At 63.8% G+C, this 54,556-nt stretch carries 56 protein-coding genes and 1 pseudogene (2 of these 57 cut by a window edge); 21 read left to right on the top strand and 36 right to left on the bottom strand.

Translation table 11 applies throughout. From position 1 onward, the window contains the following. From BLT86_RS26470 to BLT86_RS16810, 8 genes are all read right to left on the bottom strand, one after another. Positions 1 to 135: the start of a methyl-accepting chemotaxis protein gene (locus tag BLT86_RS26470; protein ID WP_370605168.1), read on the bottom strand. Its footprint begins 576 nt before the window's first position; 135 of the gene's 711 nt are visible here — the first part of the coding sequence; it begins with the start codon at positions 133 to 135; the stop codon falls past the left edge of the window. Between the two features lie 621 nt (positions 136 to 756). Beyond that, a complete protein-coding gene (locus BLT86_RS16840; RefSeq protein WP_017675888.1) occupies positions 757 to 1,395 on the bottom strand; it encodes a response regulator in 639 nt (212 codons plus the stop codon). A 10-nt stretch (positions 1,396 to 1,405) separates the two neighbouring features. Then, the gene (locus BLT86_RS16835; RefSeq protein WP_017675887.1) at positions 1,406 to 2,137 is read right to left on the bottom strand and encodes a sensor histidine kinase; all 732 of its coding nucleotides are present in this window, start codon (positions 2,135 to 2,137) and stop codon (positions 1,406 to 1,408) included. A 523-nt stretch (positions 2,138 to 2,660) separates the two neighbouring features. After that, entirely contained in the window at positions 2,661 to 3,515 is an 855-nt protein-coding gene (locus tag BLT86_RS16830; protein ID WP_017675886.1) for an ABC transporter permease, read from the bottom strand. 7 nt (positions 3,516 to 3,522) lie between these two features. Next, the gene (locus tag BLT86_RS16825; protein WP_017675885.1) at positions 3,523 to 4,758 is read right to left on the bottom strand and encodes an ABC transporter permease; all 1,236 of its coding nucleotides are present in this window, start codon (positions 4,756 to 4,758) and stop codon (positions 3,523 to 3,525) included. 120 nt (positions 4,759 to 4,878) lie between these two features. Next, positions 4,879 to 5,952 (bottom strand): ABC transporter substrate-binding protein, encoded by a 1,074-nt coding sequence (locus BLT86_RS16820; RefSeq protein ID WP_045735709.1) that lies wholly within the window; start codon positions 5,950 to 5,952, stop codon positions 4,879 to 4,881. Positions 5,953 to 5,986: 34 nt separating this feature from the next. Further along, positions 5,987 to 7,105 carry an ABC transporter ATP-binding protein gene (locus tag BLT86_RS16815; protein ID WP_017675883.1) on the bottom strand — a complete coding sequence of 373 codons (1,119 nt, stop codon included), beginning with the start codon at positions 7,103 to 7,105 and terminating at the stop codon, positions 5,987 to 5,989. A gap of 269 nt (positions 7,106 to 7,374) precedes the next feature. Further along, positions 7,375 to 8,574, bottom strand: coding sequence for a class I SAM-dependent rRNA methyltransferase (locus tag BLT86_RS16810; protein WP_092378316.1), 1,200 nt, complete (start codon positions 8,572 to 8,574; stop codon positions 7,375 to 7,377). Between the two features lie 138 nt (positions 8,575 to 8,712). Between BLT86_RS16810 and BLT86_RS16805 the strand changes: the two genes are divergently transcribed. The 5 genes from BLT86_RS16805 to BLT86_RS16785 all read left to right on the top strand — a co-directional run bounded on the left by BLT86_RS16805 (position 8,713) and on the right by BLT86_RS16785 (position 13,537). Further along, complete coding sequence (locus BLT86_RS16805) at positions 8,713 to 9,579, top strand: HDOD domain-containing protein (RefSeq protein WP_092378313.1); 867 nt, start codon at positions 8,713 to 8,715, stop codon at positions 9,577 to 9,579. Positions 9,580 to 9,690: 111 nt separating this feature from the next. After that, positions 9,691 to 10,503, top strand: coding sequence for a bifunctional DNA-formamidopyrimidine glycosylase/DNA-(apurinic or apyrimidinic site) lyase (gene mutM / locus BLT86_RS16800; protein WP_092378310.1), 813 nt, complete (start codon positions 9,691 to 9,693; stop codon positions 10,501 to 10,503). A gap of 112 nt (positions 10,504 to 10,615) precedes the next feature. Then, entirely contained in the window at positions 10,616 to 11,194 is a 579-nt protein-coding gene (locus BLT86_RS16795) for a lysophospholipid acyltransferase family protein (protein ID WP_092378307.1), read from the top strand. A gap of 76 nt (positions 11,195 to 11,270) precedes the next feature. Continuing rightward, the gene (locus tag BLT86_RS16790; RefSeq protein ID WP_092378304.1) at positions 11,271 to 11,609 is read left to right on the top strand and encodes a multidrug transporter; all 339 of its coding nucleotides are present in this window, start codon (positions 11,271 to 11,273) and stop codon (positions 11,607 to 11,609) included. Between the two features lie 92 nt (positions 11,610 to 11,701). Continuing rightward, on the top strand, positions 11,702 to 13,537 hold the full coding sequence (locus BLT86_RS16785; RefSeq protein ID WP_092378301.1) for a Na/Pi cotransporter family protein: 1,836 nt from the start codon (positions 11,702 to 11,704) through the stop codon (positions 13,535 to 13,537). Positions 13,538 to 13,626: 89 nt separating this feature from the next. Here the strand turns inward: BLT86_RS16785 and ggt are convergent, their stop codons facing one another. The 6 genes from ggt to BLT86_RS16755 form a co-directional block, all read right to left on the bottom strand. Continuing rightward, a complete protein-coding gene (gene ggt / locus BLT86_RS16780; protein ID WP_092378298.1) occupies positions 13,627 to 15,285 on the bottom strand; it encodes a gamma-glutamyltransferase in 1,659 nt (552 codons plus the stop codon). Between the two features lie 110 nt (positions 15,286 to 15,395). Continuing rightward, positions 15,396 to 15,647: a YfhL family 4Fe-4S dicluster ferredoxin gene (locus BLT86_RS16775; protein WP_003464019.1), complete on the bottom strand. Its 252-nt coding sequence runs from the start codon at positions 15,645 to 15,647 to the stop codon at positions 15,396 to 15,398. Between the two features lie 197 nt (positions 15,648 to 15,844). Then, positions 15,845 to 16,327 carry a pantetheine-phosphate adenylyltransferase gene (gene coaD, locus BLT86_RS16770; RefSeq protein ID WP_017675875.1) on the bottom strand — a complete coding sequence of 161 codons (483 nt, stop codon included), beginning with the start codon at positions 16,325 to 16,327 and terminating at the stop codon, positions 15,845 to 15,847. A 104-nt stretch (positions 16,328 to 16,431) separates the two neighbouring features. After that, complete coding sequence (locus BLT86_RS16765; protein ID WP_092378294.1) at positions 16,432 to 18,030, bottom strand: GMC family oxidoreductase; 1,599 nt, start codon at positions 18,028 to 18,030, stop codon at positions 16,432 to 16,434. 265 nt (positions 18,031 to 18,295) lie between these two features. After that, complete coding sequence (locus BLT86_RS16760; RefSeq protein WP_092378291.1) at positions 18,296 to 18,841, bottom strand: twin-arginine translocation pathway signal protein; 546 nt, start codon at positions 18,839 to 18,841, stop codon at positions 18,296 to 18,298. Between the two features lie 42 nt (positions 18,842 to 18,883). Continuing rightward, the gene (locus BLT86_RS16755; RefSeq protein ID WP_092378288.1) at positions 18,884 to 20,314 is read right to left on the bottom strand and encodes a coniferyl aldehyde dehydrogenase; all 1,431 of its coding nucleotides are present in this window, start codon (positions 20,312 to 20,314) and stop codon (positions 18,884 to 18,886) included. Between the two features lie 213 nt (positions 20,315 to 20,527). Here BLT86_RS16755 and BLT86_RS16750 point away from each other — a divergent pair, with 213 nt between their 5' ends. After that, on the top strand, positions 20,528 to 21,184 hold the full coding sequence (locus BLT86_RS16750; RefSeq protein ID WP_092378285.1) for a TetR/AcrR family transcriptional regulator: 657 nt from the start codon (positions 20,528 to 20,530) through the stop codon (positions 21,182 to 21,184). A 5-nt stretch (positions 21,185 to 21,189) separates the two neighbouring features. Here BLT86_RS16750 and BLT86_RS16745 read toward each other — a convergent pair whose 3' ends face one another. The 4 genes from BLT86_RS16745 to BLT86_RS16730 are packed head-to-tail and all read right to left on the bottom strand — an operon-like array spanning position 21,190 to position 25,848. Further along, the gene (locus tag BLT86_RS16745; RefSeq protein WP_092378282.1) at positions 21,190 to 21,669 is read right to left on the bottom strand and encodes a response regulator; all 480 of its coding nucleotides are present in this window, start codon (positions 21,667 to 21,669) and stop codon (positions 21,190 to 21,192) included. A gap of 2 nt (positions 21,670 to 21,671) precedes the next feature. Next, positions 21,672 to 24,023, bottom strand: coding sequence for an ATP-binding protein (locus tag BLT86_RS16740; protein ID WP_092378279.1), 2,352 nt, complete (start codon positions 24,021 to 24,023; stop codon positions 21,672 to 21,674). Beyond that, positions 24,020 to 24,682 carry a response regulator gene (locus tag BLT86_RS16735; RefSeq protein WP_092378276.1) on the bottom strand — a complete coding sequence of 221 codons (663 nt, stop codon included), beginning with the start codon at positions 24,680 to 24,682 and terminating at the stop codon, positions 24,020 to 24,022. The genes BLT86_RS16740 and BLT86_RS16735 overlap by 4 nt, the downstream gene beginning before the upstream one ends. Further along, positions 24,679 to 25,848 (bottom strand): sensor histidine kinase, encoded by a 1,170-nt coding sequence (locus BLT86_RS16730; protein ID WP_092378273.1) that lies wholly within the window; start codon positions 25,846 to 25,848, stop codon positions 24,679 to 24,681. Before BLT86_RS16730 ends, BLT86_RS16735 begins: the two co-directional genes overlap by 4 nt. 163 nt (positions 25,849 to 26,011) lie before the next feature. Between BLT86_RS16730 and BLT86_RS16725 the strand changes: the two genes are divergently transcribed. Then, the gene (locus tag BLT86_RS16725) at positions 26,012 to 26,518 is read left to right on the top strand and encodes an SgcJ/EcaC family oxidoreductase (RefSeq protein WP_092378270.1); all 507 of its coding nucleotides are present in this window, start codon (positions 26,012 to 26,014) and stop codon (positions 26,516 to 26,518) included. Position 26,519: 1 nt separating this feature from the next. Here the strand turns inward: BLT86_RS16725 and BLT86_RS16720 are convergent, their stop codons facing one another. The 5 genes from BLT86_RS16720 to BLT86_RS16700 all read right to left on the bottom strand — a co-directional run bounded on the left by BLT86_RS16720 (position 26,520) and on the right by BLT86_RS16700 (position 31,591). Then, positions 26,520 to 27,500 carry a hydrolase gene (locus tag BLT86_RS16720; protein ID WP_092378267.1) on the bottom strand — a complete coding sequence of 327 codons (981 nt, stop codon included), beginning with the start codon at positions 27,498 to 27,500 and terminating at the stop codon, positions 26,520 to 26,522. Positions 27,501 to 27,567: 67 nt separating this feature from the next. Further along, the gene (gene rsmD, locus BLT86_RS16715) at positions 27,568 to 28,188 is read right to left on the bottom strand and encodes a 16S rRNA (guanine(966)-N(2))-methyltransferase RsmD (RefSeq protein WP_092378264.1); all 621 of its coding nucleotides are present in this window, start codon (positions 28,186 to 28,188) and stop codon (positions 27,568 to 27,570) included. Beyond that, a complete protein-coding gene (locus BLT86_RS16710; RefSeq protein ID WP_092378261.1) occupies positions 28,188 to 29,648 on the bottom strand; it encodes a M16 family metallopeptidase in 1,461 nt (486 codons plus the stop codon). The genes rsmD and BLT86_RS16710 overlap by 1 nt, the downstream gene beginning before the upstream one ends. Then, complete coding sequence (locus BLT86_RS16705) at positions 29,645 to 31,012, bottom strand: M16 family metallopeptidase (RefSeq protein WP_092378258.1); 1,368 nt, start codon at positions 31,010 to 31,012, stop codon at positions 29,645 to 29,647. The genes BLT86_RS16710 and BLT86_RS16705 overlap by 4 nt, the downstream gene beginning before the upstream one ends. A 144-nt stretch (positions 31,013 to 31,156) precedes the next feature. Continuing rightward, positions 31,157 to 31,591 carry a BLUF domain-containing protein gene (locus BLT86_RS16700; protein WP_092378255.1) on the bottom strand — a complete coding sequence of 145 codons (435 nt, stop codon included), beginning with the start codon at positions 31,589 to 31,591 and terminating at the stop codon, positions 31,157 to 31,159. Positions 31,592 to 31,928: 337 nt separating this feature from the next. Between BLT86_RS16700 and ftsY the strand changes: the two genes are divergently transcribed. The 5 genes from ftsY (at position 31,929) to BLT86_RS16675 (ending at position 36,600) form a co-directional block, all read left to right on the top strand. After that, entirely contained in the window at positions 31,929 to 33,248 is a 1,320-nt protein-coding gene (gene ftsY / locus BLT86_RS16695; RefSeq protein ID WP_092378252.1) for a signal recognition particle-docking protein FtsY, read from the top strand. Beyond that, on the top strand, positions 33,245 to 33,913 hold the full coding sequence (ftsE, locus tag BLT86_RS16690) for a cell division ATP-binding protein FtsE (protein WP_013717545.1): 669 nt from the start codon (positions 33,245 to 33,247) through the stop codon (positions 33,911 to 33,913). Before ftsY ends, ftsE begins: the two co-directional genes overlap by 4 nt. After that, positions 33,913 to 34,929, top strand: a complete 1,017-nt coding sequence (ftsX, locus tag BLT86_RS16685; protein WP_090429439.1) for a permease-like cell division protein FtsX — start codon at positions 33,913 to 33,915, stop codon at positions 34,927 to 34,929. The genes ftsE and ftsX overlap by 1 nt, the downstream gene beginning before the upstream one ends. A 143-nt stretch (positions 34,930 to 35,072) precedes the next feature. Next, a complete protein-coding gene (gene rpoH, locus BLT86_RS16680; protein WP_024309858.1) occupies positions 35,073 to 35,927 on the top strand; it encodes an RNA polymerase sigma factor RpoH in 855 nt (284 codons plus the stop codon). A gap of 61 nt (positions 35,928 to 35,988) precedes the next feature. Beyond that, positions 35,989 to 36,600 (top strand): hypothetical protein, encoded by a 612-nt coding sequence (locus BLT86_RS16675; RefSeq protein WP_092378249.1) that lies wholly within the window; start codon positions 35,989 to 35,991, stop codon positions 36,598 to 36,600. Positions 36,601 to 36,744: 144 nt separating this feature from the next. On the opposite strand, the gene mtgA is transcribed toward BLT86_RS16675, so the two are convergent. After that, the gene (mtgA, locus tag BLT86_RS16670; RefSeq protein ID WP_074679998.1) at positions 36,745 to 37,473 is read right to left on the bottom strand and encodes a monofunctional biosynthetic peptidoglycan transglycosylase; all 729 of its coding nucleotides are present in this window, start codon (positions 37,471 to 37,473) and stop codon (positions 36,745 to 36,747) included. A 302-nt stretch (positions 37,474 to 37,775) separates the two neighbouring features. Between mtgA and BLT86_RS16665 the strand changes: the two genes are divergently transcribed. The 5 genes from BLT86_RS16665 (at position 37,776) to BLT86_RS16645 (ending at position 41,578) form a co-directional block, all read left to right on the top strand. Beyond that, positions 37,776 to 38,147 (top strand): DUF423 domain-containing protein, encoded by a 372-nt coding sequence (locus tag BLT86_RS16665; RefSeq protein WP_074679995.1) that lies wholly within the window; start codon positions 37,776 to 37,778, stop codon positions 38,145 to 38,147. A gap of 102 nt (positions 38,148 to 38,249) precedes the next feature. Beyond that, a complete protein-coding gene (gene thiS / locus BLT86_RS16660) occupies positions 38,250 to 38,450 on the top strand; it encodes a sulfur carrier protein ThiS (RefSeq protein ID WP_061240208.1) in 201 nt (66 codons plus the stop codon). An 18-nt stretch (positions 38,451 to 38,468) separates the two neighbouring features. Further along, positions 38,469 to 39,263, top strand: a complete 795-nt coding sequence (locus BLT86_RS16655) for a thiazole synthase (RefSeq protein ID WP_092378245.1) — start codon at positions 38,469 to 38,471, stop codon at positions 39,261 to 39,263. Positions 39,264 to 39,331: 68 nt separating this feature from the next. Continuing rightward, positions 39,332 to 40,048, top strand: coding sequence for a tRNA (guanosine(46)-N7)-methyltransferase TrmB (gene trmB, locus BLT86_RS16650; protein WP_074679993.1), 717 nt, complete (start codon positions 39,332 to 39,334; stop codon positions 40,046 to 40,048). Between the two features lie 186 nt (positions 40,049 to 40,234). After that, positions 40,235 to 41,578, top strand: coding sequence for a DUF1329 domain-containing protein (locus BLT86_RS16645; protein WP_092378242.1), 1,344 nt, complete (start codon positions 40,235 to 40,237; stop codon positions 41,576 to 41,578). Positions 41,579 to 41,585: 7 nt separating this feature from the next. Here BLT86_RS16645 and BLT86_RS16640 read toward each other — a convergent pair whose 3' ends face one another. Next, positions 41,586 to 42,047: an N-acetyltransferase gene (locus BLT86_RS16640; RefSeq protein ID WP_092378239.1), complete on the bottom strand. Its 462-nt coding sequence runs from the start codon at positions 42,045 to 42,047 to the stop codon at positions 41,586 to 41,588. Between BLT86_RS16640 and BLT86_RS16635 the strand changes: the two genes are divergently transcribed. From BLT86_RS16635 to BLT86_RS26460, 3 genes and pseudogenes are all read left to right on the top strand, one after another. Beyond that, complete coding sequence (locus BLT86_RS16635) at positions 42,046 to 42,594, top strand: P-loop NTPase family protein (protein WP_092378236.1); 549 nt, start codon at positions 42,046 to 42,048, stop codon at positions 42,592 to 42,594. The genes BLT86_RS16640 and BLT86_RS16635 overlap by 2 nt on opposite strands. Positions 42,595 to 42,820: 226 nt before the next feature. Further along, positions 42,821 to 43,921, top strand: a pseudogene (locus BLT86_RS26465) (HAMP domain-containing protein); the annotation flags it as partial. Between the two features lie 153 nt (positions 43,922 to 44,074). Continuing rightward, positions 44,075 to 44,779, top strand: a complete 705-nt coding sequence (locus BLT86_RS26460; RefSeq protein WP_370605167.1) for a methyl-accepting chemotaxis protein — start codon at positions 44,075 to 44,077, stop codon at positions 44,777 to 44,779. Between the two features lie 127 nt (positions 44,780 to 44,906). On the opposite strand, the gene BLT86_RS16625 is transcribed toward BLT86_RS26460, so the two are convergent. The 11 genes from BLT86_RS16625 to BLT86_RS16575 form a co-directional block, all read right to left on the bottom strand. Continuing rightward, a complete protein-coding gene (locus BLT86_RS16625) occupies positions 44,907 to 45,230 on the bottom strand; it encodes a DUF3392 domain-containing protein (protein WP_017675845.1) in 324 nt (107 codons plus the stop codon). Positions 45,231 to 45,328: 98 nt separating this feature from the next. Beyond that, positions 45,329 to 46,489 carry a radical SAM family heme chaperone HemW gene (gene hemW / locus BLT86_RS16620; protein WP_092378229.1) on the bottom strand — a complete coding sequence of 387 codons (1,161 nt, stop codon included), beginning with the start codon at positions 46,487 to 46,489 and terminating at the stop codon, positions 45,329 to 45,331. Further along, on the bottom strand, positions 46,486 to 47,082 hold the full coding sequence (gene rdgB / locus BLT86_RS16615; RefSeq protein WP_017675843.1) for an RdgB/HAM1 family non-canonical purine NTP pyrophosphatase: 597 nt from the start codon (positions 47,080 to 47,082) through the stop codon (positions 46,486 to 46,488). The genes hemW and rdgB overlap by 4 nt, the downstream gene beginning before the upstream one ends. Positions 47,083 to 47,222: 140 nt before the next feature. Next, complete coding sequence (locus tag BLT86_RS16610; RefSeq protein ID WP_092378226.1) at positions 47,223 to 47,639, bottom strand: DUF4426 domain-containing protein; 417 nt, start codon at positions 47,637 to 47,639, stop codon at positions 47,223 to 47,225. A 14-nt stretch (positions 47,640 to 47,653) separates the two neighbouring features. Then, on the bottom strand, positions 47,654 to 48,274 hold the full coding sequence (gene metW / locus BLT86_RS16605; protein ID WP_026088470.1) for a methionine biosynthesis protein MetW: 621 nt from the start codon (positions 48,272 to 48,274) through the stop codon (positions 47,654 to 47,656). Between the two features lie 2 nt (positions 48,275 to 48,276). Beyond that, complete coding sequence (gene metX / locus BLT86_RS16600) at positions 48,277 to 49,416, bottom strand: homoserine O-succinyltransferase MetX (RefSeq protein WP_092378223.1); 1,140 nt, start codon at positions 49,414 to 49,416, stop codon at positions 48,277 to 48,279. An 85-nt stretch (positions 49,417 to 49,501) separates the two neighbouring features. Then, entirely contained in the window at positions 49,502 to 51,478 is a 1,977-nt protein-coding gene (locus tag BLT86_RS16595; protein WP_092378219.1) for a dynamin-like GTPase family protein, read from the bottom strand. Between the two features lie 181 nt (positions 51,479 to 51,659). After that, complete coding sequence (locus tag BLT86_RS16590) at positions 51,660 to 51,950, bottom strand: DUF167 domain-containing protein (RefSeq protein ID WP_059392337.1); 291 nt, start codon at positions 51,948 to 51,950, stop codon at positions 51,660 to 51,662. Between the two features lie 159 nt (positions 51,951 to 52,109). Beyond that, entirely contained in the window at positions 52,110 to 52,703 is a 594-nt protein-coding gene (locus BLT86_RS16585) for a YggT family protein (protein WP_017675837.1), read from the bottom strand. A gap of 11 nt (positions 52,704 to 52,714) precedes the next feature. Then, on the bottom strand, positions 52,715 to 53,533 hold the full coding sequence (gene proC / locus BLT86_RS16580; protein WP_075750338.1) for a pyrroline-5-carboxylate reductase: 819 nt from the start codon (positions 53,531 to 53,533) through the stop codon (positions 52,715 to 52,717). Between the two features lie 17 nt (positions 53,534 to 53,550). Continuing rightward, a complete protein-coding gene (locus tag BLT86_RS16575) occupies positions 53,551 to 54,243 on the bottom strand; it encodes a YggS family pyridoxal phosphate-dependent enzyme (RefSeq protein WP_092378216.1) in 693 nt (230 codons plus the stop codon). Positions 54,244 to 54,314: 71 nt separating this feature from the next. On the opposite strand from BLT86_RS16575, the gene BLT86_RS16570 reads away from it, so the two are divergent. After that, on the top strand, positions 54,315 to 54,556 hold the 5' end (the start) of the coding sequence (locus tag BLT86_RS16570) for a type IV pilus twitching motility protein PilT (protein ID WP_045735678.1). The gene runs 793 nt beyond the window's last position; 242 of the gene's 1,035 nt are visible here — the first part of the coding sequence; its start codon is at positions 54,315 to 54,317; the stop codon falls past the right edge of the window.

Genomic DNA, 54,556 nt, shown 5'->3' with positions numbered 1-54,556 from the left:
CGCCAGCAGGTTGGTCTGCTTGGCGATGTCGGCGACGTCTTGCGCCATCTCCTGCAGTTGGTCGGTAAAGCTCGACAGCTCCATGACCTCCTTGAGCAGCGACTCCTTGCTGGCCAGTGCCTCGCGCAGGGCCATGATGATCATGTCCAGTTCGTGCTGGCTGGTGGACAGAAGTGCGACCAGGCGATTGCCGGCCTCGCGTTCGGGGCCATTGCCCAGGCTCTGCTGAATACGCACCGCGAGGTTGGCGAAGCGCTCGCTCAGCGCGCCGATGGCTTCTTCCGTATGGCTGCGTGCGGAGTGGATCTGTTGCGACCACAACGGCAAAGTCTGTTCGCAGAGCTCTTCCACGTCTCGCTGCAGAGGCTGTTCACCAGCACTCTGAGCTTCGACAGGTGGCGGTGATGACTTGAGTCGTTGTTGCTGAAAGAGCAGAGCAGCGCCAACTACCAGGAGGCCAACCAGCGCGGGAACAGTATTCAGCCAGCCAAAGCCGACCAGCAGAACAGCCGCGACGCCGGCCAGCAGCATTAGCGATGGGATAACCAGGGGGAGGTTCTGATCGCGCACTTCTTGGCTCCGCGACTGCTGGGGTCAGGTGATCGCGGGATAGTTGCCAGGCTAGAAGGGAGGTTCCTGCAGGGTGCCTGTCATCATTCCATCGACACGTCGAGGATGCATTAGGCGCTTGGATGGGGGCATCAGAATGTGCTGGATTTACGCGTGAATTTGTCCCGGTTTGTACTAGGGAAATCCTCAGTCTGGCTCGGATGTGCTGAGCTTGCTGGCAAACTTGATGAGGTCCGCGTTGCTTGAGAAGCCCATCTTTTCCATCAGATTTATCTTATGTGTGCTGACGGTCTTGTTGCTGATCATCAACTGTTCGGCAATCTGGTTGACGCTAAGACCATCTGCCAGCAGTCGCATGATCTGGAACTCTCGGTTGGTCAGGCTGTCGAGGCCGGACGGAGGGTTCTGCTTGAGGCTGTTGAGGGCGATCTGTTCGAGCAGCTCCGGGTCGATATAGCGCGCGCCGGTGCTGACCTTCTTCACCGCAGCGATGAGGGTCTCGGGGGATTGGGTCTTGGTCATGTAGCCGGTGGCACCCGAGCGCAGCACACGCATGGCGACATGGGGGTCGCTGTGCATGCTGAGGACCAGAATGGGCAATTGCGGGTGCTGATGGACAACGCGTGATATGAGGGCTTCGCCACTGAGGCCGGGCATGCTGATATCCAGAAGCAGGAGGTCTACATGTTTCACCCTCAGGCGCTCCAGGGCCTGTAGACCGTTGGCGGCCTCGTCGGCTATGTGGATGTCCTTGTCCAGCTCGAACAGCCGTTTCAGGCCCTCTCGCATGATCGTGTGATCGTCGACGATCATCAGGTTGATCATAGGCTCTCCTTCATCGGTGGATTTTCACAGGGAATATTGCCTGGACGATGGTGCCCTGGCCGGGGTGGCTGAAGATGATCACGGGGCCGCCGAGTTGCTTGCCGCGCTCGCGCATGCCCGAGAGCCCAGTGGAGTCGGGCAGGATGTCGCTGAGGGTGAACCCCTGGCCGTCATCGAATATCTCAAGCACATAATCATTCTCGCGACGCTCCAGGCTTACCTCGGCTCGACTGGCATTGGCATGGCGAAGGATGTTGGTTAGCGACTCCTGAACGATGCGATAAAGCTGGGCGGCGCGTCCCGGTTCCAGTTCGAAATTCTGCTTGGGCAGGTTGCAGCGACAGTCGACTTCCGAGAGTTGGCGGAATTCTTCTATCAGGCCTTCGAGGGTGCTGATCAGGTTGTGTTGCAGTTGCTTGATGGGGGCTCCGTTATGGATTTCACGAATGACTTCGATAGCGCTATGGGAAATGCTGGTCAATCGCTCGATATGGCCAAGCAGGTCCGGGCGATCCTGACCCAGATGGATCCGTAATACACCCAAACCCTGTTGCAGTGCGGTCAGCTGTTGTCCCAGCTCGTCGTGCAACTCGCGCGCGATGCGCTTGCGTTCCTGGGTGCGGGCCAGAGCGCAAAGCTTGGCCTGTTGCGACTGGCAACTGGGACAGGTGGATTCGGTATCTGAGGTTTGTTGCTTGCGAGGAGGGAGGTCGTAGCGCGAGAGCGTCGTTGTTGTGTTCACCTTGGCTCTATCTCTTCTTGGCGCGGGGCGGGCAATCCACCGCTGGGCTGGCACGGGTTGAGGCTTCTTCTGGCCTGCTCATAGGTTGCAGGTCAGCAAGGACGCCCAACATCGAAAGAAGAAGTAACGGAAGATGAGGATTTAACTCGCCAGTGCGGGCGAGTTGAGATGTGCATTCCCCTGTTTCCAGTCACTTGGGCGAGAGGCCGGTACCCTTCAGAGACAGTAGGATGCAGTTCAGCGATTTAGCTGCATCTGTATTTATCCGTCTCCGTAAATAGGATTGCGACCAGTCTTTTGCAGGTGAGAGGCGGGGCGAGTGCATCGGCCACCAAGTGGCTGATGCCTTCGTGGGAGGGAGTGTTCATGGTACGGGCTCTGCTTGTCTGAGGACCTAGCATATCGCCCGTGTGGTTCATGAGGACAGCGAGAAATAAGCCTGACGCTGGAATACTGGCGTACTAGACGCTCTTGTGTCGTGCTCAGGTATGTATCGGACTATTACTGGCACTGACGTGCTCGATTAGTTTGGTATCTCGATCCCTCGCATCCGCTCGGCGCGGCGGCGCAACAGTTCGATGGTCACCAGCAAAGCGATGGACACCAGGATCAGCAGGGTGGCGATGGCCAGGATGCTCGGGTTGATCTGTTCGCGCAGGCCCGAGAACATCTGCCGCGGAATGGTGCGCTGCTGTGGGCCGGCCATGAACAGGATCACCACCACCTCATCGAAAGAGGTGATGAAGGCGAACAGCGCGCCGGAGATCACCCCTGGGCGAATCAGCGGCATGATCACGTCGAAGAACACGCGAATCGGCGTGGCGCCTAGGTTCAGCGCCGCGCGCGCCAGGCTGTAGTCGAAACCGGTGAGGGTGGCGGTGACAGTGATGATGACGAAGGGCGTGCCCAGCGCCGCGTGCGCCAGGATCACGCCCAGGTAGCCGCCGGCCAGGCCCAGGTTGGAGTAGAAGAAGAACATGCCAGCGGCGGTGATGATCAGTGGCACGATCATCGGCGACAGCAGCAGGGCGGTGATGAAGCGGCGAAACGGCATTTCGTCGCGTGCCAGGCCTACGGCGGCGCAGGTGCCCAGAATGGTGGCGAGGATGGTGGAGAGGATGCCGATGAAGAAGCTGTTCTTGATCGCCAGTATCCACTTCGGATCGTTGAAGATCTCCCGGTACCAGCGCAGCGAATAAGCCTCGGGGTCCAGCGTGAGCATGCCTTCGGTGAAACTGAAGAACGGCTCGGCGTTGAACGACAGCGGCACGATCACCAGGATCGGCAGGATCAGGAACAGCAGCACCAGCCAGGAGCTGACCTTGAGCAGCCAGTTGCCGAGGTGGTGCCAGAAACCGTAGTAGGCGGGGATCTTCATCGTCTCGTCATCCCAACTTGATATTGCTGGCGCCGACGAAACGGTCGTACACCCAGTACAGCAACAGGATCAGCCCGAGCAGCAGCGAGCCCAGCGCGGCGGCCAGCTCCCAGTTGTTCGAGCGCTGCATGTGGAAGGCGATGATGTTGCTGATCATCTGCCCGTCGGTACCACCGACCAGCGCCGGGGTGATGTAGTAGCCAACGGAGATGATGAACACCAGCAGCGCCCCGGCGCTGAGCCCGGGCAAGGTCATCGGGAAGTAGATGCGGACGAACGCGGGGATCGGTTTGTCGCCAAGGCTGAGAGCTGCGCGCATGTAGCTGGGATCGATGCCGCGCATCACGCTGTACAGCGGCAGGATCATGAACGGCAACAGGATGTGGGTCATGGCCACCACGGTGGCGAACGAGGTGTAGAGCATCTCGAAGGGCTGACTGATAAGGCCGATGCCCATCAGCGTGGAATTGATCACGCCATTGGTCTGTAGCAGCGCGATCCATGAGGTGGTGCGCACCAGCAGTGAGGTCCAGAACGGCAGCAACACCAGCACCAGCAGCAGGTTGGCGCGGTTCGACGGCAGCCCGGCCAGGTAGTAGGCCAGCGGGTAGCCGAGCAGGGCGCAGAGCAGGGTGATGACCAGCGCCATGTTCAGGGTCTTGGAGTACAGCTGCAGATAGATCTGCGTGTCCTGGCGCACCTGGACGCCATCATCGGGGTGCAGCTCCAAGTCCAGAGCGGTCAGGTAGTAATCGTAGGTATAGACCTTGCCGGCACGTTCGATGGCGTACCACAGCTCGGGGCGGCTCCAGTTACGGTGACTTTCGAGCAGGGTTTCGACGCCCTGGCTCGACAACGCTTCGGCATCCATCCGGCCGATGCGCCGCGCGGTGGATTTGACCACGCTGGACATGCCGGTAAAGGCGCGGTTGAACTCTTCGGACAGCTTGCCGGACAGGCGCTGCTTGTCGAGGGCGTGCAGTTCTTCAACGAATACGCTCAGCGTGCGTTCGTCGGGCAATTGCTTGTGATCGTCCCAGCGCTCGAGTTCGGCCAGGGTTTGCGGAATCAGCTCGGCCACGGTCGGGTGATACACGCTGCGCCACAGCATGCTGCCAATCGGGGCGACGAAGGTGACGATGATGAACAGCAGCAGCGGTACCACGAAGAGAAAGGCGGCGAGGCGTTTCTTGCGACGGGCGCTGGCGGCTTGGCCGGCTTCGCTGGTGGTGAGAGAGGTCAAGACATTACTCCGGGATCAGCCCCTTCTCCGTTGGACCTCGGTACCCGTGGGAGGGGCTTCAGCCGCGACCGTCGCCGCTGAAGCGCCTCCCACAGGTGGCCCGTGGGGCGGGTGTGGTGCTTACTTCAACAGCCACTCGTTGAATTTCTCACCCAGCGACTCGCCATAATCAGCCCAGAACTCGGAGCCGGCCTGGATGCCTTTGTCCAGGTGAGCGGTCGGCAGGTGCGGCGCGGCGCTCTGGTCGGCCAGCGGCATGGACGACTTGCGGGTCGGGCCATAGGCCACGTCCGGCATGCCAGCCAGGGGCTTGGAGCCGGTGGCGTACTTGATGAACTCCATGGCCAGGTCCTTCTTCTTGGTGCCCTTGACGATGGCCCAGGCGTCGAGGTCGTAGACGTGGCCGTCCCAGACGATTTCGAAGGGTTTCTTCTCCTGCACGATGGCGTCGTAGAAGCGGCCGTTGGCCGATTGCACCAGCACCGCGCCGCCGTCATTGAGCAGTTGTGGCGCCTGCGACCAGGAGTCGAACCAGACGATGTCCTTCTTTATGCTGGCCAGCTTGTCGAAGGCGCGTTGCTGGCCTTCCGGGGTGGCCAGTACTTCGTAGACTTCCTCAGGCGCGACGCCGTCGGCCATCAGCGCCCATTCCATGTTCACCTGTGGGCGTTTGCGCATGGCGCGCTTGCCAGGGATCTTGGCGGTGTCGAAGAAGTCCTCAATGCTGGCAGCCTTGGTGCCGCCGATGGTGTTCTGGTTGTAGGCGAACACTACCGACCAGACGATATTGCCCACCGCACACTCGCTGGCCAGTGCCTCGGGGATGAAGTCCTGAGCGGCCGGGGTGCCGTCGATGCCGGCCGGCAGCACGCTGTGGTCGAGGGTTTCCAGCAGGCCTTCGGAGCAGGCGCGCTCGAGGTCGATCACTTCGAAGTCGACCACGTCCCACTGAATGTTGCCGGATTCGACCTGGGCCTTGATTTCGGCGACGCCGCCCGAGTAATCCTCGAACAATACCTTGACCCCGGACTCTGCCTGGTAAGGGTCGATGACGTGTTTTTTCTGCGCCGCGCCATAGGCGCCGCCCCAGGACACCACGGTGAGGCTGTCCTGGGCCGTGGCGTTGCCCGCTGTGAGTCCCAATGCCGCCACCAGGGCGAAGGTGGAAAAGCTGGTAGTCAGTGATCTAGCCATTGCTGTGCTCCATTTGCTTCTACTAGTTGTGGGGTCAGAGCGTCTTCGGCACGTCCGATCGGTCCAGGGCCTGGCTGTCTTCCGGCAGCCAGGCGAGGGCGATCTCTTCCTGAGCGCTGAGTTGCGGGGCTGAACTGTCGTTCAGATTCTTCACCACCAGCTCGCTGCCGCTGGCGGTTTCGAAGTGGTAACGAATGTATTCGCCGACGTAGTGGCGGGTGACGAAGCGGGCCTTGACCTGGTTGCCGGCGCCGCCAAGGCGGTCGGTGAAGTTGAGCTTTTCCGGGCGTACCGACACCGTGGTGGCCTGGCCGACTTCGGTGCAGTTGGCTTTCAGCGTGCTGACCAGGCCGCCATCGTCGAGGCGCACCTGGACGCGATCAGCCTCGACCGCCTCGATCACGCCGGAGAGCTTGTTGCTCTCGCCGATGAAGTCGGCGACGAACATGTTGGCTGGGCGTTCGTAGAGCACGTGCGGCGCGGCGCATTGCTGCACCACGCCGTTGTTGAACACGGCGATGCGGTCGCTCATGGTCAGCGCTTCGGTCTGGTCGTGGGTGACGTAGATCACGGTGAAGCCGAGCTGCTCGTGCAGGCGCTTGATCTCGAACTGCATCTGCTCGCGCAGCTTCTTGTCCAGTGCGCCGAGCGGCTCGTCCATCAGCACGATGTCCGGGGCGAAGATCAGCGCGCGGGCCAGGGCTACGCGCTGGCGCTGGCCGCCGGAAAGCTGGGCGGGGTAGCGGCCACCGAAGGCCTGCAGTTCGACCAGGGCGAGGTACTCCTCGACCTTGGCGCGAATCTCGTCCTTGGGCAATTTGCGGATTTTCAGTGGGTAGGCCAGGTTCTCGCGGATGGTCATGTGCGGGAACAGGGCGTACTGCTGGAAGACCATGCCGATGTTGCGAGCGTAGGGGGCGATGCTGGTGACGTTGCGGCCGTTGATCAGGATCTCGCCGCTGGTCACGTCCTCGAAGCCGGCGAGCATCATCAGGCAGGTGGTCTTGCCTGAGCCGGAGGGGCCGAGCAGGGTGATGAATTCGCCCTTGGCCACGTTGAGGTTGAAGTCCTTGACCACCAGGGTCTTGTGATCGTAGGTCTTCTTGACGTTGGTGAATCGCAGGAACGCGTCGTTCCCAGCTTGCGCAGTCATAGTCCTCCCCGCTATCGGCAATATGGAGTCAGCTCGTGGCCAAGGCTCCAACTTCTGAGTCGATTCGCCCCCTTCGTGGGGGACGTTCGTTATGTTGATAGCTAAAAGCAATAAGCAAGCCAGTTAACCCGTGGTCGGCTGATAGCGCTCAGCTATGCACTTTGAAGCCTAGTCGATGCTGGGCGAGATGCGAGGCGGGTGTGGGGGGAGGTAACAGCGGGAGGGGGGAAGAGGCACCTGCCGAAACGCACTCGGCAGGTGCAGGTTGCTCAACTGTTGGGCAGCAGACGCATGGTCAGGCTTTTGATGTAGCGGGTCTCGTTGATCGCCGGGTGCACCGGGTGATCCGGGCCCTGGGCGCCGCGCTCGAGTAGTTGAATGTTGCGATCCAGATGGCGGGCGCTGGTCAGCAGAATGTTCTGCAGGTTGTCCTCTTCCAGGTGCATGGAGCAGCTGGCGCTGACCAGGATGCCGTCCTTGTTCAGCAGGCGCATGGCGGTTTCGTTGAGGCGCCGGTAGGCCGCTTCACCGTTCTTGATGTCCTTCTTGCGCTTGATGAAGGCGGGTGGGTCGGCGATCACCACGTCGAAGCGTTCTTCGGCGGATTTCAGTTCGCGCAGCGCGGCGAACACGTCACCTTCGACGCAGGTGACCTTTTCGGCGAAACCGTTGAGCGTGGCGTTGCGCTCCACGCCGTCGAGGGCGAAGGCCGAGGCGTCCACGCAGAACACTTCGCTGGCGCCGAACGCTGCAGCCTGCACGCCCCAGCCGCCGATGTAGCTGAACAGGTCGAGCACGCGCTTGCCTTTGACGTAGGGCGCCAGGCGTGCGCGGTTCATGCGGTGGTCATAGAACCAGCCGGTCTTCTGCCCTTCGATTACCGGCGCTTCGAACTTCACGCCGTTCTCTTCCAGCGCTACCCACTCCGGCACCTCGCCGTAGGCAGTCGCCACATAGCGTTCGAGGCCTTCGGCGTCGCGCGCGCTGGAGTCGTTCTTGAACAGGATGCCGCTGGGTTTGCACACCTGGATCAGCGCGGCGAGCACGTCGTCCTTGTGTGCCTCCATGGTGGCCGAAGCCAGCTGCACCACCAGAATGTCGAAGAAGCGGTCGACCACCAGCCCCGGCAGCAGGTCGGAGTCGCCATACACCAGGCGGTAGCAGGGTGTGTCGAACAGGCGTTCGCGCAACGACAGGCAGACGTTGAGGCGGTGCACCAGCAGGGATTTGTCCAGTACGTGCTTGACGTCCCGCGACAACAGACGCGCGCAGATCAGGTTGTTCGGACTCATGGCGACGATGCCCAGCGGCTTGCCACCGGCCGCTTCGAGAACAGCCTGGTCACCGGCGGCAAAGCCATGCAACGGGGTGGCGGCGACATCGATCTCGTTGCTGTAGACCCACAGGTGGCCGGCGCGCAGGCGTCGGTCGGCGTTGGCTTTCAGGCGCAGACTGGGCAGGGAAGACATGAGTTCGGGCTCCGCGGGGAAAAGAGCGGGATTATAGCGGTTTGCACGCGGGGCCGGCGGTTACAAAAGTCGACTGCGGGCTGGCCAGTGCTTTGGCTAGACTGTGCGCTACTTCTCGCCCTGCACGATCCCTCTGTCATGACCTACGAACTTACCGCCGAACAGATCCAGCAAGTCCTGCAGGGGATCAGCGTACCGCCGCAACCGCAGATCATGGTCGATCTGCAGATGGAGCAGATCATGCCCAGCCCCGATCTGCGCAGTATCGCCAAGCTGATCAGTCAGGACCCAGGGCTGTCCGGCGCGCTGCTGAAAATCGTCAACTCACCGCACTTCGGCCTGGCCAACCGCATCGCCTCGATTCAGCAGGCGGTCAATCTGATGGGCTGCAACACGGTGATCAACCTGATCAATGCGCAGTCGATCAAAGGCGAGCTGACCGACGAAGCGATCCTGGTACTCAACCGCTTCTGGGACAGTGCCCAGGACGTGGCGATGACCTGCCTGACCCTGGCCAAGCGCCTCGGTTATCACTCGCCCGACGAAGCCTACAGCCTGGGGCTGTTCCACGATTGCGGCATTCCGCTGATGCTCAAGCGCTTCCCCAACTACATGCAGGTGTTGGAGGAAGCCTACGCCAGTGCCAATGAAGAGCGCCGGGTGGTCGACACCGAGAACCGTCTGCTGACCACCAATCATGCCGTGGTCGGCTATTTCACCGCGCGTTCCTGGCGTCTGCCGGAGCATCTCTGCGAGGTCATCGCCAACCACCACAACGCCTTGTCGATCTTCAGCGATGACTCGGGGCGCGACGCTCAGTTGAAGACGCTGCTGGGCATTCTCAAGATGGCCGAGCATATCTGCGAGACGCACCGCGTGCAGGGCGGGCAGGCCATCGACATGGAGTGGCAGTCCATCGCGCAGCCGATTCTCGAGTATCTGGGGTTGTCGGAGTATGACTTCGAGAACCTGCGCGAAAGCATCCGTGACCTGGCGGTGCTCTGAGTCTTCATGAGGTTGCGCCGCCGTGCAACTGAGCGGGTAGGCGGCTTACCCTACCGCTTGCTGCGCAGCTCCTGCTAAGGTGGCGCACCGCCGTTTTCCTGTCGTATTGCCATGCCTGAATTACCCGAAGTCGAAACTACCCGTCGCGGTATCGCGCCCTACCTGGAAGGTCAGCGCGTCAGCCGCGTGATTGTGCGTGAGCGCCGCCTGCGCTGGCCCATTCCCGAAGACCTGGATGTGCGCCTGTCCGGCCAGCGTATCGAGTGTGTCGAGCGCCGCGCCAAATACCTGCTGATCAAGGCCGAAGTCGGCAGCCTGATCAGCCATCTGGGCATGTCCGGCAGTCTGCGTCTGGTCGAATGCGGTCTGCCCGCGGCCAAGCACGAGCACGTGGATATCGAACTGGAGTCGGGGCTCGCCTTGCGTTACACCGACCCGCGCCGTTTTGGTGCGCTGCTATGGAGCGAAGATCCGCTGCGCCACGAGCTGCTCAGCAAGCTCGGCCCAGAGCCGTTGGGCGGATTGTTCGAGGGTGAGCGTCTGTTCCAGATGTCGCGCGAGCGCAGCATGGCGGTGAAACCCTTCATCATGGATAACGCCGTGGTCGTCGGCGTGGGCAACATCTACGCTACTGAAGCGCTGTTCGCTGCCGGTATCGATCCGCGCCGCGAAGCCGGCTCCATCTCGCGGGCGCGTTACCTGCGCCTGGCCGAGGAGATCAAGCGCATCCTGGCCCATGCCATCGAGCGTGGTGGCACCACCTTGCGTGACTTCGTCGGTGGTGACGGCCAGCCCGGCTACTTCCAGCAGGAGCTGTTCGCCTACGGGCGCGGCGGCGAGTTCTGCAAGGTCTGTGGCAGCACGCTACGTGAGGTCAAGCTGGGGCAGCGCGCGAGTGTCTACTGTCCCAAGTGCCAACGCTGAGCTGATGATCCGCCGGATGGGCGAGCCGTAGGGCGGATGCAACCCGCCAAAGGGCCAACGGCGGGTTGCACCCGCCCTACGTCATAAAAACAAGAAATACCGAGGTTGATCGATGTCCGGTAACTACCTGCCGCGCAATCGGGCCGCTGAGTGGCTGGGGCGCAGCGTGCTGAAACTGATGGGCTGGCGTATCGAGGGACAGTTGCCGAAGCTCGACAAGTTCGTCGCCATCGGCGCTCATCACACGTCCAACTGGGACTTCGTGATCTTCATCGCGCTGAAATTCGTGCTGCGCCTCAACGCCCGCTGGTTCGGCAAGCACAGCATCTTCCGCTGGCCCTTCGGTGGCCTGATGCGCAGCTGGGGCGGTATTCCGATTCGTCGGGATCGCCAGTTGAACACCGTCGAACAGGCCATTCAGGCCTTTCGTGAGCATGACGAGTTCATCCTGGTGTTGTCGCCCGAGGGCACGCGCAAGAAGGTCGAACGCTGGAAGATGGGCTTCTACCATATCGCGCTGGGCGCGGGCGTTCCCATCGTGCTGGGCGCGCTGGATTACCAGAATCGGCGGGTGGTGATCGGCCCGACGTTCCTGCCAACGGGTGACGAGAAAGCCGACCTGACAGCCATGCTGGCGTTCTTTCGTCCTTATGTGCCGAAAAAGCCGGAATATGCCTTTCACGGCGATTGACGTCCGTCACGCTGACAATTATCAATGCGCTGTTATAGTTACTGGCACTTTCCCGAATAATCTGAAGGATCGATCCATGAAAGCGTTCCGCACCTCCGCTGTTGTCCTGGCGCTGACCTCTGGCCTGCTGGCGCTATCGGCGCAAGCGGAAGTGGTTCAGCAGAACGCCAGTGGTGACCCGCTGTACTCCATCGAGGCACCCAAGGGCTATGCCATGGTCGGTGATCTGGTCATCGCCCGTCCCCTGCTGATCGGCGCCACTGCGATCGGTGTTGCAGCCTTCATCGTCAGCCTGCCGTTCACCGCGCTGGGTGGCAACGTCGGCGAGGCGGCGCAGTCCCTTGTGGTCGAACCGGGCAAAGAAGCCTTCGTACGCTGCCTGGGCTGCACCAGCAGCGGCTACAAGCAGGACTGATTCGCTGCACAGCTTGACGCGGCCTCTCGCCTTCTCATGGAGGCGAGAGGCCGCTTGCGTTTGAACACCGAGAAAAGGACGAAGCGGTGGTGATGAAGTACCTGCGCTGGGTGATATTGCTGCTGGTGGTAATGGGGCTGATCGCCTCGTTCTGGTTCAGCCAGGGCTGGCTGCAACTCTGCGCCGGGTTGGCGATCTTCCTGTTCGGTATGCAATGCCTGGAAGAGGGCTTGCGCCAGCTGGCGGGCAGCAAGCTGGAGCAGATACTCGGGCGCAGTACGTCTACCCCTTTCAAGAGCCTGCTATTCGGGGTTGGCGGCACCCTGTTGCTGCAATCCAGCACGCTGGTGTCGCTGTTGACCATCGCCTTCATCAGCACCGGACTGATCCAGTTGGCCGGCGGTATAGCCATTCTGTTCGGTGCCAACCTGGGGGCCACCAGCGGCATCTGGCTGCTGGCGCTGGCCGGGCAGAACCTCAGCCTCAGTCCGCTGGCTCTGCCGTTGTTGGTATTCGGCGTGCTGGCCGGTTTCTTCGGGCCCAGGAGCAAGGCGGCTGGTCGTATCGTGCTGGGTATCGCCTTCATCTTTCTCGGCATCGATCAGATCAAGGACGGCTTCGCCAGTTTCGGCGACGGCCTGGACATGACCGGCTACCAGGAGGGCGGGCTGCGTGGTGCGCTGCTGTTCACCGCCATCGGCATGGCGATAACCGTGGTGTTGCAGTCCAGTCACGCGACCCTGATGCTGACCCTGGCGGCGTTGGCCAGCGGCCAGTTGGAGTTGGGGCAGAGCCTGGCCATCGCCATTGGCTCGAACATCGGCAGCAGTGTGACCACCGCTTTCGTCGGCTCGCTGGGCGGCAATCGTAGCGGTCAGCGTCTGGCTCTGGCCCATGTGCTGTTCAATATCACCACTGGCACGCTCGCCTTCTGCCTGCTGGGGCCGCTGACCTGGCTGGTGCATGCACTGGCTGAACCCCTGGGGCTGGGTGAGAACAGCCTTATTCAACTGGCGATGTTCCACACCCTGTTCAATGCCATGGGCGTCGCGCTGTTCTGGCCGCTGCAGGGGCGCCTGGCGCAGTTGTTGATCCGCTGGCTGCCGGAACGTAGCGAGCCACAGGTACTGATTACCGAACTGGCGAGCGAAAAAGTCGCCGAGCCCGAGCGAACTCGTGCGCGCTACCTCAACGAACGGGCGTTGGATTCGGTGGATGCCGCCTCCGGCGCCGTGGTGCAGGAGCTGGGGCACCTTGGCCGCTTGAGCATGGAGGTGATCTGCCATGCACTCTATCTGCCGGTTGATCAGTTGGCGCGTGCACGGGCGGATGAGCAACTGCTGCAGGCCAAGCCCACGCAGGGCGGCTTCGATGCGGAGCACTTGTACCAATTCCATATCAAGGGTGTGTATGGCGATCTGCTGAGCTTCATGGGGCGCATGGAGCTGCCCATGGACGAAGCGCATCAGCAGTTCTGGGTCAGTTGCCAGTTGGCGGCGCTGCAACTGGTGGATGCGGTCAAGGACGCCAAGCACCTGCAGAAGAACCTTGGCCATTACCTGGACGCACCACCCTCGGCGGTGCGCGATGCCTATGTGGAGCTGCGTCGCCATTTGCTCACCACCCTGCACGAGGTGCGTGAGCTGGCACGCTCGGACATGCCTGACGAAATGTGGCAGTCACGCCTGCGTTGGTTGGATGAGCAGGCGGCGAGCTTCGATGCGCGGTTTCGTCAGCGCCTGTTCGCCGAGGTACGTGACGGCCGTCTGGATGGCCTGCAGACCAGCTCGCTGATGAACGACCTGGGTTATGTCAGCCGCATCTTCCAGAGCCTGCGCAACGTGCTGATGTTGGGGAGCGAGCAGGCGCTGTTCCGCGAATTGCGCAAGTTCGGTGAGGAGCAGGAGAGCCTGATCCGGCTTTCCTGAGGCTTGGTAGCCCGGATGAAATCCGGGGCTTTTAGGCATCGACAACCCCGGATTTCATCCTGGCTACGGTCACATTCGGGCGCTGCGCTTCAAGGCGTCGCTGTGCCAATGCCGCGAGGATCGCTCGCGGCCTTCACTTCGCCGCTGACCTTGTCCCAGAACAGCACCTGCTGATTACCGTACTGCCGATCCAGGCGCTTGAGTTCATGGCCACGCCGTTGCAGCTCGGCGATCTGCTCATCGCTGAAGGTGTCCGGCTCGTGCTCTATCACATCGGGCAGGAACTGGTGGTGGTAGCGCGCCACCGCCGGCCAGCGCTCGATGGGCTTGTCGTCCAGGTACTCGAGCATCGACAGCAGCACCATGCTGGGGATACGGCTGCCGCCCGGTGTGCCGAAGGCGGTGAATTCGTCGCTGCTTTCGATAAAGCTGGGGCTCATCGACGACAGCGGCCGCTTGCCTCCGGCAATCGCATTGGCCTGGCTGCCGGTCAGGCCGTAGGCGTTGGCGCCCTGTACGTCGGCGGCGAAGTCGTCCATCTCGTCGTTGAGCAGTACACCGGTGCCGGGCACGGTGAAAGCCGCTCCAAACGGCAGGTTGATCGATAGGGTGGCGGCCACCGCGTTGCCCTCGGCATCGAGCACGGCAAAGTGGGTGGTGTGGTCGCCCTCGTGCCAGGTGCCAGCCGGCGGCAGGCTGGCGCTGGGCGTGGCGCGTTCGGGGTCAATGCCGCCGGCCAGTACAGCCAGGTGCCCAGGCGAGAGCAGTTGCTCGACCGGATTCTTGACGAAGTCCGGGTCGCCCAGCAGACCACGGTCACGGTAGGCGCGGCGCAGGGCTTCGACCACATAGTGCACGCGCTGCACCGGCCCGGCGTCGCGCCAGGGCAGTTGTTCGAGAATCGCCAGGCTCTGCGCCAGTGCTATACCGCCAGCCGAGGGCGGCGGTGCGCTGATCAGCTCGCGGCCATCTTCCAGGGGAAAATGTAGCGGCGCGCGGCGGGAAATACGGTACTCACGCAGGTCATCCTCGGTCCAGATACCGCCGGCATGGTGCACGCCTTTGATCAGGCGCTCGGCTATCGGGCCGTTGTAGAAACCCTCCCGGCCATGTTCGGCCAGCGCCTGTAGGGTGGCAGCCAGATCCGTCTGACGCAGCAGATGGCCCTCGGCGGGGATTTCGCCCCGGTCGAGAAAGAGCTTGGCGCTTTCGGCATCGTCACGCAGCGCTGCCAGGCGCCAGGTCGCGCGCTCGCGGTAGACGCGATCGACCGCGAAGCCTTCATTGGCCAGGCGAATCGCCGGTGCCAGGCTGGTTTTCAGCGGCAAGCGGCCGTGCTTCTCCGCCAGCTCGACCAATGCTGCCGGCAGCCCCGGAATGGCGGCAGCCAGTGCGCCGTTGAGCGACAGCTCGCGCTGCACCTTGCCATCGCGGACATACAGATTCGGTTTGGCTTCCAGCGGTGCGCGTTCGCGGGCATCGAGGAAGTCGTAGCCTGGCGTCTCGCCGCCACTGCGCAGGAGGAAGAAACCGCCGCCGCCAATACCCGAGCCGTAAGGCTCGACCACGGCCAGGGCTGCGCTGGCGGCTACGGCGGCATCGAAGGCATTGCCACCGGCGTCGAGCATCTGCTGTGCGGCGGCTGTGGCGGCGGGGTGGGCGGTGGCAATGGCGGGTTGCTGTGGCGCGGCCTGGGCCAGCAGGCTGGCGCCGAGCAGCAGGGTCGATAGCAGGAGTTTGCGCAACATGCGATCTACCGAGGGGCGGCTGAAGGAGGCTGGAAGCTTAACAGCCTTGTTCAGGCGAAGGGCAGAACGGGTGCGGAGGAAACGGGAGACCGGCGGTCTCCCGGGGAGAATCAGGCCTTGCCGGTGATGATGCGGTATTTGTGCATCAGCTCATCCTTGCTCTCGACGTTGTTCTCGTCGAGCGGGATGCAGTCCACCGGGCACACCTGCTGGCATTGCGGCTCATCGTAGTGGCCAACGCATTCGGTGCACAGGTTGGGGTCGATCACGTAGATCTCCTCACCCTGGGAAATGGCGCCGTTGGGGCACTCGGGTTCGCAGACGTCGCAGTTGATGCAATCGTCGGTGATGATCAGGGACATGGGGCAACTCCTGTCGAGGCGCAGGCTTCGACACTGGCAGACAACAATGGCGCAATTGTGCCGGATTGGTGCGGCTTGTGCCATGAGGCTGGACAGTTAGGCGCCGCTCTCTGTAGGAGCGGCGCCCCGCCGCGAATCTGGGGCTCGCCAGACAAGCTTCGCCCCGGGGCGGGGCTCCCGCTAAAGGTCGATCTTGCTCAGCTTTTGCGAAAACGCTCGTTCAGCGCGTCGGCAACGGCAGGGTGAACGAACTTGGTGATATCGCCGCCCAAGGCTGCGATCTCGCGCACCAGAGTAGAGGAGATGAAGGAATATTTTTCCGACGGGGTGAGGAACAGGCTTTCCACGTCCGGCGCCAGTTGGCGGTTCATGTTGGCCAGCTGGAATTCATATTCGAAGTCCGACACCGCGCGCAGGCCGCGCAGGAAGACATTGGCGTTCTGCTCCTTGACGAAGTGCGCCAGCAGCGACGAAAAACCCACCACTTCGACGTTGGGCAGGTGCTTGGTCACCTCGCGGGCCAGCTCGACGCGTTGCTCCAGGGAAAACAGAGGGTTCTTCTTGGGGCTGGCGGCGACGGCGATGATAACGTGATCGAACAGGCGCGCGGCGCGTTCGACCAGATCACCGTGGCCCTTGGTGATGGGGTCGAAGGTGCCGGGGTATAACACTCGATTCATCGGGACGTCCTGGCGGGTCGAAAAGGAGTCGGATGGTAGCGCAGCGCATGCCAGCGGCCAAGCCACGGCCTGCGTTGCGTTCTCCCATGCCAGGGCAGTAGCGTCTAGCTCGGGCTTTTCAGCCGCTTGGCCAGCAGCGTCGCAAGCTTGGCGGTCAGGCCGTAGATCGACAGCTGCGGGTTGGCGCCGATGCTGGTGGGAAATAGCGAACCGTCGTGGATCGACAGGTTGGCCAGGTGATGGTGCCGGCCCAGGCTATCGACCACCGCCTGCTGCGCATCCTCGCCCATGGCGCAGCCGCCCATCACGTGAGCACTGCCCAGGCGTGTGCGGTACAGCGCCAGGTCGAGGTTCTCGATCATTTCCCGGGCCTCCTTCCAACTGCCGACGTAACGCGCATCGGCATGGGTCGGCATCACCGCCTTGGCGCCGGCGGCGAACTGGATTTCCGCCATGGTCAGGTAGGCGCGGCGCACGCCGTCCCAGGTGTAATCGGTCATCTGGTAGTCGAGCACCGGGCTGCCATCGCCGCGCAGCTCCACGCGACCTTCGGCGCTGTCTTTGTGGAAACCGTCGCGCAGCAGGGCGAGCATCACGTTGGTGTGCGGCAGGCGCGCCATGCGCAGGGCATTCTCGCGACCGAAGTCGCCGAGCAGGGTGGCGGTCAGCGCCGGCTGCAGTGGCGGCACTTCCAGTTTGTAGGAGAGGCGCCCGCGGGTGCCGTCGTCCCACTGGAAATGATCCGAGTAGACCGACTGCGGCGCACCGTAAAAGGGGTTGATGACCTGCTCGAACTGCGCCGCGGAGAAGTTCACCAGGTGCAGGTAGGTGCGCCGGCCGACGCGCTGGTGCGGGTCGGGCGCATTGGAGCGCAGCAGGATGCCGGGCGTATTGATGCCGCCGCCGGCCAGCACGTAGTGCCGCGCCTTGACCCGGATGCGCTTGCCGTTGGGCGCCACGCAACGTTCGTCCATGCCCAGGCAGTCGATGCCGACCACCTTGTCGCCTTCGATCAGCAGCTTGTCGGCGCGCGCCAGGTAGAGCAGCTCGCCGCCGGCGTCGAGGGTGGCGGGGATGGTGGTGACCAGCATCGACTGCTTGGCGTTGGTCGGGCAGCCCATGCCGCAGTAGCCGAGGTTCCAGCAGCCGCGCACGTTGCGCGGGATCGGCGCCCAGTGATAGCCGAGCTTGTCGCAACCGCTGCGCAGCACCTCGTTGTTGGCATTCGGTGGCACCGCCCAGGGCGCCACGCCCAGGCGCTGTTCCATCTTCTCGAACCAGGGCGCCATGGACTCGACGTCATGGCCCTTCACGCCATGTACCTCGGCCCAGTGCGCCAGGGTCTGTGGCGGCGTGCGGAAGCTGCTGGTCCAGTTGATCAGCGTGGTGCCACCGACCGAGCGGCCTTGCAGGATGGTGATGGCGCCGTCCTTGCTCATGCGGCCGATGCCTTCCTGATAGAGGGTCGGGTAGGCGTCGGCTTCCTGCATCTTGAAGTCGTCGCTGGTCTTCAGTGGGCCTTCCTCGATCAGCAGCACCTTGTAACCGGCGGCGCTGAGAATTTCCGCCGTCGTGCCGCCACCGGCGCCGCTGCCGACGATGGCGACATCGGCTTCCAGGGTCAGGTCGTTTTCCAGACGCGAACCGTCGTATGTCTTCCAGCCCCTGGCCAGGCCTTGCTTGAACAAATCGGGTACGGGCATTGTTTTTCCTCGGAGTCACTGAAACCTACTGCGCGATCCGATTGCGGCGTCAGGTTCTCGCCCGTGGCTCGGCGTACTTCAGTACAGCCTCGCCACGTGCTGCGAGCCTTCCTTGCACTCGAACCGCTCGCTACGGTTTCAGAGGCCTCATTCTGATAATCGCGGTTGGCTAAATTCCGTTGGTAGGGTGGGCTTCAGCCCACCAAGCTGTCGCTGTTGGTGGGCTGAAGCGGATCGCCGCCCGGCCCACCCTACGAATCAGCCTTTATACGGTGGGCGGTCCCGGATATCCGCAATGCGCCCAGGCTTCCTGGCGGCTGTACCAGGCCATCATCACCAGTTGCAACAGCGAGGCGTGACCCATGCGCAGCAAGCTCAGGCTGCTGTTCTGCCAGCGGGTGAGGAACTGCCGCACGTCGTCGCCACTGGCCTTGTCCCAGCTGCCCCACACCCCGGTCAGCGGGCCGCGGGTGATCGGCAGGGCCAGCACGTCGAACAGCTGCACGGTGAGTTTCAGCATCTCCGGCGACAGGTGCGCCAGGCTGTTGTCGAGGCTCTTCAGCGTGCCGTCGACGGTCTGCGGCATCTGTTCGGCGCTGACGGCGCCATCGAGCATTACCGGGATCAGTGCGCGCAGAAAGGGCATATCGCTGCTGCGCAGGATCAGGTAGCCGCTGGCCGGCGTACTGGCCGAGCAGCCGCTGAGGGTGGCGGTCAGCCCGGCGGTGCCGAGCAGCGCGGTGCCCAGCAGACCGACCTTGAGCAGGTTGCGCCGCGACAGCTGCGGCGTGTTCAGGGTGGTGTCGTTCATTGTTGTTATCACCAGGCGTAAAACGGGCGCTGCCCGCGTTGTTCAGCGTACGAACAGCTTGTAGACCAGCTTCTGGATCGCCTTGCCATAGGGCGGGTAGATCAGCCGCGCGGCGTTGAAGCGCTGCTTGATGAACACGCCTTTGGCCTTGCTGAAGGTCAGGAAACCTTCATGGCCGTGGTAATGGCCCATGCCGGACGGGCCGATGCCGCCGAACGGCATATCGTCCTGCGCCACGTGCAGCAGGGTGTCGTTCAGGCACACGCCGCCGGAGTGGGTTTCATGCAGCACGCGCTGTTGCTCGCGCTTGTCGTAACCGAAGTAGTAAAGCGCCAGCGGCCGTGGCCGCGCGTTGACGTAGGCGAAGGCGTCTTCGATACGGTCGTAGGGCACCACGGGCAGCAGCGGGCCGAAGATCTCGTCCTGCATCAGCTTCATCTCGTCGTTTACGTCCAGCACCAGGCTCTGCGGCAGGCGCCGGCCCTGGGTTTCTGGGTACAGCGAGACGATACGCGCGCCCCTGGCTTCGGCATCCTGCACGTAGCCATTGAGGCGGGTCAGCTGGCGCTCGTTGATGATCGCGGTGTAGTCCGGGTTGTCCTTGAGCTGCGGATAGAAGCGCTGCACCACCTGGCGGTAGGCGGTGACGAAGCCATCGACGCGATCCCTTGGCACCAGCACGTAGTCCGGCGCTACACAGGTCTGCCCGGCGTTGAGGGTCTTGCCGAAGGCGATGCGCTCGGCGGCGTCCGCCAGCGGCACGTCGGCGGAAACGATGGCTGGCGACTTGCCGCCCAGCTCCAAGGTCACCGGGGTCAGGTTCTCGGCGGCGGCGCGCATTACGTGCTTACCGATGCTGGTGGCACCGGTGAACAGCAGGTGGTCGAACGGCAGTTTGGAAAAGGCCATGCCGACTTCCGCCTCGCCCAAGGCGACGCTGACCAGGTCCTCGGGGAAAACGCGTGCCAGCAGATCCTTGACCAGTTGCGAGGTGGCAGGGGTGGACTCACTCATCTTGATCATTACCCGGTTGCCGGCGGCTAGCGCGCCGGTCAGCGGGCCGATGGCGAGAAACAGCGGGTAGTTCCACGGCACGATGATGCCGACCACGCCCAGTGGCTGGTAGATGACCTTGGCCGAAGCGGGCATGAACTGCATGCCGACGCTGCGCCGCGACGGCTTCATCCACTTCTTGATGCGCTTGTTGGCGTAATGGATGCCATGCAGGCTGGGCATCAGTTCGGCGAGCAGGGTTTCGTCGGCCGAGCGATTGCTGAAGTCGGCGGAGATCGCCGAGATCAACGCATCCTGCTGTTCGGTCAGCAGCTCGCTGAGGGATTTCAGCCACTGGATGCGCTGCTCGGCCGACGGCATCGGATTGGCGGCAAAGGCCGCACGCTGCAGGGCGAAGGTGCCGTCCAGCTGGTTGATCTGCTGTTGGCTGTGCTGCAGGTAGGCGATGTCGGCGACCATAGGGCTTCTCCTCGACGTTCCAGCGGGCTGCTTGAAAAGACTGAGCTGGATTTTTAGAGCAATTACTCTAAAGTGTCAAATAGGATGCCGCGTCGCCGTCCTCGCCGCACCCTAACCAAAGGCCTGTCTGGGCTTGCGCGGTGCATCAGGGGTAACACTTCGGCTGTTTCGCCTGTACCTTTGCCACTTTTGAAGTCGAGATCGAGCTGCCTCATGGCGCCACCCAAGACCCGTGACCGCATCGTTGCCGAGAGCCTGGCCCTGTTCAACGGCCAGGGCGAGCGCAACGTCACCACCAACCACATTGCCGCGCACCTGGGCATGTCGCCGGGCAATCTGTACTACCACTTCCGCAACAAGCAGATGATCATCGCCGAGCTGTTCGCCCAGTACGAGGTGCAGGTCGACAGCTTCCTGCGCCGGCCCGAAGGCCGCGCACTGACGGTGGAGGACAAGACCTTCTATCTGGAGGCGTTGCTGGCGGCGATGTGGCACTACCGCTTCCTGCACCGCGATCTGGAGCACCTGCTGGAATCCGACGCCGAGCTGGCCGAGCGTTACCGCGCCTTCGCCCAGCGTTGCCTGGTGAGGGCGCAGTCGATCTACCAGGGCTTCGTCGAGGCTGGCATTCTGTTGATGACGCCGGCGCAGATCGAGGCGCTGACGCTCAACGCCTGGATCATCATGACCTCCTGGGTGCGCTTTCTCTGCACGGCGGGCGCCAGCCCGGACAACCTCAGCCAGGACATGCTGCGCCGCGGCATCTACCAGGTGCTGGCGCTGGAGGGCGGCTATATCGCCCCCGCCGCGCGCGAGGCGGTCGAAGCGCTGTACGGCCGCCTGCATGTGCCGCTGGAGCAGGTGCTCTGAGGCGATCAGCTACTGTTGCCCAGCGCCACTGGCCTGGCCCGCAAGGGCGGCTGGTCGGGTTGCAGGCGAAGTAACTGGCGGTACAGCGCGCGGGTTTCCAGCAGATTCCACACCCGCAGCAAGGTCTCGATGGCATCCAGCGGCTTGCTGATGAAGTCGCGCGCGCCCAGCGCCAGCGCGCGCAGCCGGGCCTCGCGGGTGGCATCGGCGGTGAGCACCAGAATCGGCAGGTAATCGTCGGTGGGAATGCGCCGCTGCAGCTGTTCGAGCACGGCGAAGCCGTCCAGGCCGGGCATGTGTAGGTCGAGAATCAGCAGATCCGGCTCGAAGCTGCTGAATAACGCCAGAGCCTGCGCCGGGTCGGTGCAACAGAGCACGTTGTGCAGCCCTTCGCGGGCCAGCAGTTGTTCGACCAGCTCGAGGTTGGCGGGCTGATCATCGATCACCAGGATACGAAAATCGTCGACGGGCGCTGGGTGGTTCATGGTCAGGCTCCGAGAGGCGGGGTGGGCGTGGCGACATCCAGATGCTGGCGCAGGGCGGCGAGAAAGGTCGGTACATGCAGGGGTTTGCTCAGCACCGCGGTGGCGCCGGCCTGCTGCAGGTCGCGCCGGGTGCCGGCGCTGACGTCGGCGGTGATCAGCAGCACGGGTGTATCGCTGCTGCTGGGGTGCAGGCGCAGGCGTTTGAGTACTTCCTGACCCGAGAGGTCGGGCAAATCGAGATCCAGCAGGATCACCTCGGGGCGATGCTGCCAGGCCAGGTCGAGGCCCAGTTGGCCCTGCATGGCCGAGATGACCTGCACCTGCGGCCAGCGCGATAGCAGTGTCTCGATCAGCGCCAGGCTGGACAGGTTGTCCTCGATGCACAGTACGTGCAGTGGCCGCTCGGGCGGTTCGATGGCGCAAGGCCCGGCACTTGGCGTTGCCGAGGGCGCGGCTAGCAGGGTGTTGCCTGCCTGCGCCCGTGGCAAGGTCAGGCAGAAGGTGCAGCCCTGGCCGGGCGTGCTGTGCACGCCAAGGCTGCCATCCATTTGCTCCAGCAGGCTCTTGCTCAGGGCCAGGCCCAGGCCGGTACCCTCCACTTCGCTGGCGGCGGCACCGAGGCGTTCGAAGGGAATGAACAGGCGCTCCAGATCCTCGGTGGCGATACCGGGACCGTTATCGATCACGCTCAGCGTGACCGTCTCGCTATCGGCTTCGACCTGGACTTCCACATAGCCGCCCGGATGGTTGTACTTGATCGCGTTGGACAGCAGATTGAGCAGCACCTGGACCAGGCGCTGGCGGTCGGCCTGCACGCAGAGCGCCGGCGCCAGATCGTCTGGCAGGCGCAAGCGGATGTCGGCACTGGCGGCCTGCGGTGACAGCAACAGGCTGACTTCCTGCAGCATCGGGCGCAGCGCCAATGGCTCTGGGCTCAGCGCCAGGCGCCCAGATTCGATGCGGGCGATATCCAGCACTTCGTTGATCAAACCCAGCAGGTGCCGCCCGGCGCGCAGGATATGGCGCACCTGGGCCTGTTGCGCCGGCGTGCCCTGGTCCATTTCCAGCAACTGGGCGAAGCCGAGAATGGAGTTGAGCGGGGTACGCAACTCGTGGCTCATGCGCGAAAGAAATTCGCTTTTCGCCCGGCTCGCGTTCTCCGCCTCTTCGCGGGCCGTGCGCAGGGCGGCCTCGGCATTGCGCCGGTCGGTGATGTCACGGGTGATCTTGGAGAAACCGCGCAAGGTGCCGCTGGCGTCACGCTGGGCGGTGATCACCACGTTGGCCCAGAACAGCGAGCCATCGCGGCGCTGGCGCCAGGCTTCTTCCTCGTAGCGGCCTTCGCGCGTGGCCACTTGCAGGGCGTGCTGCGGTGCCGTGTCACGGGCCTGCGGCGGGTAGAACAGGGAGAAGTGACGGCCGAGGATGTCTGCTTCGCTGTAGCCTTTGATGCGCTCGGCGCCGGTGTTCCAGGAGGTGACGTGGCCACTGGGGTCGAGGCCGAAGATGCCGTATTCCTTGACCCCGTCGATGATCAGGCGCAGGCGCTCCTCGTTGTCGCGCAAGGCCCGCTCGCGTTCGGCCAGCAGTTGCCCGGCCTCCTCCAGGCTGGCGGCGAGCTGGCCGATCTCATCGGCTGCGGGGCCATGGGGAATCAGCGGCTGGCCCAGTGCCAGGCGCCGGGCGTTGCGTTCGACCCGCTGGACCCGCTGGACGATGCCGGTGGACAGCAGCACCACCGCGAACAGCGCGCCGAGCACGCCGAACATGGCGGCCAGACCGGTGGCCAGGAGCATACGCGAGCGTACGGCGCTGGCCTCGGCGTTGCGCTCGTCGAGCAGGGTCTGCTCGCGCTCGAGCATCTGCTGGATCTCCTGGCGCAGCGCATCGAGCACATGCTTGTTGTCCACCAGAATGCGCGTCACCGCCGCGCGGTCTTCACTGCTGGCCAGCGTCTTGAGCTGTTCCAGGCCTTCCAGCTTGATCACGATCAACGGGCGCAGGCGTTCCAGGCTGCTGCGCATCTGCGGGTCGCGAATGTCGCTATCGAGGCGCCGCAGCGTGCTGTCGATTCGTTCAACGGCGCTGCGGTATGAAGGCAGGAAGTCGCTGCGCTGGATCAGCAGGTAACCGCGTACGCTGGCCGCTGCTTCGGCCAGCAGGCTATGTACTGCCTGCACGTCGCCCTGCACGCGCAGCGCCCGGCGCACGTCGTCCTCGACCCGCGAGGTCTGGCGCTCGGTGAAGTACACCAGCACCAGCGAGATCAGCAGCACCGCCAGCGGCAGGGCGATGATCACCAGGCTCTTGCTGCGCAGGGGGCGGTCGGTCCAGCGGCTGAACAGGCTCTTCACGGCTGGCGCTCCGTCGGTGCCACCAGGCCCAGGGCGATGCCTTGTACGGCGGCCTGGGTACGGTCGGCAACCCCCAGTTTGCCGATTACCCGTTCGACATGAGCCTTGGCCGTGCCGGTGGCGATGCCCAGCTTTTCGCCGATCTCGCGGTTGGTGAAGCCGCCAGCGATCAGCCCGAGCACCTGGCGCTCGCGCGGCGTCAGTGCGCTGTTGGCCGCGCCGCTCTGGTTGCGTTCGACCACGCGGCGCAGCAACTGCGCGCTGACCATGCCGTTGAGCGCGCTCTGGCCCGCCGCCACCTGGCGCAGGCCGTCGATCACTTCCTGGCGGCTGGCGTCCTTGAGCAGGTAGCCGACGGCCCCGGCGCTGATCGCCGCTTCCAGGTGGTCGGGGCTGTCGTACATGGTGAACAGCAGCACCTTGATCGACGGCAAGCGTTCGCGCAGCAGGCGCGCCGTGGCCAGCCCGTTGAGATGGGGCATGCGGATGTCGAGGATGGCGATGTCCGGATTCAGGCGCTCGCAGAGTTCCAGCGCCTGGCGTCCGTCCACCGCCTGGCCGACGATGCTGAATTCGGGGCAGTCGGCGAGCATGGCGGCGAAGCCGGCGCGGGTCACTTCATGGTCGTCGGCGAGCAGCAGGCGAATCGGTTCGTTCATGCGCTTTCCTCATCCGCCAGGGCGCGTGGAATGCTGGCCAGCAGGTGCGTGCCCTGGCCGGGCTGGCTATGACAACTGAACTGGCCACCGAGCAGCAGGCAGCGCTCGCGCATGGCCACCAGGCCCATGCCGCCTTCACCCGCCAGCTGCTTCTGCCCGGCGGCGAAGCCGGGGCCGCGATCCTCCACCTGCAACCGGGCTGTATCGCCGTCGAGGTGCAGATCCAGGCTGACCGCGCCGCTGTCGGTGTGCTTGCAGATATTGTTGATGGCCTCCTGGCCGACGCGAAACAGGGCGATTTCCACCGCCGGGCGCAGGCGTTGCATATCGCGGCGCAGCCACTGCACCTGGCGACCCTGGCTGCGCAGGCGGTCGAGTTCGCGGTCGAGCGCTGGCGCCAGGCCGAAGTCATCCAGCAGGGTGGGGCGCAGGCCGCTGATGGCCTGACGCGTCTCGCCCATGCTGCGTTGCGCCAGTTGCAGGATGGGCGCCAGAGCGGCACGCAACTCGTCATTCAGCTGGCGATGCTGGGCGAAGCCCTGCAGACGCTGGTGCAGCCCGGCCAGGGTCTGCGCCAGGCCGTCGTGCAGGTCATAGGCCACGCGGGCGCGCTCGTCCTCCTGGGCGCTCATTTGCCGATGTACCAGCTCCGACATGGTGCGTTCGCGCAGGCTGAGCGCCTCCAGCAACTGGCTGTTGTGCAGGTGGCCGGCGAGCAGGGTGGCGAGCAGTTGCAAGGCTTCGAGGTCTTCCGCGTCAGGGCCGCGCATGGCGCTGGCGTTGCCCAGCAGCAGAGCACCGAATGCTTCGCCCGTGGCCGCATGCAAGGGCAGGTAGAGCGCCAGGGCAACCTGCGACAGCGGCGCTTCGAGCACCTGGGCAGCGCCTTGCCAGGGCAGGGTAGCCAGTTGCTGCTGCAAGGCGGCGGGGCCGAAGCCGGCACTGAGGCTCAGGCTGTCATCGGCTTGCCTGAGCAGCAGTACGCCGCCATCCATGGCGCAGAAGCTGCAGGCCCGTTGCAGGGCCAGCGCGCCGCTCTCGGCGGCGGGTAGCGCATTGAGGGCGCGACCGCTCTCGACCAGCAGGCGCAGGCGCGCGGCGCGGCTTTCCGCCTGGCGATAGTCGGCACGCAGGGCCAGCACGCTGTCGGGTGGGGTGTTCAGCATCTACGCCTCCACGGATTGCGCGTCATCGGACGGCGCAGGCTAATAGGTCGAACCGCTTCTGGCATCTGCCACCTGGCATAGGCCGCAGGCCCCGCCTGGCCGATGTGCGGACTGGGGGAGCCGCGCATGCTGATGGCGTCCTTCAATAGCCGGAGATTCAACCATGTTGAAACCCTTGTTCAGCAGCTGTGCCCTGGTATTCGCCCTGTCCGTGCCGCTGGTTCAGGCTGCCGATGCGCCTCATGTCTACACGGAAACGGCAACCGCCCCGAGCAATGCGCAGGAGCAACAGATCGCCAGCCTGTTCGAGCGCTGGAACGCCGCCTTGCAGACGGGCGACTCGGCCAAGGTTGCGGCCTTGTACGCCGACAACGGCGTGCTGCAGCCCACGGTATCGAATCGGGTGCGCGTAGGCCATGAGGCGATTCAGGACTATTTCGACCATTTCTTACAGGCCAAGCCGGTCGGCACGATCAACATGCGTGAAATTCGCCAGATCGGCCCGGATGCAGCGGTGGATTCGGGGGTTTACACCTTCGCCCTGACCCAGGGTGATGCGGTGCGCCAGGTTCAGGCGCGCTACACCTTCGTTTACCAGAAGGTCGATGGTGAGTGGAAAATCCTCAAGCACCACTCCTCGGCGATGCCGGAGCAGCCTGCCGCCAGCTGATTCAGCTCAGCGCACCGAGCCACTCGGGAATGCGCCGCTCCAGATAGTAAATGGGGCGGCGCGGGCTGCCCTCGACGAAGCCGACGTGCCCACCCTTGGCATGCAGCTCGAACTCGGTGCCGGGGGCGAGCTCGCTGGCCTCGGGCAGGCTGTGGCGGAAGATGAAAGGGTCGTCCTCGGCCTGGATGATCAGCGTGCGTGTGCGAATGGCGCCCAGGTAGAAGCGGCTGGAGGCGCGCCGGTAATAGTCGTGGGCATCGGCGAAGCCGTGCAGTGGCGCGGTGATGCGCCCGTCGAAGTCCCAGAAGGTGCGCATGCCATCCAGCGGCCCGAGGCGCTCCAGCACCGACAGGCGTTCGCCTTGGCCACTCTCGGCGAACAGGCGCTGCTTGTTGCTGACGTAGGCGACCATCTCACGCATGAAATGCGCCTGGTACACCCGCGAGAAGCCCAGGCCGATGCGGTCGGCGCATTGATCCAGACGAAACGGCACCGAGACCGCCACTGCGCCTTGCAGTTGGCTCTGCTCGCCACTCTCCCCCAGATACTTGAGCAGCACGTTGCCGCCCAGGGAATAGCCGACTGCGTACAGCGGCGCCATCGGCCGTTGCGCGCGCAGGTGGGCCACAACCGATGCCAGATCCTCGCTGGCGCCGGAGTGATAGCCACGCGGCAACAGGTTGGGCTCGCCGGAGCAGCCGCGCCAGTTCAGCGCCACGCTGGCCCAGCCGCGCGCGGCCAGCGCCTGTTGCAGCCCCAGCACGTAGAGCGAGTTGGAACTGCCGGTCAGGCCGTGCAGCACCAGCACCAGCGGCGCATGGGCGTCATGCGGGCCGTGCCAGTCGAGGTCGAGAAAATCGCCATCGTCCAGCCACAGCCGCTCGCGCTGCCGTTCCAGTTGCGGCGGCTTGCGGCAGAAGGGGTTCCACAGCGTCTGCAGATGCGGGCCGGGGAGCCACCAGGCGGGTTGGAATGGTGTCATGGGTATGGTCTATCCAAAACGTAGCCTGGATGAAATCCAGGGGCAGCGCTCCCGGATTGCATCCGGGCTACATTGGCACCTGCGACGAACTTCTTTGCCACAGCGCGTAATGCACCTGGCCGGTGTGCTTCTCGCGGTGCAGACGCCAGTTGCCGGGCAGCCCCAGCGTCGAGGGCGCGGTTTCGCTTTCGGTATAGACCCAGGCGTCGTCGCTCAGCCAGCCCTGCGCTTCCAGCAGGTTGCAGGCGTCCTGCAGCAGGTTCTTGTGGAAGGGCGGGTCGAGCAGAACGATATCGAAGCGGCGCGGCGCCGGGCGCGCCAGCAGTTGCAGGGTGTCGCCCAGTTGAATCTCGCCGGCGCTGCACTGCAGCGTTGCCAGGTGGCCGCGCAAGGCGCTCACCGAGGCCGGGTTGAGGTCGCAGGCCAGGCCGCTGGCGGCGCCGCGTGACAGTGCTTCGAGCAGCAGCGCGCCGCTACCGGCGAAGGGGTCGAGCACATGAGCACCCTCGACATAGGGCGCCAGCCAGTTGAACAGCGTCTCGCGCACCCGGTCCGGGGTCGGGCGCAGGCCCGGCCCGTCGGGGAAGGCGAAGCGCCGCGAACGCCACTCGCCACCGATGATGCGCAACTGACCCTGGCCGCCGTGAGCCTTGCCCGCTTCGGGTTTCTGCGGTGTGCGACTGCGCATCAGTGCGGCACCGTGCTGGGTAGCTCGGCCGGGCGCTCAGTGGGCGGTGGCAGTTCCTTCTGCGGCACCGTCGGGCCGGCGGTGACCACCACCAGTGCCTCGGGGTCGAGGTGTTTGGCCATCGCCGCCTTGACCTGCTCGGTGGTGAGGCTCTGCACGTCACGCATGAAGTCGTCCAGATAACTCAGTGGCAGGTCGTAGAAACCCATCGAGGCCAGTTGGCCGACGATGGCAGCGTTGCTCGCGGTGGACAGCGGGAAGCTGCCGGCCAGCTGACGCTTGGCATTATCCAGCTCCTGTTGGGTGGGGCCGTCACGCAGGTAGTCGGCGAGCAGTTGCTTGACCAGCGCCAGGGTGCCTTCGCTCAAGTCAGCTCGGGTCTGCAGGTTGATCATGAACGGGCCACGCGCCTGCATGGCGCTGAATCCGGAGTAGACGCCGTAGGTCAGGCCACGCTTCTCACGCACCTCGCTCATCAGGCGCGTGCCGAAACCGCCGCCGCCGAAGATCTGATTGCCCAGGTACAGCGCAGCATAGTCCGGGTCGCGACGATCAATGCCGAGCTGGGCGATCATCAGGTGGGTCTGGTTGGACGGGTACTCGATATGGCTGGCGCCCGGCTTGGGTGTTTGCGGCTGGGCGATCTGGGGCAGCGCCGGGCCGGGCGGCAGGGCGGCGGAGACCTGATTGGCGATGGCCTCGGCTTCGCTGCGCGACAGATCACCCACCAGCGCGATCACCGCATTGCCAGGCGTGTAGGCGCGGGCATGGAACGCCTGCAACTGCTGGCGGGTGATGGCCGGGATCGACTGCGCCGTGCCTTCGCTCGGGTGAGCGTAGGGGTGCTGGCCGTACAGGCGCTCGAACAATTCGAGGCTGGCCAGTTTGCCCGGGTTCTGTTTCTGGAACTCGAAGCCGGCCAGCAGCTGGTTCTTGATCCGCGCCAGCGAATCGGCGGGGAAGGTGGGTTTGCCCAGCACCTCGGCGAACAGCGCCAGTGCCGGTTCGCGTTGTTCGCGTGCGCTCAGGCTGCGCAGGCTGGCTACGGCCATGTCGCGGTAGGCGCCGTTGCCGAACTCGGCACCGAGGCTCTCGAAACCGGCGGCGATGGCGCCGACGTCCTTACCCGGCACACCTTCGTTGAGCATGGCATTGGTCAGGGTGGCCAGGCCGGGTACGCCGTCGTCCTGGCTGCTGCCGGCGGCGAAGGTCAGGCGCAGGTCGAACATTGGCAGTTCGCGGGCTTCGACGAACAGCACCTTGGCGCCTTGCGCGGTGCTCCAGGTCTGGATATCCAGCGTGCGGCGCGTTGGCGCCTTGCCGTCCAGTGCCGCCAGGGATTGCAGTTTGGCGGCATCGCCCGTGGGGGCCTTGTCAAAGAGGTTGGCGCAGGCGCTCAGCATCAGGGTGCTGGACAGGATCAGGCCGAGCAGGCCCAGGCGGCGGTGCTCAGGCTTCATGGGTGGGACTCCTCATTGCGGGACTCTTCGGGCAGTACGTGGGCGACGCTGAGGCGGTCACGCACGAAGAAGGTGCGGGCGGCCTGCTGGATGTCGGCCGGGGTGACGGCCTCCAGCTCGGCCAGCTCCTGGTCGATCAGTTGCCAGGACAGGCCGACGGTTTCCAGTTGACCGATGCTGGTGGCCTGGCTGGTGATCGAGTCGCGCTCGAACACCAGGCCGGCGATCACCTGGGCGCGTACGCGGGCCAGTTCGGCAGTGGACGGCGGGGCTTTTTTAAGTTCTTCCAGCTCGCGCCAGAGGCCGGCTTCGGCCTGCTCCAGGGTCTTGCCTTTCTGCACGTTGGGCGTGGCCGAGAGAACGAACAGGCTGTCGCCGCGGGTGAAGGCGTTGTACCAGGCGCTGGCGCCGGAAACGAGTTCTTCGCCGCGTTCCAGGCGGGTGGACAGGCGTGCGCTGTAGCCGCCGTCGAGCAGGGCGGCGGCCAGGCGCAGGGCATAGACCTGGCGCGGCGTTTCCGCGGTGGCCAGGCCCGGCACGTTGAAGCCCATGATCAGGCTCGGCAACTGCGTCTTGAGGTACAGCGTGGTGCGGCGTTCGCCCGGCGCGGCCAGCTCCAGCGGCAGTTTGGCGGTCGGCACGTCACCGCGCGGGATGTCGCCGAAGTAGCGCTGCACCTGGCTCTTGACCTCATCCACGCTGACGTCACCGACCACCACCAGGGTGGCGTTGTTTGGTGCGTACCACTTCTGGTGCCAGGCACGCAGGTCATCGATATGCATGCGGTCGAGGTCGGCCATCCAGCCGATGGTGGGGATGCTGTAACCGCTGGCCGGGTAAGCCATGGCCTTGAAGCGCTCGTAGGCCAGCGAAGACGGGCGGTCGTCGGTGCGCAGGCGGCGCTCTTCCTTGATGACTTCGATTTCCTTGGCGAACTCGTCGGCTGGGAGCTTCAGGCTGGCCAGGCGGTCGGCTTCCAGCTCCAGCGCCACGCCCAGGCGGTCGCTGGCCAGCACCTGGTAATAGGCGGTGTAGTCGTCGCTGGTAAAGGCGTTTTCCTCGGCGCCCAGCTCCCGCAGGATGCGCGAGGCTTCGCCGGGGCCGAGCTTGCCGCTGCCCTTGAACATCATGTGTTCCAGTGCGTGCGACAGGCCGGTGGAACCGGGCGTCTCGTAGCTGGAGCCGACCTTGTACCAAAGCTGGCTGACCACCACCGGCGCGCGGTGATCTTCGCGGACGATGACCTTGAGGCCGTTGTCGAGCGTAAATTCATGAGTGGGCTGCGGCGCAGCAGCGAACGCTGCCAGCGGCAGGCAAAGCACCCCCAGAATCAGGCCGAGAGTGCGGCGTGCAGTGACAATCATCAGGTGTCGTCCTGTTTGGATGGCCGAGGCGGTCGAACCGCCGTTGACAAGAGGGCGTCAGGATACCCCATCCACACACGAGGCGCCGCCCGCCGTTCCGACAGCGGCACATGCGCTTAGGTTCTGCGGCACGGCGAATTGCAATCAGTCGATGATCGGCGCGCTGATGGTGCTGACGTTTGCCGAAAGCTCCAGCAACAGGCCATTGACCTGCTCGGCGCTCATGCTGAAGGGGTCGAGGCGGTCGCTGCAGGAATATTTCAGAAACAGTTCTCTGTTGGCCTGCTTGGCGCCTGCCCAGCCCATGCTCCAGTCGGCATAGCGGCGTACGCTGATCTCTTCATAGCTGAGGATCGTCAGATCCTTGTGGCGGTTGTCCTCGGTCAGGCGGTTGTACAACGCATTGATGGCGTTTCGCGGCCCTTCCAGTGCCTGGAGAAAGGTATCGGCGTTGCAGCAGAGGATGCCGGTGAGGCCGCGTGCCGGATTGTTGCGTTGCGAGCTGTCGAGAATCTCGCGGATCAACTGTGAAGAGATGCCATGGCTGGCGCGGCTGGCATAGGTTAGGCGGACAAGCATGCTGGCAACCCCGCAAAGGTTGGCTTGGGAAGAAGTTCGCCGATTGTGCATGGATTTGTACAGCTGTTGTATAGCTTTTTGCTGTCGCCGTCAGAGGCTGTTGCTCTGGTCGTACCCATGACGGCAAGCGCCTGATCAGTGGCAGGCAACTGGCCGGGCGTAACGCTGCGCGGCGGCCCGCTAAAGTGGTAAAGTCTCGGGCTGTTTCGTACAGCGCAAGCCCTTTGCAGTGCCCGTGCGGGCGGTTGCCCCGGGCCGTGCCTGGCAAGCGAATTTTTCCGGATGCGCCTGCGGCACCCGCTGCCTGCAATGGCTGCTCGCCCCTTTGAGAAGACCCATGTTTGGTTCCAAAGACGACAAGAACTCACCGGCCGTGACCGACCCCCAAGCCCAGCCCGTGAGCGAAGAAAAGAAATCCCTGTTCAGCTGGTGGCGCAAGAAACCGGCAGAGACGACTGCCGAGCCTGCTCAGCCCGCGCCCGTTGAGCAACCTGCTGCTCAGGCGCCTGTCGAGCCGCCGCCCGCGCCCGAAGCCGTAGCAACGGTCGCGGTGGAAGTGGCTGAAGTCGCGCCCGCTCCGTCAGCGCCGCCTGAGCCGCACGTCGTTGCACCGCCGATTGTTGCTGCTGCTGTGCAGCCGCAGCCGGTCGTGCCCGAACCTGTCGTCGAGGCAGCACCCGTGGCGGCAGTACCGGCTCCCGTCGCTGCAGCGGCCACGCAGGAAAAGCCAAGCTTCTTCGCCCGCCTCAAGCAGGGCCTGTCCAAGACCAGCGCCAGTCTCGGCGAAGGGATGGCCAGCCTGTTCCTCGGCAAGAAGGTCATCGACGATGACTTGCTCGACGACCTGGAAACCCGTCTGCTCACTGCTGACGTCGGCGTCGAAGCGACCACCACCATCATCGGTAACCTGACCAAGCGCGTGGCGCGCAAGGAACTGGCCGACAGCGGCGCCCTGTACAAGGCGCTGCAGGAGGAGCTGGTGACCCTGCTCAAGCCGGTCGAGCAGCCGCTGGTCATCGACACTGCCAAACAGCCTTACGTGATTCTCGTCGTCGGGGTGAACGGCGTGGGCAAGACCACCACCATCGGCAAGCTGGCCAAGAAACTCCAGCTCGAAGGCAAGAAGGTCATGCTCGCCGCGGGCGACACCTTCCGCGCCGCTGCGGTGGAGCAACTGCAGGTGTGGGGTGAGCGCAACAACATCGCGGTCATCGCCCAGCACACCGGTGCCGACTCGGCCTCGGTGATCTTCGATGCGGTACAGGCGGCCAAGTCGCGTGGTATCGATGTGCTGATCGCCGATACCGCCGGGCGCCTGCACACCAAAGACAACCTGATGGAAGAGCTGAAGAAGGTGCGCCGGGTGATCGGTAAGCTGGATGACACCGCGCCGCACGAAGTGCTGCTGGTGCTCGATGCCGGCACCGGGCAGAACGCCATCAGCCAGGCCAAGCAGTTCAACCAGACGGTCAATCTCACCGGCCTGGCGCTGACCAAACTCGATGGCACCGCCAAGGGCGGCGTCATCTTCGCCCTGGCCAAGCAGTTCGGCCTGCCGATTCGCTACATTGGCGTGGGTGAAGGTATCGATGATCTGCGTCCGTTCCAGGCGCAGGCTTTCGTCCAGGCACTCTTCGAGGAGCGTGAGCGCGGATGATCCGATTCGAGCAGGTCGCCAAGCGTTACCCCAATGGCCATGTCGGGCTGCATGAGCTGACTTTCCGCGTTCGCCCCGGCGAATTTCTCTTCGTCACCGGTCACTCCGGTGCCGGCAAGAGCACGCTGTTGCGCCTGCTGCTGGCGATGGAACGGCCCACCAGCGGCAAGCTGCTGCTGGCCGGGCAGGACCTGTCGACCATCACCAATGCGCAGATTCCCTTCCTGCGCCGGCAGATCGGTGTGGTGTTCCAGAACCACCAGTTGCTGTTCGACCGCACTGTGTACGACAACGTTGCCCTGCCGCTGCAGATTCTCGGCCTGTCCAAGCCTGAGATCGCCAAGCGCGTCGGCGCGGCGCTGGAGCGCGTCAGTCTCAGCGACAAGGCCGCGCAGGCGCCGGGGGATCTGTCCACCGGTCAGCAGCAGCGCGTCGGTATCGCCCGCGCTATTGTCCACCGGCCGGCCCTGCTGCTGGCGGACGAGCCCACCGGTAACCTCGACCCGCGCCTCGCTGCCGAGATCATGGGCGTGTTCGAGGACATCAACCAGCTGGGTACCACGGTGCTGATCGCCAGCCACGACCTGGCGCTGATCGCGCGCATGCGCCAGCGCATGCTCACCCTGCAACGCGGTCGCCTGATCGGTGACGGGGAGGCTGCCTGATGAGCGCATCGAAGATGCCCACCCCGCAACCGGCCGAACGGGTCGGCGCCGCGCCGCGCAACAAGGTGGTGGACGGCCCGGCCGACGAGCCCGATTTCCGCACGCTGTTCCATGCCTGGCTGGAAAGTCACCGCGCCAGCCTGGTGGACAGCCTGCGTCGCCTGGCGCGCCAGCCCATCGGCAGCTTCTTCACCTGCTGGGTGATGGCCGTGGCGCTGAGCCTGCCCATGGGCCTGTCGCTGCTGCTGGACAACGTCGAGAAGCTCGGCGGCTCCTGGCAGCGCGCGGCGCAGATTTCCCTGTTCCTCGATATGTCGGCCAGCGAGCGTGAAGGCCAGTCGCTGCGCGAGCAGATTGCGGCGATGGATGATGTGGCCGATGCCGAGTGGATCAGCCGTGAGCAGGCGCTGGAAGAGTTCCAGCAGCTCTCCGGCCTGGGCCAGGCGCTCAAGGAACTGCCGGAGAACCCGCTGCCGGGCGTGGTCCTGGTCACGCCGAAGGAAGTCGACAAGGCCAAGCTCGAAGCCCTGCGCCAGCGTCTGGCAGAGCTGCCCAAGGTGGAGCAGGCGCAGCTCGATCTGGTCTGGGTCGAGCGTCTGACTGCCATCCTAAAACTGGGCGATCGCTTCGTCTTCGGCCTCAGCCTGCTGCTGATCCTGGCGCTGCTGCTGGTGATCGGCAACACCATCCGCCTGCACATCGAGAATCGCCGCGCCGAGATCGAGGTGATCAAGCTGGTAGGTGGAACCGATGGCTACGTGCGACGTCCCTTCCTTTATATGGGCGCGTTGTACGGTTTCGGCGCAGGCATCTTCGCCTGGTTGCTGCTGGCCTTCGGGCTGGATTGGCTGAACGATGCCGTAGTACGTTTGGCCGGACTTTACGGTAGCGATTTCGCCCTGGGTGGCGTACCTTCGTCCGACGGTTTTTCGCTGCTGCTTGGCGCCGTGCTGTTGGGCTATATTGGCGCATGGCTGGCAGTGGCGCGTCATCTGAACGAACTGGCGCCCCGTTGAGGCGCCTTTCGGCAAGGCTGAACGCCAGCTGACAAGTCATTGTTTTGGTTGATATTGACTATCTGACAGGGAACTTATCCACAGGCTCTTGATCAGATAGCGCAGTGCTACACTGCACGAGTTTCGTGAATCGGAGGATTCGAATGTCCACTTCCTTGCAACCTGTTCATGCCCTTGTTCCAGGCGCCAACCTGGAAGCTTACGTGCATGCGGTCAACAGCATCCCGCTGCTGACGCCCGAGCAGGAGCGTGAACTGGCCGAAAATCTCTACTACCAGCAGGACCTCGAGGCCGCCCGCCAGATGGTGCTGGCCCACCTGCGTTTCGTGGTGCATATCGCCCGCAGCTACTCCGGTTATGGTCTGGCCCAGGCCGACCTGATCCAGGAAGGCAACGTCGGCCTGATGAAGGCGGTCAAGCGCTTCAACCCGGAAATGGGCGTGCGTCTGGTTTCCTTCGCGGTGCACTGGATTCGTGCCGAAATCCACGAGTTCATCCTGAAGAACTGGCGCATCGTCAAGGTGGCCACCACCAAGGCGCAGCGCAAGCTGTTCTTCAACCTGCGCAGCCAGAAGAAGCGTCTGGCCTGGCTGAACAACGATGAAGTCACCGCGGTAGCCGAAAGCCTGGGCGTCGAGCCGCACGAAGTGCGCGAGATGGAAAGTCGCCTGACCGGCCAGGACATGGCCTTCGACCCGGCAGCCGATGCCGACGACGACAGCGCCTTCCAGTCGCCCGCGCATTACCTGGAAGATCACCGCTACGACCCGGCTCGCCAGCTCGAGGATGCCGATTGGAGCGACAGCTCCAGCAGCAACCTGCACGAAGCGCTGGAAAGCCTGGACGAGCGTAGCCGCGACATCCTCTACCAGCGCTGGCTGGCCGAAGAGAAGGCGACGCTGCACGACCTGGCTGCCAAGTACAACGTCTCGGCCGAGCGTATCCGCCAGCTCGAGAAGAACGCGATGAACAAGCTCAAGGGCTGTATCGCCGCCTGAGTCTGCCGCAACCCGAAAAGCCGCACCCTGGTGCGGCTTTTTGCTGTCTGGAGCAACCGCCTTGAACAAAAACCCGCTGAAAGCGCAGCACTGGCTGATATTCGCGATCGTTGCCGTGCTGTTCTTCGCCTGGGGCGCCTGGTTGATGCGCAGCAGCGAGGTTCAGCCGGTGGCCAACCTGCAGCAGTGGCGCGATGCGCTGTTGCAGCCGCTGGCCGAAGATGGGCTGACGCTGCGTGATGTGCAGGCGCTGGCGCCAGGCGAGCTGTGGCTGGCTCCGCGCCTGGACGGCGCACGGCTTTTCTATCGTGCGTCGTTCGACGGGGAAGAGGGCGACTGGTTGCTCGAGGCGGAGGTGGCGCTGGATCAGGACCAGCGCGATAGCCTGATGGCAGCGCAGGGGCTGCGTCCGGGGGATACGCAGCGGGTGGTGGGGGAATTATTGGCGGTGCAGCTGGCGGACTTCGCCATACGCGCGCTGAGCCTGAAACCGCTGGACAGCCTGGCTGCCGAGCGCCTGGCAGCGAGTCTGGGGCCGCCGCGCCTGACCTTGGAACTGGCCGAGGGCCAGGCTTGGGTCTATCCGCAATGGGGGCTGACGGTACACCTGCAGGGCGACGAAATCGCGCTACTGCATGCCGTGCCTAAACGGGTATTCGCTCCACGTCCGTAGGGCGCTGCGTGGTCCATGTTCGCTCAGGCGGCGTCACTTTCTGTGCGCACGGCGCACCCTACATCGGTCGGTCGCCTGCGCGAGGTGATTCTGCCCGTAGGGTGCGCCGCGCGCACCGACTAAAGTGGCTTCACCCGGCGGATCCTACAGCCAGCGCGGCCACCAATCGGGGCGCTGCGGCTTGAGTTGATTGAGGTAGTGACTGCCACCCAGCTGCGTCATCTGCTGACGAATCCAGGCGGCGCGGCGATTGACGTAGGCGTCCGGCCGGCCGGCGCTCCAGCGCAGCGGGTTGGGTAGCACCGCAGCCAGCTGGCTGGCCTGCTGACGATTCAGATAGGGCGCGCCGACGCCAAAATGGTGTTGTGCGGCGGCTTCGGCGCCAAAGATGCCATCGCCCCATTCAACGCTGTTGAGATAGACCTCGAGGATGCGCTCCTTCGACCAGAGCAGCTCGATCAGCGCGGTGAACCAGGCTTCCAGCCCCTTGCGCAGCCAGCTGCGCCCGGACCAGAGAAACAGGTTCTTGGCCACCTGCTGACTAAGGGTGCTGGCGCCCCTCAGCGAACCGCCGCTCTGGTTGTGCGCCAGCGCCGCCTGAATCGCGCCGACATCGAACCCCCAGTGCTCGGCGAATTTCTGGTCTTCAGCGGCGATCACCGCCATCTTCAGGTGATCCGGCAGCTCGTTCCATGGACGCCACTGACGCTTCAGTTCAATGGGCTGTTCGCTGCCCCAGGATTCGATCTTGCGCTCGATCATCAGCGCCGTGCCGGGTGGCGGCACCCAGCGCAGGGCAAGCACCAGCAGCGCGCTGGCCAGGATCAGCCAGAGCAGCAGTTTCAGCAGGCGGCGGGTAAGGGCTCGGAGCATGGGGTCTCGCATCGATCGGATGTGGCGCTATTAAAACAAAAAATCACCGAGAGCGATTTTTGACGTCAGCGCTGTAGTCGGCTCGCTAGGGTTGCCGCCAAGGATGGCAGGCAACAAAAAATTGCCGGGAGCAATTTTTGACGTCGCTTTGCGACGGCCCGAAGGGTTGCCGCCATGGATGGCAAGCAACAAAAAAGCGCTGAGGAAATTCCCGCCTGATACCTGGGTGTGACAATAACGCCCCATTCGCCTTCGGCCTCAATGGTTAAACTGCGTTCAGGTCCATCTCATCAGGAGTTTCCATGGCCCGTCTCTGGCTACTGTTGTCCGCGTTCGCCGGCTTCACCGGTGTTGCCCTGGGGGCTTTCGCCGCCCACGGCCTGAAGCAAAGGCTGACTCCCGAATATCTGGCGGTTTTCCAGACCGGTACGCATTACCAGTTGATTCATGCGCTGGCATTGTTCGGCGTCGGTCTGCTGGCGCTGCAGATGCCGGGACGGCTGGTGAACCTGGCAGGTGGCGCTTTCGCCCTGGGGATCCTGCTGTTTTCCGGCAGCCTCTACCTGCTGACCCTCAGCGGTATCGGCAAGCTGGGCATCATTACTCCGTTCGGCGGTGTCGCCTTCCTGATTGGCTGGCTGTGCCTGGGTTTGGCGGCCTGGAGACTGGCCTGACCCTGGCGTCAGAAATGAGGACGAATGGCGCCTTTTAGCCTTGGTCGTGGCCAGTTAACGGGCTAGAATGCCGGCCCTCTTCCCAGTTGTGACCGAGTCGTCATGCGTATCCAGTTGAATGGTGAACCCTTCGAACTGCCGGATAATCAGAGCGTCGCCGACCTGTTGGTTCGCCTCGATCTGACCGGGCGCCGTGTGGCGGTCGAACTCAATCAGGACATCGTTCCACGCAGCCAGCACGACAGCACCCAGCTCGCCGAAGGCGATCAGGTGGAAGTGGTGCACGCCATCGGCGGCGGTTGACCTCACGAGGAGTTTTCCATGAGCCAAGTTCGCAGCGACAAGCCCTTCACCCTGGCCGGTCGTACGTTCCAGTCGCGCCTGCTGGTCGGTACCGGCAAGTACAAGGATATGGACGAAACCCGTGACGCCATCGCCGCCTCCGGCGCCGAGATCGTCACCGTGGCGGTGCGCCGTACCAACATCGGCCAGAACCCCGGTGAGCCGAACCTGCTCGACGTGATCAGCCCGGACAAATACACCATTCTGCCCAACACTGCCGGTTGCTACGATGCGGTCGAGGCCGTGCGCACCTGCCGCCTGGCCCGCGAACTGCTCGATGGGCACAACCTGGTCAAGCTGGAAGTGCTGGCTGACCAGAAAACCCTGTTCCCCAACGTCATCGAGACCATCAAGGCCGCCGAAGTGCTGGTCAAGGACGGTTTCGACGTGATGGTTTACACCAGCGACGACCCGATCATCGCCCGTCAGCTGGCCGAGATCGGCTGCATCGCGGTGATGCCGCTGGCCGGCCTGATCGGCTCCGGCCTGGGCATCTGTAACCCCTACAACCTGCGCATCATCCTCGAAGAGTCGAAGGTGCCGGTGTTGGTTGATGCCGGCATGGGCACTGCCTCCGACGCCACCATCGCCATGGAACTGGGCTGCGAGGCCGTGCTGATGAACAGCGCCATTGCCGAAGCGCAGAATCCGGTGCTCATGGCCCGTGCCATGCAGCATGCTGTCGAGGCCGGGCGCCTGGCCTACCTGGCCGGTCGCATGCCGAAGAAACTCTATGCCAGCGCCTCGTCGCCGCTGACTGGCCTGATCAATTAAGGATGACGATTTGCTGCGTGCCGGTCCGACGGCGAGCCAAGTCGTAACGCAATCTACAAGAGCCCAGCATGACCGATACCCAGCAGCCCGAACTGACCGAAGACGGTCGCCAGCGCCGTACCATCAAGAGCTTCGTGATGCGCGCCGGACGCATGACCGAAGGCCAGCAGCGTGGCATCGACAAGGGCTGGCCGCTGTTCGGCCTGGAGCTGGAAGATGGCCTGCGCGACTTCGACCAGGTGTTCGGTCGCAGCGCGCCGCGTACCTTCGAGATCGGCTTCGGCATGGGCCATTCCACTCTGGAGATGGCTGCTGCAGCACCCGGGCAGGATTTCATCGGTGTCGAGGTGCACAAGCCTGGCGTCGGTGCGTTGTTGAGCGGCGCGATGGTGCAGAACCTGAGCAATATTCGCGTGTACAGCTGCGATGCGCTGGAAGTGCTGCGCGACTGCGTGGCCGATGCCAGCCTCGATCGCGTGCTGCTGTTCTTCCCCGATCCCTGGCACAAGTCGCGTCACCACAAGCGCCGTATCGTCCAGCCGGCTTTCGCCGAGCTGGTGCGCAGCAAGCTGAAGGTCGGCGGCGTTCTGCACATGGCCACCGACTGGGAAAATTACGCCGAGCACATGCTCGAGGTGATGAATGCAGCGCCGGGCTATCGCAACCTGGCGGCCGATGGCACCTACGTGCCGCGCCCCGAGGAGCGCCCGGTGACCAAGTTTGAGCGTCGTGGCGAGCGTCTCGGCCATGGCGTGTGGGATCTGAAGTTCCAGCGTCAGGAATGATTCACCCAGCGATCCCTGTCGTCAGGGATCGCAAACGTTCCATCAGAACCGGCAGGATGCACGATTAGATCGGGATAACCCGACAGCCAGGACGGCGCCTCACCGCAAACACAACAAAGACAAGCGCACCTACAAGGGGCGCGGACAATAGCGGCACCGCTTGCAGGGCGCCGCGAGGAGAGCATTGTGTTGAGATCGGTTTCCCTTTTTCTGCTGACTGCCCTGGCGTTTCAGGCCCAGGCCAAGGTCGATGCCAGCCAGGCCGCGCGCCTGGGTCAGGACCTGACGCCGCTTGGCGGCGAGCGTGCCGGTAATGCCAGCGGCACTATCCCTGCCTGGACGGGCGGCCAGGCTACGCCGCCGGCCAACTACCAGCCGGGCATGCATCACCCTGATCCCTTCGCTGACGACAAACTGCTGTACCGGGTCGACAGCCAGAACCTGGCGCAGTACGAACAACAGCTGCCGGTCGGCCTCAAGACCCTGCTGCAGCAAAACCCCAGCTTCTATTTGCGCGTGTTCCCGACCCGTCGCAGTGCAGCCGCGCCGCAACGCATCTACGACGCGACGCGTTTCAACGCACTGAATGCCGAGCTGATTTCCGGTGGTAATGGCGTTCAGGGAGCAGCTTCCGGCGTACCCTTCCCGCTGCCGGCGAACGGCCAGGAGGCGATCTGGAACCACGTCATGCGTTACCGTGGCGACCAGATCAGCATGGTCACCAATCAGGCGGCGGTGCTCAGCAACGGTAGTTACAACCTGCTCAAGCTCGAGCGCGACATCTACTTCGTCTACGGTCGTGACGGCGTCGCCCCGCAGGATCTGGACAACACCCTGTTCCACTACAAGTACAAGGTCGTGGCCCCGGCCAAGCTGGCCGGATCGGCGCTGGTGGTGCAGGAAACCCTCGACCAGGTGCTGGCGATCCGCAAGGCCTGGCGCTTCAACCGTGGCGAGCGCCGCGTCCGCCGTCTGCCGATGCTGGCCTACGACACCCTGCAGCCGGACACCAACGGCATGGCCACCGCCGACCAGGTGGACTCCTACAATGGCGCGCCGGATCGCTACGAGTGGCAGTTGTTGGGCAAGCGCGAGATGCTGGTGCCCTACAACAGCTATGCCGTGCACCAGCGCGGCATTCCCTATGCCGATATCCTGCAGGCCAAGCACGTCAACCCCGAGCTGTTGCGTTACGAGCTGCACCGCGTCTGGGTGGTCGAGGCGGATCTGCGTACCGGCTTCAGCCATCCCTACGGCAAACGCCGCTTCTATCTGGATGAGGACAGCTGGCAGATCCTCGCCGTCGACCTGTATGACCGCAATGGCAACCTGATCGGTCTGCAGGAAGCCCACCCGATCAGCTACTACGACGTGCCGATGTTCGGCTCGACCCTGGAGACCATTTACGACCTCAAGGGTGGCCGCTACTTCGCTGACGGCCTGGATAACAACGAGAAGATGTACGACTTCAACGCCCGACTGAGCCCGCGCGACTTCACCCCGCAGGCGCTGCGCCGCGAAGGTAACTGAACCGTCCTCACTGGCGCGACCAGCGCATCGTCAGCTCCGGCTGGCCGGTGTGCGGGTCGCGCGTCTCGTCCAGCGTCACGAACCCGCCTGCCCGGTAGAAGGCCACTGCCCGGGTGTTGGCGCGGTAGACGCCGAGTTCCAGGCGGTTGCGCCTGCGTTTGGCTTCGTCCAGTAGCTGACTACCCAGACCGCGGCCTTGTGCGTCCGGGCTGACGAACAGCGCAGCCAGGCGCTGTCCATGCAGCGATGCGAAGCCGAGCACTCGACCCTGTTCCTCCAGCACCAGGGTTTCGGCCTGCGGCAGATAAAGCTCGCGCATGGCGGGTAACTGCTCGTACCAGAACGTCTCCGGCACGAAGTCGTGGGCCAGAATGGAAGCTCTCAGCCAGAGGTCGAGTAGCGCGTCGCTGTCTGTGGGATGGTAGGGGCGAATCATGATGAAATCCTGTTCGAGGAGAGGGACATCCATGGAGGTTCGGTTACATATCTTCGGGGCATCCGGTTCGGGCACCGGCACGCTGGCCCGCACGCTGGCCGAGCGCAACGGCTGGCTGCATCTGGATACCGACGACTTCTACTGGCTGCCGAGCGAGCCGCCCTATCTGCACAAGCGGCCGCCCGAGGAGCGTGTCAGGCTGATCCGCGAGCGTAGCGCTCAGGCGCCCAGCTGGGTGCTCAGTGGTTCGCTGTGCAGCTGGGGCGAGGCGTTGATCCCGTCGTTCAGCCATGCCCTGTTCTTGCGCCTGGACGACCGGGAGCGCATGCGCCGACTGCGGCAGCGTGAAGCGCAGCGCTACGCTGAACGCATTCTGCCAGGAGGTGACATGCACGGGCAGAGCCTGGCTTTCCTGCAATGGGCCGCCGGCTACGAGCAGGGGGACCTGCACACACGCAGCCTGCTTATGCACGAAACCTGGATGGCCCGCCATCTGGGCTGCCCGCTGCTGCGGCTGGACTCCACCCGGCACACGCCCGAACAATTGGCTGAGCGCGTGCTGAGCTGGCTGCAGTCCTGAGCGAGGTGCTCAGTAGATCCAACGCCGTAGGTAAGTCACCCCTCTAGCTCAGTGCTTTTAAGCGATTTTGCACGTTTTCGGCTTCACGTTTCCCGTCGTGCGGTCGCTTATTACCTGCGTGTGCCCGTCAGGACCAGCCAGGTTCCCGGGCAACCCATAACCGCTTCCAGATCCCGGTGATAACGCTCTGCGAGGGGCTCGTTCTTCCGCGCTGCGTCGCTTGCTCATGGATCTGGCTTTCAACGACAGGTGTCTGCTCGAGCCTGACATCGATGGAGTCCTGTGCATGAATATCAAGGATTGGCCGCTGCGCCTGAAAATCACCCTGACGGCGGCGGCGCTGTTATCACTGGTCAGCATTGTGCTGATCTGGCAGAGCGTTTCTTCCCTGGACCGGACCGTCAATGACACCCTGCGGCGGGATATCGATGGCTTCGCCCAGTCGATATCGGTCAACCTGGGCAACTGGATGCACGACCGCATCAACGCCGTGAAGACTACTGCGGGCAGCCTGGTGCAGCAGCCGCAGATCGCCCCACACATTCTGCTGCAGCAGACCTGGGCGACCTTCGCCTTCAATATCACCTACATCGGCACCGTCGACGGACAGATGCTGCAGAATGACCCGACGGTGATCCTGCAGAACTACGATCCGCGCCAGCGCGGCTGGTATCAGGGCGCCGAGAAGAACAACGATGTGTTCATCAGCGACCCTTACGTATCGCTCACCGATGGCGCCTACGTGGTGACCATCGCCTACCCGGCACGCCGTAACGGCACGCTGATTGGCGTGGTCGGCGCCAACCTGACGCTCGATACGTTGACCGAGACCATCGGCAAGTTGAGCATCCCTGGCGAAGGCTACGCGCTGTTGATCGACCAGAGCGGGCAGATGATCGCGCACCCCGACAAGGAGTGGCGCACCAAGTCGGCCGCCGACTTTTCGCCAGCGCTGGCTGACGAGCAGCTCAAGGCCCTGGTGCAGCAGCGTCGTCTCACTCAGGCTGAGGTGGCGGGCACCGATAGCCTGCTGTACGCCGTCGAGATCCCCAATACCCGGTGGACTTTCGTGATGGTCATGGATGAGGCAAAAGTACTCGCGCCGGTGCGTAAGCAGCTCGCTGTGCAGTTGATCATCGGTATCGGCATGCTGGCCGTCGCCATTCTGGTGCTGGCTCTGCTGGGCCGTGTGCTGTTCCGTGATCTCGAGCAGATCCGTCACAACCTCAACGCCATCGCCGAAGGCAATGGTGACCTGACCCAGCGCCTGCCGGTCAACTCCAATGACGAGATTGGCCAGCTATCGAGCAGCTTCAACCGCTTCATCGAGCAACTGCACGGCATCATCTCCCGTCTGCGCGAGGTTGCCGTGGCGCTGAGCAACGAGTCCGGACAGGTCGCGCAGGATGCTGAAGCGCAGAACCAGCACGTGCAGCAGCACCAGTCCGAGCTGCACCTGGTGGCCACTGCGGTGACGCAGATGGCTTCCGCCACACAGGAAATCTCGCACAATGCCGAGACCGCCTCCGGCCAGGCCGTGGATTCGGTCAGCCTGAGTGTGGAAGGGCGCCGCCAGGTGGAGCGCAGCCAGCAGTCCATCGCCCTGCTGGCTGAAGAAGTCGAAGGGGCCGGGCGCATCATCGATGAATTGCACCGCCACTCCAACGAGATCAGCTCGATTCTCTCCACCATCGCCAGTATCGCTGACCAGACCAACCTGCTGGCCCTAAACGCGGCCATCGAGGCGGCGCGTGCCGGCGAGCACGGTCGTGGTTTTTCGGTGGTGGCCGATGAGGTGCGCGTGCTGTCCAAGCGCACCCATGAGTCCACCCGCGAGATCGAGGCGATGATCCAGGTGCTGCAGGACGCCACTCGCCAGGCCGTCGGGGTGATGGACAACGCGGCTGCCAAGGCTTCGCAGAGTGTGACTGATGCCCAGGCGGCCAGTGACCTGTTGCAGCAGATCACCGATGCGGTCGGGCAGATCAACGACATGGCTGCGCAGATCGCCTCGGCGGCGGAAGAGCAGGCCTGTGTCACCGTGGAGGTCAACCGCAACACCGAGAACATCCGCGCCATGGGCGATCAGATGTCGCAGAGCAGCCATGCCGCCTCGGCAGCTGCCTCCAACCTGCAGGCGCTAGGCCGGCAGATCGGTAGCGAAGTGTCCAAGTTCGTGCTGTAGAAACAGCGGTTCGCCCCTCGCCGTAGGAGCGGCTTCAGCCGCGAAAGCCAATGTCCATGGCTGACACCGCTCCTACAAGGGAAATCAGTTCTTCTTGCCGCAACTGCAATGGCGCTCCGCGGTCACCCTAGTTCCTGTCGGCCAATATGCCGATCACCACGAAGATCAGGATCAGCACCGGCGCCAGTGTGTAGTTGTTGAAGTGCGCCAGGCCCTTGGCCAGCCAGGGTGTGAGGAAGACGATCGCCAGGCCGTAGCCGACCGCGCAGAACACCACGAACAGCAGAGTACGCAGGACGAAATTGAGGTTGCCGATGGTGCGTTGAACCCAGGCGTTGATGGCTGGGCCGAACAGCACCAGCAGGGTGGCCATGATGGCCAGGGAGATATCGCCGAGGTGGCTGCGGCTCCAGCGCGAGAGGGTGACGATCAGGTCCAGTAGCAGATCCATTCAGGCTCCTTGGCAGGCGTAACGGTCAGCGCAGCGGCATCAGGGCTGCGCGAGCGAAGCGCCTAAGCCTAACGGATTGTCGTGGCGCTGTGGGTGAACTAGGCCAGGAACTGCTGCAGCAGATCATTGAGAAACAGCTGGCCCTTGGCCGTGGCGACCAGTCGAGTTTCATCGGCTTGCAGCAGGCCCTGGCGTTCGGCTTCGCGGCGCGCCTGTTCGAGTTGCTGCAACGGCAGGCCGGTGCGCTGGCTGAACAGCTCGGCTGGCGAGCCTTCGGTCAGGCGCAGCACGTTCATCAGAAATTCGAAGGGCAACTCGTCGGCTGCCAGCAGGCGTTCGCCGGCCTGGAATGCCTTGGCCGGGTCGAGGTAGTCCTTCGGCAGGCGGGTTTTCCAGGTGCGCTGGATGCGCCCTGCGGGGGTGCTCAGCTTGGCGTGGGCGCCAGCACCGATGCCGAGAAAGTCGCCGAAGGTCCAGTAGTTGAGGTTGTGCCGCGCCTGTTTGCCGGGCTGGGCGTAGGCGGACACCTCGTACTGCGCGTAGCCCTCGGCGGCGAGCAGCGCCTGGCCGGCTTCCTGAATGTCCCACAGCAGATCGTCCTCGGGCAGCTCGGGCGGCTGGCTCCAGAACACCGTGTTCGGCTCCATGGTCAGCTGGTACCAGGACAGGTGCGTGGGGGCCTGGGCGATGGCGGTGCGCAGGTCGAACAGGGCGTCTTCGATGCTCTGCTGCGGCAGGCCGTGCATCAGATCGAGGTTGAAGTTGTCGAAGCCGGCAGCACGCGCCATATCGGCGGCACGGATGGCTTCGTCGCCATTGTGGATGCGCCCCAGCGCCTTGAGCTTGGCTTCTTGGAAACTCTGCACGCCGATGGACAGACGGTTGATGCCGAGGCTTCGGTAGCCCTTGAACTTGGCCTGCTCGAAGGTGCCGGGGTTGGCTTCTAGGGTGATCTCGATGTCTGGCGCGAAGGCGATGCGCCGCTCGACGCCTTCCAGCAGACGGCCCAGGGCGCGGTCGGAGAACAGACTGGGCGTGCCGCCGCCGAAGAAAATCGAGCTCAGTGGCCGGTCATGGGCGTGCTGAACGTCGATATCGAGGTCGGCGAGCAGCGCGTCGACGTATTCCTCTTCAGGCAGCGTCGGCCCGGCAGCATGGGAGTTGAAGTCGCAGTAAGGGCATTTGCGCACGCACCACGGGATGTGGATATAGAGCGCGAGGGGCGGGAGCAGGAAACTCCCGCCAGAGGTGTCGCTCATGCCAGCCCCAGGCGCTGCTTGAGCAGGGCCATGGCGCGGGCGCGGTGGCTAAGGCGATTCTTCTGCTCGGCGGGCAGCTCGGCACTGGAGCAGCTGGTTTCCGGCACCCAGAACAGCGGGTCGTAGCCGAAGCCTTGCTCGCCACGGGCTTCGTGCAGGATGCTGCCGTGCCACAGGCCTTCACAGAGGATCGGTAGCGGATCGTCGGCGTGCCTCACCAGGGCCAGGGCGCAGACGAACTGGGCGCCGCGCTCGGCGTCCGGCACGTCTTTCAGGGCAGCGAGCAGCTTGGCGTTGTTCGCTGCGTCGCCCTGGCCATCGGCATAGCGCGCCGAGTAGATGCCGGGCGCGCCGCCGAGGAAATCTACCGCCAGACCGGAGTCGTCTGCCAGCGCCGGCAGGCCGGAGATGCGCGCGGCGTTGCGTGCTTTGAGGATGGCATTCTCGACGAACGACAGGCCGGTCTCTTCCGGCTCGACGCTGGAGAACTCGCCGATCGAGCGCACGCGTACTGCATCGCCAAGCATGGCCTGCAACTCTTTGAGCTTGCCGGCGTTATGGCTGGCCAGTACCAGTTCCTTGAGGTCGATCATGCGGATATTGCCTGTCAGTTGAACGTTGAATTACAGAACCTGTAGGAGCGGCGCCCCGCCGCGAACCAGGACGGCAGCGCCCTGAAAGCTTCGCCCTGGGGCGGGGCTCCTACGCAAAGATGCTGGCAGCGCCTTCAGCATCAGTCATCCGGGAACATTTCCTGGTTGAAGGTGATGCGGTGCGTGTTATCGCCCTGGCGCACATCGAGGCTGAAGCTGAGAATCTCGCGGCTGGAGAAGGGGAACTGTGCCAGGTAATAGATGGCGCCGCTCTCGGTGACCTGCCTGAAGGTCAACGCGGTGCTCTGCCCCAGCAGGTTCTTCACCTGGCCGCTGACCTGCGCGGTGCTGGCCTTGCTGGCCTTGAGCACGGCGATGTTGACCACGCCCTGAGTCTTGCTGCGCACCAGGCCGGCGGCGCTGGCGATGTCCGGCTGCAGGAAGCTGGAGTTGAACACGCTGTAGTGCACGTCGAGGTCGCCGAAGCTCTGCTTGCGCTCGGCGGCGGCCGGCAGGGCCAGGCACAGGGCGATCAGGAAGGGGATGATGCGGCGCATGATGTTCTCCTCGTTCAGACCGCAACGCGGTGGGCGGAGAGGTCCGCGCCGCTGATGCGGTAGATGCCGATCTCGCCCAGCAGGTTGGGCCAGATGCGGCTTGCCAGGCCATGGCGGTGGTCACGGTCCACTGCCAGGCGTTCTTCCACACGGGCACCCTGGGCGTGACAGAGACGCTCGAAGTCCTCGAAGGTGCAGAAGTGGATATTCGGGGTGTTGTACCAGGTATAGGGCAGGAAGTCCGACACCGGCATGCGACCTTTAGTCGTCAGGTACCAGCGGCAGCGCCAGTGGCCGAAGTTGGGGAAGGTGATGATGCAGGTCTTGCCGACCCGCAGCATTTCGGCCAGCACCTTGTCCGGGTAGTGTAGCGCTTGCAGCGACTGGGTCATGACCACCACGTCGAAGCTGTTGCTGGCGAAGTTGCCTAGACCGAGATCGAGGTTCTGCTCGATGACGTTGACGCCGCGCTCGATGCACAGGGCGATCTTGTCCGGGTCGATCTCCAGGCCGTAGCCGGCCACCTGCTTGTTGTCGCGCAGCCAGGCGAGCAGCTCGCCGTCGCCGCAGCCCAGGTCGAGCACACGGCTGCCCGGGGCGATCCATTCCTGGATGATGTCCAGATCCGCTCGCATGCTCATACCTCGATTCGCTTCATGTAGCTGTCGAACGCCTGCAAATAACGCGGGATCGGCATGAGGAAGGCGTCATGGCCCTGCGGTGCGTCGATTTCCAGGTAGCAGACGTTCTTCTTCGCCGCCGTCAGGGCGTCGACGATCTCCCGCGAGCGGGCGGGGGAGAAGCGCCAGTCGGTGGTGAAGGACATCACGCAGAAGTCCGCCTTGGCCACGGCCAGGGTCTTGGCCAGATCGCCGTCGTGCGCAGCGGCAGGGTCGAAGTAGTCCAGTGCCTTGGTCATCAGCAGATAGGTGTTGGCGTCGAAACGGCCGGAGAATTCCTCGCCCTGATAGCGCAGGTAGCTTTCCACCTGGAACTCGACGCTGTGGAAGTCGTAGTTGAGTTTCTCGCTCTTCAGACCGCGGCCGAATTTCTCGCCCATGGCGTCGTCGGACAGGTAGGTGATATGGCCGACCATGCGCGCCAGCATCAGCCCGCGCTTGGGGATCACACCTTGTTCCTGGAAGTGTCCGCCGTGGAATTCCGGATCGGTAAGGATCGCCTGGCGCGCCACCTCGTTGAAGGCGATGTTCTGCGCCGACAGCTTGGGCGCCGAGGCAATCGCCAGGCAGTGACGCACACGCTCGGGGTAGCTGATGGTCCACTGCATGGCCTGCATACCGCCGAGACTGCCGCCGATCACCGCCGCCCACTGGGCAATGCCGAGCACATCGGCCAGACGTGCCTGACTGTGCACCCAGTCTTCGACCGTCATTACCGGAAAGTCCGCGCCGTAGGGCTTGCCGGTCACCGGGTTGGCGCTGCTCGGGCCGGTGGAACCGTTGCAGCCGCCCAGGTTGTTGAGGCTGACGACGAAGAACTTGTTGGTGTCGATGGGCTTGCCGGGGCCGATGCAGCTGTCCCACCAGCCGGGCTTGCGATCATCCGGGCTGTGATAGCCGGCGGCGTGATGGTGGCCGGACAGGGCGTGGCAGATCAGCACCGCATTGCTGCGTGCGGCGTTCAGTTCGCCATAGGTTTCGACGACCAGTTCGTACTCGGCCAGGCTGCGCCCGCAGGCCAGCGCCAGGGGTTCGCTGAAGCGAAATACCTGGGGACTGACCAGGCCGACGGAATCTTGCGGAAATGCAGTGGGCATTGAGGCGCTGCTAATGAATCGGAGGAGGGCGCCAGTCTAAAGAGCACCGACCCGAGCGGCAAGCGAGCTGGGCGCCCGCTCCGCTCTACAGGCTTCGTGGGCGCGCCGCCGTCGGCAGGCTGACCACCTTGCCCTGGCGCTGCACCGGTGCCGGACGACGCAGCACGCGCAGCATGTCGCTGGCCAGGGCCAGCTGCTGTTCCAGCTCTTCCCGGTAGCGCGCCAGTTGCAGGCTGCGTTTGCGCGTCTGCTGGGTTTCCTGGGCCAGCGCCTTGAGGCGCAGCATGTGGCTTTCCAGCATCTGCTTGTGTTCCAGGGTGTGCTGCATCAGCGGCATCAGCGCATCGGCGGCCCATTGCTCGGCGTCCAGGCGCAGGCGCTGGTGCAGGCCGATCACTTCCTGGGCCAGGGTGGCGAAGAAGCGTCGGGTCAGGCTGCGCTGCTCGGTGAGCAGGGTCTTCAGGTGCAGGCGGAACTGGTCGCCCTTTTCCTGCAGTTTCTTCAGCTCGCGCAGATAACGCTGGATCTTGAACTGCGGTGCGTCGACCCCGCCCAGCGGGTTGTCTTCGTTGTGTCGACGATAGATGGCTGCAACCATCTTGTTGGCCATGTCGGCTTCGTGCTGCAGGTTGTGCAGATCCTGTTCGACGGCGCGGAAGAAATGCAGGATGGCCTGGTTGATGCCCAGGGTGGTCCAGCTGCCGGTGAGATTGCGGCGCACCTCGCTCAGGTGTTCCTCCAGGCGTTCGGCGCGCGCGGCGTGGCGCAGCAGTTGTCCCTGGCGCTGCAGCAGGCGCTGGTTGGTCTTCAGGCCGAGCAGGCGCTTGTGGTGCAGGCTGTGGTCTTCCTTGGTCTTGGCGGTCAGCTCGAACAGCAGCTGGCCGTTGTCCTGCTGATGGTTGCCGAGCAGGGCCAACTGCTCACTGACTTTCTCCAGGCGCAGGTTGAGCACATGTTGGCTGTTGTTCACCAACGCCAGGACCTGACGCACCACGTTATCTTCGATCAGGCGTTCCTTCTGCGCGACGATGCGCTCGCATAGCAGGTTTTTCAGACCGGCCATCTGGCTGCGTGCCAGCAATTCTTCGTCCTTGCGCACCTTGGCCAGCAGCGCCTGCTTGGCCGACAGCGGCAGCACGTCCTGCTTGGCGATACCCAACTGCTTGGCGGTGGCGCTCTGGATCTGGCCGATGGCGTTCTGCACGAAGGTCTCGCCTGCCAGGTCGTCCCACAGTACGTCGATCTTGTTCAGCACGGCGAACAGGCTGGTCTGGGCGTCTTCGTCGAGCTGACGGATGTGCTGCTGCCAGATGCTCATGTCGCTGGCGGTGACGCCGGTATCGGCGGCCAGCAGGAAGATGATCGCCTGGGCATTGGGCAGCATCGACAGGGTCAGCTCCGGCTCGCTACCTAGGGCGTTGAGCCCGGGGGTATCGAGAATGCGCAGGCCCTGGCGCAGCAGCGGGTGGTCGAAGTTGACCATCGCATGGCGCCAGGCCGGCACCAGTACCTGGCCACGTTTGCCGGTGCCTTCGAGCATGTCCGGGTGGAAGCCGAGCTGGATCGCCTGTTCCACCGGCATGGATTTGGTTTTGGCCACCTGGCTGAAAGCCAGCGCCATGTTGGCCGGATCGCTGGTATCCAGTGGGATGTTCACCCAGTGCCGGGGAATGCGCTTGAACTGTGCGACGCTGGCTGAGGCCGTGCGCGTCTCTATGGGCAACAGGCGAATGTAGGGGCGTTCCGAGCGCGGGTCGAAGAACAGCTCGGTGGGGCACATGGTCGTGCGTCCGGCATGCGAAGGCAGCATGCGCTGGCCGTATTCGGAGAAGAACAGGCTGTTGATCAGCTCGGTCTTGCCGCGCGAGAACTCGCCGACGAAGGCCAGGGTGATGTGATCGGTACGCAGGATCTTCAGCGCGCGTTCGAGTTTGGCTTGAACGGCCTCGGAGTTGAGCCGATTGTGTTCCAGCCAGCTGCGATAACGCGTGATCTCGCGCATCAGTTCGCGTTTCCAGGCGACGTAGGCGTCAACCTGCTGGCTGAGACGTTCCATGCTCATCCTGGCTCTCCTCTCGGCAAGTTCATCCACTTGCTGGGGCTGCGTGACTGTTCAGTTGGTGTTGCCGCCAGGACGCACGGCATTCGCGAGAATAACCTGCATTATGCGAGGTACAGGGCGGCCGTCAATTGGCTGCTTGTACAGTCCCGCCTTGTGGTCGGGTATGGCGGCTGAATGGTCATCAGGCGTTCTGCAAGCCGGGAATCGCTGGCAGGTTACGTGGCGTGCGGATGCGCAGGCGCTTGTGTCGATTGAGTTCGCCGCTTTCCAGGCTCACCTGGCTCTTGGCCACGCCGAACGCCTTGGCCAGAAAGGCCTGCAGATGGGCGTTGGCCTTGCCCTCGAGCGGTGGGGCGGTGAGGCGGATCTTCAACCGATCACCCTGCAGCCCGGCGAACTCGTCCTTGCTCGCCTTGGGCTGCAGGTGACAGTCGAGGATCAGGGCCTCGCCATCCCAGCGGTAGAAGCTCATCCTGAGAACCTGCTCAAAGTCTGCTGCGCGTCGGCTTTGCTGCGTTAAAAACAGGCTCGGAATGCTCATTTATCATTCGTAAAGTCGAGCGCGACTCCGACCGTTCCTCGCCTGTTTTTGCCTTGCATAGCGCTAGCTCGCGAGCCTTTGAGCTGGCTCTCAGAGGAAGGGGCTGAGCATCGGCGGTAGACCAGTGGAGGCAGCCAGGCCGCCAATGACGAAGCGATCGATCAGATTGATGGTGATGAAGGCGAAGATCGGCGAAATATCCAGGCCGCCGAGGTTCGGCAGCAGCTTGCGGAACGGCGCCAGCAGTGGTTCGCAGATCTGGTTGACCAGCTGCGCGCCGGGGTTGTAGCTGCCCGGGGCGACCCACGACAGGATCACGCTGATGATCAGGGCGAAGAAGAACACCTTGAGAAACAGCGAGGTCACGCCGATCAGTGACCACACCAGAAGTTGCAGGATGAAGCCGCCGACGTTGTAGCCCATCAGCGTCAGGGTGATGACCATCAGCAGCAGCTGCACCAGGATGGCCAGCACCAGCGAGGCCAGATCCAGCCCGGCGAAACCGGGGATGATCCGCCGCAGGGGCGTCACCAGCGGCTGTGTGGCCTTGACGATGAACTGGCTCAGCGGGTTGTAGAAGTCGGCGCGTACCAGCTGCAGGATGAAACGCAGCAGGACGATCAGCAGATACAGGCTGCCGAGGGTCTGAATGATGTAGATCAGGGCTTCGATGAGTCCGGACATGTGTGCTTCCTTTATTGACCCAGTTGTTCGGCCAGTTCGGCCGAGCGATTGGCGGCGGCGTTGAGTGCCTGTTGTACCAGCGTTTCGAAGCCGCCGGCCTGAAAGGTTTTGATCGCCGCTTCGGTGGTTCCGTTCGGCGAGGTCACACGGCGCCGCAGTTCGGCGGCGTCGACATCACTCTCGCTGGCCATGCGTGCGGCGCCCAGTGCAGTCTGGATGCTCAGGCGTGCAGCCGTCTCGCGTGGCAGGCCGAGCTGCTCGCCAGCCGCCGTCATAGCTTCGATCAAAAGGAAGAAATAAGCCGGCCCGCTGCCAGAAACGGCGGTAACGGCGTCTAGTTGAGCTTCTTCATCCAGCCACAGAGCCAGGCCAACGGCGCTCAGCACCTGTTCGGCCTGGGCTTTCTGTGCGGCGCTGACGCGGGCATTGGCGAACAGGCCGGAAACGCCTTGGCGTAATAGCGCCGGCGTGTTGGGCATGCAACGCACGACTGGGCGCTGGCCCAGCCAGTTTTCCAGGCTGGCGCAGCTGATGCCGGCGGCGATGGAGATGATCACCTGATTGGGAGCCAGGTGTGGCGCCAGATCCAGGCATACCGCTTTCATGATCTGTGGTTTGACCGCCAGCACGATCAGGTCGGCGCCTTTTATGGCTTCACCGTTATCCGCGAAGGTGGCGATGCCGTGTTCCTGTTGCAGGCGGGCGCGCTGTTCGCTGCCGGGCTCGCTGGCGCGGATGGCGCTGGCTGCCACGCCCTGGGCGCGCAGGCCGCCAATCAGGCTGGCGGCCATGTTGCCGGCGCCGACGAAGGCGATGGTCGGGTTGCTCATTGCAGAAAATCCTTCATTCAGTGAGTGGGCTGGCCGTAATCGCGGGCGCCGAACAGGGCGGTGCCGATGCGCACCCAGGTGGCACCTTCGGCGATGGCGGCCTCCAGGTCATGGCTCATGCCCATGGACAAGGTATCGAGGTCCAGCGCCAGGTCATCACGCAATTGGCGCAAGTGGGCGAAGGCGGCATGTTGCGCCGCGATATCGTCGGTAGGCTCGGGAATCGCCATCAGCCCCCGCAGGCGCAGGTTGGGCAGGGCGGCTACAGCCTTGGCCAGCTCTGGCAGCGCTTCTGGGCTGCAGCCGGATTTGCTGTCCTCAGCGCTGACGTTGACCTGCAGGCAGATATTCAGCGGTGGCAGGTGCGCAGGACGCTGCTCGGAGAGGCGTTGGGCGATTTTCAGGCGATCCACCGAATGTACCCAGTCGAAATGCTCGGCGATGGGCCGGGTCTTGTTCGACTGAATGGGGCCGATGAAGTGCCAGATCAAGGGCAGATCACTCAGTTCGGTCTGTTTTTCCAGCGCTTCCTGCAGGTAGTTCTCGCCAAAATCGCGCAAACCAGCCGCATGAGCTTCACGAATGGCCGCTGCCGGTTTGGTCTTGCTCACCGCGAGCAGGCCGATATCCGTCAAATTACGCTGCGAGGCTTGCGCCGCCTCACGGATGCGCGCTCCGACCTTTGCAATATTCTCTGCTATCGTGGACATTACCTGCGCTCTATAAGCCTGGCCGTTGCGTTTGCGGCATTCTACCTGCTTGCTTGTAATTGGGGAGTCCCATGGATATCACTGAGCTGCTCGCCTTCAGCGCCAAGCAAGGCGCGTCGGATTTGCACCTCTCGGCGGGTCTGCCGCCGATGATCCGCGTCGACGGCGATGTACGCCGCATCAACCTGCCGCCGCTGGATCACAAGCAGGTACACGCGCTGATCTACGACATCATGAATGACAAGCAGCGCAAGGACTTCGAAGAGTTCCTCGAGACCGACTTCTCCTTCGAAGTGCCGGGTGTAGCGCGTTT

The organism is Pseudomonas sihuiensis (assembly GCF_900106015.1).
Lineage (GTDB): Bacteria > Pseudomonadota > Gammaproteobacteria > Pseudomonadales > Pseudomonadaceae > Aquipseudomonas > Aquipseudomonas sihuiensis.
This window is presented reverse-complemented; position numbering and strand designations above follow the sequence as displayed.

What these genes read in the sequence shown, in the direction of transcription:
- BLT86_RS16840 (WP_017675888.1), bottom strand. Translation starts at nt 1,395, where the DNA reads ATGATCAACCTGATGATCGTCGACGATCACACGATCATGCGAGAGGGC.
- BLT86_RS16830 (WP_017675886.1), bottom strand. Translation starts at nt 3,515, where the DNA reads ATGAAGATCCCCGCCTACTACGGTTTCTGGCACCACCTCGGCAACTGG.
- BLT86_RS16820 (WP_045735709.1), bottom strand. Translation starts at nt 5,952, where the DNA reads ATGGCTAGATCACTGACTACCAGCTTTTCCACCTTCGCCCTGGTGGCG.
- BLT86_RS16815 (WP_017675883.1), bottom strand. Translation starts at nt 7,105, where the DNA reads ATGACTGCGCAAGCTGGGAACGACGCGTTCCTGCGATTCACCAACGTC.
- BLT86_RS16810 (WP_092378316.1), bottom strand. Translation starts at nt 8,574, where the DNA reads ATGTCTTCCCTGCCCAGTCTGCGCCTGAAAGCCAACGCCGACCGACGC.
- BLT86_RS16805 (WP_092378313.1), top strand. Translation starts at nt 8,713, where the DNA reads ATGACCTACGAACTTACCGCCGAACAGATCCAGCAAGTCCTGCAGGGG.
- mutM (WP_092378310.1), top strand. Translation starts at nt 9,691, where the DNA reads ATGCCTGAATTACCCGAAGTCGAAACTACCCGTCGCGGTATCGCGCCC.
- BLT86_RS16795 (WP_092378307.1), top strand. Translation starts at nt 10,616, where the DNA reads ATGTCCGGTAACTACCTGCCGCGCAATCGGGCCGCTGAGTGGCTGGGG.
- BLT86_RS16790 (WP_092378304.1), top strand. Translation starts at nt 11,271, where the DNA reads ATGAAAGCGTTCCGCACCTCCGCTGTTGTCCTGGCGCTGACCTCTGGC.
- BLT86_RS16785 (WP_092378301.1), top strand. Translation starts at nt 11,702, where the DNA reads ATGAAGTACCTGCGCTGGGTGATATTGCTGCTGGTGGTAATGGGGCTG.
- ggt (WP_092378298.1), bottom strand. Translation starts at nt 15,285, where the DNA reads ATGTTGCGCAAACTCCTGCTATCGACCCTGCTGCTCGGCGCCAGCCTG.
- BLT86_RS16775 (WP_003464019.1), bottom strand. Translation starts at nt 15,647, where the DNA reads ATGTCCCTGATCATCACCGACGATTGCATCAACTGCGACGTCTGCGAA.
- coaD (WP_017675875.1), bottom strand. Translation starts at nt 16,327, where the DNA reads ATGAATCGAGTGTTATACCCCGGCACCTTCGACCCCATCACCAAGGGC.
- BLT86_RS16765 (WP_092378294.1), bottom strand. Translation starts at nt 18,030, where the DNA reads ATGCCCGTACCCGATTTGTTCAAGCAAGGCCTGGCCAGGGGCTGGAAG.
- BLT86_RS16760 (WP_092378291.1), bottom strand. Translation starts at nt 18,841, where the DNA reads ATGAACGACACCACCCTGAACACGCCGCAGCTGTCGCGGCGCAACCTG.
- BLT86_RS16755 (WP_092378288.1), bottom strand. Translation starts at nt 20,314, where the DNA reads ATGGTCGCCGACATCGCCTACCTGCAGCACAGCCAACAGCAGATCAAC.
- BLT86_RS16750 (WP_092378285.1), top strand. Translation starts at nt 20,528, where the DNA reads ATGGCGCCACCCAAGACCCGTGACCGCATCGTTGCCGAGAGCCTGGCC.
- BLT86_RS16745 (WP_092378282.1), bottom strand. Translation starts at nt 21,669, where the DNA reads ATGAACCACCCAGCGCCCGTCGACGATTTTCGTATCCTGGTGATCGAT.
- BLT86_RS16735 (WP_092378276.1), bottom strand. Translation starts at nt 24,682, where the DNA reads ATGAACGAACCGATTCGCCTGCTGCTCGCCGACGACCATGAAGTGACC.
- BLT86_RS16730 (WP_092378273.1), bottom strand. Translation starts at nt 25,848, where the DNA reads ATGCTGAACACCCCACCCGACAGCGTGCTGGCCCTGCGTGCCGACTAT.
- BLT86_RS16725 (WP_092378270.1), top strand. Translation starts at nt 26,012, where the DNA reads ATGTTGAAACCCTTGTTCAGCAGCTGTGCCCTGGTATTCGCCCTGTCC.
- BLT86_RS16720 (WP_092378267.1), bottom strand. Translation starts at nt 27,500, where the DNA reads ATGACACCATTCCAACCCGCCTGGTGGCTCCCCGGCCCGCATCTGCAG.
- rsmD (WP_092378264.1), bottom strand. Translation starts at nt 28,188, where the DNA reads ATGCGCAGTCGCACACCGCAGAAACCCGAAGCGGGCAAGGCTCACGGC.
- BLT86_RS16710 (WP_092378261.1), bottom strand. Translation starts at nt 29,648, where the DNA reads ATGAAGCCTGAGCACCGCCGCCTGGGCCTGCTCGGCCTGATCCTGTCC.
- BLT86_RS16705 (WP_092378258.1), bottom strand. Translation starts at nt 31,012, where the DNA reads ATGATTGTCACTGCACGCCGCACTCTCGGCCTGATTCTGGGGGTGCTT.
- BLT86_RS16700 (WP_092378255.1), bottom strand. Translation starts at nt 31,591, where the DNA reads ATGCTTGTCCGCCTAACCTATGCCAGCCGCGCCAGCCATGGCATCTCT.
- ftsY (WP_092378252.1), top strand. Translation starts at nt 31,929, where the DNA reads ATGTTTGGTTCCAAAGACGACAAGAACTCACCGGCCGTGACCGACCCC.
- ftsE (WP_013717545.1), top strand. Translation starts at nt 33,245, where the DNA reads ATGATCCGATTCGAGCAGGTCGCCAAGCGTTACCCCAATGGCCATGTC.
- ftsX (WP_090429439.1), top strand. Translation starts at nt 33,913, where the DNA reads ATGAGCGCATCGAAGATGCCCACCCCGCAACCGGCCGAACGGGTCGGC.
- rpoH (WP_024309858.1), top strand. Translation starts at nt 35,073, where the DNA reads ATGTCCACTTCCTTGCAACCTGTTCATGCCCTTGTTCCAGGCGCCAAC.
- mtgA (WP_074679998.1), bottom strand. Translation starts at nt 37,473, where the DNA reads ATGCTCCGAGCCCTTACCCGCCGCCTGCTGAAACTGCTGCTCTGGCTG.
- BLT86_RS16665 (WP_074679995.1), top strand. Translation starts at nt 37,776, where the DNA reads ATGGCCCGTCTCTGGCTACTGTTGTCCGCGTTCGCCGGCTTCACCGGT.
- thiS (WP_061240208.1), top strand. Translation starts at nt 38,250, where the DNA reads ATGCGTATCCAGTTGAATGGTGAACCCTTCGAACTGCCGGATAATCAG.
- BLT86_RS16655 (WP_092378245.1), top strand. Translation starts at nt 38,469, where the DNA reads ATGAGCCAAGTTCGCAGCGACAAGCCCTTCACCCTGGCCGGTCGTACG.
- trmB (WP_074679993.1), top strand. Translation starts at nt 39,332, where the DNA reads ATGACCGATACCCAGCAGCCCGAACTGACCGAAGACGGTCGCCAGCGC.
- BLT86_RS16635 (WP_092378236.1), top strand. Translation starts at nt 42,046, where the DNA reads ATGGAGGTTCGGTTACATATCTTCGGGGCATCCGGTTCGGGCACCGGC.
- BLT86_RS16640 (WP_092378239.1), bottom strand. Translation starts at nt 42,047, where the DNA reads ATGGATGTCCCTCTCCTCGAACAGGATTTCATCATGATTCGCCCCTAC.
- BLT86_RS26460 (WP_370605167.1), top strand. Translation starts at nt 44,075, where the DNA reads ATGGCTTCCGCCACACAGGAAATCTCGCACAATGCCGAGACCGCCTCC.
- BLT86_RS16625 (WP_017675845.1), bottom strand. Translation starts at nt 45,230, where the DNA reads ATGGATCTGCTACTGGACCTGATCGTCACCCTCTCGCGCTGGAGCCGC.
- hemW (WP_092378229.1), bottom strand. Translation starts at nt 46,489, where the DNA reads ATGAGCGACACCTCTGGCGGGAGTTTCCTGCTCCCGCCCCTCGCGCTC.
- rdgB (WP_017675843.1), bottom strand. Translation starts at nt 47,082, where the DNA reads ATGATCGACCTCAAGGAACTGGTACTGGCCAGCCATAACGCCGGCAAG.
- BLT86_RS16610 (WP_092378226.1), bottom strand. Translation starts at nt 47,639, where the DNA reads ATGCGCCGCATCATCCCCTTCCTGATCGCCCTGTGCCTGGCCCTGCCG.
- metW (WP_026088470.1), bottom strand. Translation starts at nt 48,274, where the DNA reads ATGCGAGCGGATCTGGACATCATCCAGGAATGGATCGCCCCGGGCAGC.
- metX (WP_092378223.1), bottom strand. Translation starts at nt 49,416, where the DNA reads ATGCCCACTGCATTTCCGCAAGATTCCGTCGGCCTGGTCAGTCCCCAG.
- BLT86_RS16595 (WP_092378219.1), bottom strand. Translation starts at nt 51,478, where the DNA reads ATGAGCATGGAACGTCTCAGCCAGCAGGTTGACGCCTACGTCGCCTGG.
- BLT86_RS16590 (WP_059392337.1), bottom strand. Translation starts at nt 51,950, where the DNA reads ATGAGCTTCTACCGCTGGGATGGCGAGGCCCTGATCCTCGACTGTCAC.
- BLT86_RS16585 (WP_017675837.1), bottom strand. Translation starts at nt 52,703, where the DNA reads ATGTCCGGACTCATCGAAGCCCTGATCTACATCATTCAGACCCTCGGC.
- proC (WP_075750338.1), bottom strand. Translation starts at nt 53,533, where the DNA reads ATGAGCAACCCGACCATCGCCTTCGTCGGCGCCGGCAACATGGCCGCC.
- BLT86_RS16575 (WP_092378216.1), bottom strand. Translation starts at nt 54,243, where the DNA reads ATGTCCACGATAGCAGAGAATATTGCAAAGGTCGGAGCGCGCATCCGT.